General features: G+C 61.8%; 52 protein-coding genes, 1 tRNA gene and 2 rRNA genes (1 of these 55 only partly in view). 40 read left to right on the top strand and 15 right to left on the bottom strand.

What is annotated here, in order from left to right:
- The 4 genes from KBB36_RS05500 to KBB36_RS05515 form a co-directional block, all read left to right on the top strand.
- A 23S ribosomal RNA gene (locus tag KBB36_RS05500) occupies positions 1-103 on the top strand; the annotation flags it as partial.
- Between the two features lie 123 nt (positions 104-226).
- A 5S ribosomal RNA gene (gene rrf / locus KBB36_RS05505) occupies positions 227-341 on the top strand.
- 108 nt (positions 342-449) lie between these two features.
- A tRNA-Met gene (locus tag KBB36_RS05510) sits at positions 450-526 on the top strand.
- Positions 527-757: 231 nt separating this feature from the next.
- Positions 758-1,918 carry a putative 2OG-Fe(II) oxygenase gene (locus KBB36_RS05515; protein WP_290977822.1) on the top strand — a complete coding sequence of 387 codons (1,161 nt, stop codon included), beginning with the start codon at positions 758-760 and terminating at the stop codon, positions 1,916-1,918.
- A gap of 95 nt (positions 1,919-2,013) precedes the next feature.
- Here KBB36_RS05515 and KBB36_RS05520 read toward each other — a convergent pair whose 3' ends face one another.
- The 3 genes from KBB36_RS05520 to KBB36_RS05530 are packed head-to-tail and all read right to left on the bottom strand — an operon-like array spanning position 2,014 to position 5,564.
- Positions 2,014-3,588, bottom strand: coding sequence for a hypothetical protein (locus KBB36_RS05520; protein WP_290977823.1), 1,575 nt, complete (start codon positions 3,586-3,588; stop codon positions 2,014-2,016).
- Positions 3,585-5,372, bottom strand: coding sequence for an asparagine synthase-related protein (locus tag KBB36_RS05525; protein ID WP_290977824.1), 1,788 nt, complete (start codon positions 5,370-5,372; stop codon positions 3,585-3,587). The genes KBB36_RS05520 and KBB36_RS05525 overlap by 4 nt, the downstream gene beginning before the upstream one ends.
- Before the next feature lie 36 nt (positions 5,373-5,408).
- Positions 5,409-5,564, bottom strand: coding sequence for a hypothetical protein (locus KBB36_RS05530; protein ID WP_290977825.1), 156 nt, complete (start codon positions 5,562-5,564; stop codon positions 5,409-5,411).
- Between the two features lie 171 nt (positions 5,565-5,735).
- Between KBB36_RS05530 and KBB36_RS05535 the strand changes: the two genes are divergently transcribed.
- Positions 5,736-6,455 carry a 2OG-Fe(II) oxygenase gene (locus KBB36_RS05535; protein WP_290977826.1) on the top strand — a complete coding sequence of 240 codons (720 nt, stop codon included), beginning with the start codon at positions 5,736-5,738 and terminating at the stop codon, positions 6,453-6,455.
- Here the strand turns inward: KBB36_RS05535 and KBB36_RS05540 are convergent.
- The 6 genes from KBB36_RS05540 to KBB36_RS05565 are packed head-to-tail and all read right to left on the bottom strand — an operon-like array spanning position 6,443 to position 10,498.
- Positions 6,443-7,294: a sulfotransferase domain-containing protein gene (locus tag KBB36_RS05540; RefSeq protein ID WP_290977828.1), complete on the bottom strand. Its 852-nt coding sequence runs from the start codon at positions 7,292-7,294 to the stop codon at positions 6,443-6,445. The genes KBB36_RS05535 and KBB36_RS05540 overlap by 13 nt on opposite strands.
- Before the next feature lie 10 nt (positions 7,295-7,304).
- Complete coding sequence (locus tag KBB36_RS05545; protein WP_290977830.1) at positions 7,305-8,243, bottom strand: serine kinase; 939 nt, start codon at positions 8,241-8,243, stop codon at positions 7,305-7,307.
- A 24-nt stretch (positions 8,244-8,267) separates the two neighbouring features.
- On the bottom strand, positions 8,268-8,573 hold the full coding sequence (locus KBB36_RS05550) for a PqqD family protein (protein WP_290977832.1): 306 nt from the start codon (positions 8,571-8,573) through the stop codon (positions 8,268-8,270).
- Positions 8,574-8,622: 49 nt separating this feature from the next.
- Positions 8,623-9,258 (bottom strand): 2OG-Fe(II) oxygenase, encoded by a 636-nt coding sequence (locus KBB36_RS05555; RefSeq protein WP_290977833.1) that lies wholly within the window; start codon positions 9,256-9,258, stop codon positions 8,623-8,625.
- Positions 9,255-9,737: a lasso peptide biosynthesis B2 protein gene (locus KBB36_RS05560; RefSeq protein WP_290977834.1), complete on the bottom strand. Its 483-nt coding sequence runs from the start codon at positions 9,735-9,737 to the stop codon at positions 9,255-9,257. Before KBB36_RS05560 ends, KBB36_RS05555 begins: the two co-directional genes overlap by 4 nt.
- Positions 9,734-10,498 carry a hypothetical protein gene (locus KBB36_RS05565; RefSeq protein WP_290977835.1) on the bottom strand — a complete coding sequence of 255 codons (765 nt, stop codon included), beginning with the start codon at positions 10,496-10,498 and terminating at the stop codon, positions 9,734-9,736. The genes KBB36_RS05560 and KBB36_RS05565 overlap by 4 nt, the downstream gene beginning before the upstream one ends.
- A 403-nt stretch (positions 10,499-10,901) precedes the next feature.
- On the opposite strand from KBB36_RS05565, the gene KBB36_RS05570 reads away from it, so the two are divergent.
- From KBB36_RS05570 to KBB36_RS05655, 18 genes are all read left to right on the top strand, one after another.
- Positions 10,902-14,255: a carboxyl transferase domain-containing protein gene (locus KBB36_RS05570; RefSeq protein ID WP_290977836.1), complete on the top strand. Its 3,354-nt coding sequence runs from the start codon at positions 10,902-10,904 to the stop codon at positions 14,253-14,255.
- A gap of 13 nt (positions 14,256-14,268) precedes the next feature.
- The gene (locus KBB36_RS05575) at positions 14,269-15,291 is read left to right on the top strand and encodes an ABC transporter ATP-binding protein (protein ID WP_290977838.1); all 1,023 of its coding nucleotides are present in this window, start codon (positions 14,269-14,271) and stop codon (positions 15,289-15,291) included.
- Positions 15,292-15,332: 41 nt separating this feature from the next.
- On the top strand, positions 15,333-16,910 hold the full coding sequence (locus KBB36_RS05580) for an ABC transporter substrate-binding protein (protein WP_290977840.1): 1,578 nt from the start codon (positions 15,333-15,335) through the stop codon (positions 16,908-16,910).
- A 39-nt stretch (positions 16,911-16,949) separates the two neighbouring features.
- The gene (locus KBB36_RS05585) at positions 16,950-17,894 is read left to right on the top strand and encodes an ABC transporter permease (RefSeq protein WP_290977842.1); all 945 of its coding nucleotides are present in this window, start codon (positions 16,950-16,952) and stop codon (positions 17,892-17,894) included.
- On the top strand, positions 17,891-18,775 hold the full coding sequence (locus KBB36_RS05590; RefSeq protein WP_290977844.1) for an ABC transporter permease: 885 nt from the start codon (positions 17,891-17,893) through the stop codon (positions 18,773-18,775). The genes KBB36_RS05585 and KBB36_RS05590 overlap by 4 nt, the downstream gene beginning before the upstream one ends.
- Positions 18,776-18,782: 7 nt before the next feature.
- Complete coding sequence (locus tag KBB36_RS05595; RefSeq protein WP_290977845.1) at positions 18,783-19,799, top strand: ABC transporter ATP-binding protein; 1,017 nt, start codon at positions 18,783-18,785, stop codon at positions 19,797-19,799.
- A gap of 23 nt (positions 19,800-19,822) precedes the next feature.
- Positions 19,823-20,977, top strand: a complete 1,155-nt coding sequence (locus KBB36_RS05600; RefSeq protein ID WP_290977847.1) for a CaiB/BaiF CoA-transferase family protein — start codon at positions 19,823-19,825, stop codon at positions 20,975-20,977.
- Between the two features lie 14 nt (positions 20,978-20,991).
- Entirely contained in the window at positions 20,992-21,852 is an 861-nt protein-coding gene (locus tag KBB36_RS05605) for a MaoC/PaaZ C-terminal domain-containing protein (protein WP_290977849.1), read from the top strand.
- On the top strand, positions 21,849-23,378 hold the full coding sequence (locus KBB36_RS05610; RefSeq protein ID WP_290977850.1) for an acyl-CoA synthetase: 1,530 nt from the start codon (positions 21,849-21,851) through the stop codon (positions 23,376-23,378). Before KBB36_RS05605 ends, KBB36_RS05610 begins: the two co-directional genes overlap by 4 nt.
- Before the next feature lie 110 nt (positions 23,379-23,488).
- Entirely contained in the window at positions 23,489-24,412 is a 924-nt protein-coding gene (locus KBB36_RS05615) for an SDR family NAD(P)-dependent oxidoreductase (RefSeq protein ID WP_290977851.1), read from the top strand.
- Between the two features lie 61 nt (positions 24,413-24,473).
- Positions 24,474-25,640 carry a thiolase domain-containing protein gene (locus tag KBB36_RS05620; RefSeq protein WP_290977853.1) on the top strand — a complete coding sequence of 389 codons (1,167 nt, stop codon included), beginning with the start codon at positions 24,474-24,476 and terminating at the stop codon, positions 25,638-25,640.
- Between the two features lie 6 nt (positions 25,641-25,646).
- Positions 25,647-26,048 (top strand): Zn-ribbon domain-containing OB-fold protein, encoded by a 402-nt coding sequence (locus KBB36_RS05625; RefSeq protein WP_290977855.1) that lies wholly within the window; start codon positions 25,647-25,649, stop codon positions 26,046-26,048.
- Between the two features lie 11 nt (positions 26,049-26,059).
- Complete coding sequence (locus KBB36_RS05630; protein WP_290977856.1) at positions 26,060-27,706, top strand: AMP-binding protein; 1,647 nt, start codon at positions 26,060-26,062, stop codon at positions 27,704-27,706.
- A gap of 107 nt (positions 27,707-27,813) precedes the next feature.
- Positions 27,814-29,292: an FAD-dependent tricarballylate dehydrogenase TcuA gene (gene tcuA / locus KBB36_RS05635; RefSeq protein WP_290977857.1), complete on the top strand. Its 1,479-nt coding sequence runs from the start codon at positions 27,814-27,816 to the stop codon at positions 29,290-29,292.
- 13 nt (positions 29,293-29,305) lie between these two features.
- Complete coding sequence (locus KBB36_RS05640) at positions 29,306-30,790, top strand: aldehyde dehydrogenase (protein WP_290977858.1); 1,485 nt, start codon at positions 29,306-29,308, stop codon at positions 30,788-30,790.
- A gap of 22 nt (positions 30,791-30,812) precedes the next feature.
- Positions 30,813-31,745 carry a methylisocitrate lyase gene (prpB, locus tag KBB36_RS05645; RefSeq protein WP_290977859.1) on the top strand — a complete coding sequence of 311 codons (933 nt, stop codon included), beginning with the start codon at positions 30,813-30,815 and terminating at the stop codon, positions 31,743-31,745.
- A 15-nt stretch (positions 31,746-31,760) separates the two neighbouring features.
- Complete coding sequence (locus tag KBB36_RS05650; RefSeq protein ID WP_290977860.1) at positions 31,761-32,750, top strand: NAD-dependent epimerase/dehydratase family protein; 990 nt, start codon at positions 31,761-31,763, stop codon at positions 32,748-32,750.
- 5 nt (positions 32,751-32,755) lie between these two features.
- The gene (locus KBB36_RS05655; RefSeq protein WP_290977861.1) at positions 32,756-33,895 is read left to right on the top strand and encodes a PrpF domain-containing protein; all 1,140 of its coding nucleotides are present in this window, start codon (positions 32,756-32,758) and stop codon (positions 33,893-33,895) included.
- Here KBB36_RS05655 and KBB36_RS05660 read toward each other — a convergent pair.
- Genes KBB36_RS05660 through KBB36_RS05670 form a run of 3 tightly spaced genes read right to left on the bottom strand, consistent with a single transcriptional unit; the run spans position 33,892 to position 36,793 of the window.
- Positions 33,892-35,955 (bottom strand): acetate--CoA ligase family protein, encoded by a 2,064-nt coding sequence (locus KBB36_RS05660; RefSeq protein WP_290977863.1) that lies wholly within the window; start codon positions 35,953-35,955, stop codon positions 33,892-33,894. The genes KBB36_RS05655 and KBB36_RS05660 overlap by 4 nt on opposite strands.
- Positions 35,952-36,368: a MaoC family dehydratase gene (locus KBB36_RS05665; protein WP_290977865.1), complete on the bottom strand. Its 417-nt coding sequence runs from the start codon at positions 36,366-36,368 to the stop codon at positions 35,952-35,954. Before KBB36_RS05665 ends, KBB36_RS05660 begins: the two co-directional genes overlap by 4 nt.
- Complete coding sequence (locus KBB36_RS05670; RefSeq protein WP_290977867.1) at positions 36,362-36,793, bottom strand: hypothetical protein; 432 nt, start codon at positions 36,791-36,793, stop codon at positions 36,362-36,364. Before KBB36_RS05670 ends, KBB36_RS05665 begins: the two co-directional genes overlap by 7 nt.
- A 156-nt stretch (positions 36,794-36,949) precedes the next feature.
- Here KBB36_RS05670 and KBB36_RS05675 point away from each other — a divergent pair, with 156 nt between their 5' ends.
- Positions 36,950-38,107, top strand: a complete 1,158-nt coding sequence (locus tag KBB36_RS05675; RefSeq protein WP_290977869.1) for an acyl-CoA dehydrogenase family protein — start codon at positions 36,950-36,952, stop codon at positions 38,105-38,107.
- 20 nt (positions 38,108-38,127) lie between these two features.
- Positions 38,128-38,601: a MaoC/PaaZ C-terminal domain-containing protein gene (locus KBB36_RS05680; RefSeq protein ID WP_290977871.1), complete on the top strand. Its 474-nt coding sequence runs from the start codon at positions 38,128-38,130 to the stop codon at positions 38,599-38,601.
- A 17-nt stretch (positions 38,602-38,618) separates the two neighbouring features.
- On the opposite strand, the gene KBB36_RS05685 is transcribed toward KBB36_RS05680, so the two are convergent.
- Complete coding sequence (locus KBB36_RS05685; RefSeq protein WP_290977872.1) at positions 38,619-40,184, bottom strand: AMP-binding protein; 1,566 nt, start codon at positions 40,182-40,184, stop codon at positions 38,619-38,621.
- Positions 40,185-40,362: 178 nt separating this feature from the next.
- On the opposite strand from KBB36_RS05685, the gene KBB36_RS05690 reads away from it, so the two are divergent.
- Complete coding sequence (locus tag KBB36_RS05690; RefSeq protein ID WP_290977873.1) at positions 40,363-41,778, top strand: MmgE/PrpD family protein; 1,416 nt, start codon at positions 40,363-40,365, stop codon at positions 41,776-41,778.
- Here KBB36_RS05690 and KBB36_RS05695 read toward each other — a convergent pair whose 3' ends face one another.
- Positions 41,779-42,765, bottom strand: a complete 987-nt coding sequence (locus tag KBB36_RS05695; RefSeq protein WP_290977875.1) for an NAD-dependent epimerase/dehydratase family protein — start codon at positions 42,763-42,765, stop codon at positions 41,779-41,781.
- Positions 42,766-42,956: 191 nt separating this feature from the next.
- Here KBB36_RS05695 and KBB36_RS05700 point away from each other — a divergent pair, with 191 nt between their 5' ends.
- The 11 genes from KBB36_RS05700 to KBB36_RS05750 all read left to right on the top strand — a co-directional run bounded on the left by KBB36_RS05700 (position 42,957) and on the right by KBB36_RS05750 (position 53,545).
- Complete coding sequence (locus tag KBB36_RS05700) at positions 42,957-43,607, top strand: TetR/AcrR family transcriptional regulator (protein ID WP_290977877.1); 651 nt, start codon at positions 42,957-42,959, stop codon at positions 43,605-43,607.
- A 172-nt stretch (positions 43,608-43,779) separates the two neighbouring features.
- On the top strand, positions 43,780-44,580 hold the full coding sequence (locus tag KBB36_RS05705; protein ID WP_290977879.1) for an ABC transporter ATP-binding protein: 801 nt from the start codon (positions 43,780-43,782) through the stop codon (positions 44,578-44,580).
- Entirely contained in the window at positions 44,573-45,274 is a 702-nt protein-coding gene (locus KBB36_RS05710; protein WP_290977881.1) for an ABC transporter ATP-binding protein, read from the top strand. Before KBB36_RS05705 ends, KBB36_RS05710 begins: the two co-directional genes overlap by 8 nt.
- 40 nt (positions 45,275-45,314) lie before the next feature.
- A complete protein-coding gene (locus tag KBB36_RS05715; RefSeq protein WP_290977883.1) occupies positions 45,315-46,529 on the top strand; it encodes an ABC transporter substrate-binding protein in 1,215 nt (404 codons plus the stop codon).
- A gap of 61 nt (positions 46,530-46,590) precedes the next feature.
- On the top strand, positions 46,591-47,457 hold the full coding sequence (locus KBB36_RS05720) for a branched-chain amino acid ABC transporter permease (RefSeq protein ID WP_290977885.1): 867 nt from the start codon (positions 46,591-46,593) through the stop codon (positions 47,455-47,457).
- Positions 47,457-48,416, top strand: coding sequence for a branched-chain amino acid ABC transporter permease (locus tag KBB36_RS05725; RefSeq protein ID WP_290977887.1), 960 nt, complete (start codon positions 47,457-47,459; stop codon positions 48,414-48,416). Before KBB36_RS05720 ends, KBB36_RS05725 begins: the two co-directional genes overlap by 1 nt.
- A gap of 4 nt (positions 48,417-48,420) precedes the next feature.
- Positions 48,421-49,923, top strand: coding sequence for an AMP-binding protein (locus tag KBB36_RS05730; RefSeq protein WP_290977889.1), 1,503 nt, complete (start codon positions 48,421-48,423; stop codon positions 49,921-49,923).
- Positions 49,920-50,456, top strand: coding sequence for a nuclear transport factor 2 family protein (locus KBB36_RS05735; RefSeq protein ID WP_290977891.1), 537 nt, complete (start codon positions 49,920-49,922; stop codon positions 50,454-50,456). The genes KBB36_RS05730 and KBB36_RS05735 overlap by 4 nt, the downstream gene beginning before the upstream one ends.
- Before the next feature lies 1 nt (position 50,457).
- A complete protein-coding gene (locus KBB36_RS05740) occupies positions 50,458-51,270 on the top strand; it encodes an enoyl-CoA hydratase (protein ID WP_290977893.1) in 813 nt (270 codons plus the stop codon).
- Between the two features lie 8 nt (positions 51,271-51,278).
- A complete protein-coding gene (locus tag KBB36_RS05745; protein WP_290977895.1) occupies positions 51,279-52,445 on the top strand; it encodes an acyl-CoA dehydrogenase family protein in 1,167 nt (388 codons plus the stop codon).
- Positions 52,446-52,447: 2 nt separating this feature from the next.
- Positions 52,448-53,545, top strand: coding sequence for an acyl-CoA dehydrogenase family protein (locus KBB36_RS05750; RefSeq protein ID WP_290977897.1), 1,098 nt, complete (start codon positions 52,448-52,450; stop codon positions 53,543-53,545).
- Positions 53,546-53,554: 9 nt separating this feature from the next.
- Here KBB36_RS05750 and KBB36_RS05755 read toward each other — a convergent pair whose 3' ends face one another.
- Positions 53,555-54,415, bottom strand: coding sequence for an AraC family transcriptional regulator (locus tag KBB36_RS05755; protein ID WP_290977899.1), 861 nt, complete (start codon positions 54,413-54,415; stop codon positions 53,555-53,557).
- A 73-nt stretch (positions 54,416-54,488) separates the two neighbouring features.
- Between KBB36_RS05755 and KBB36_RS05760 the strand changes: the two genes are divergently transcribed.
- The 3 genes from KBB36_RS05760 to KBB36_RS05770 form a co-directional block, all read left to right on the top strand.
- Positions 54,489-55,700 carry an ABC transporter substrate-binding protein gene (locus KBB36_RS05760; protein ID WP_290977901.1) on the top strand — a complete coding sequence of 404 codons (1,212 nt, stop codon included), beginning with the start codon at positions 54,489-54,491 and terminating at the stop codon, positions 55,698-55,700.
- Between the two features lie 97 nt (positions 55,701-55,797).
- Positions 55,798-56,685, top strand: a complete 888-nt coding sequence (locus KBB36_RS05765; RefSeq protein ID WP_290977903.1) for a branched-chain amino acid ABC transporter permease — start codon at positions 55,798-55,800, stop codon at positions 56,683-56,685.
- A protein-coding gene (locus tag KBB36_RS05770) for a branched-chain amino acid ABC transporter permease (RefSeq protein ID WP_290977905.1) crosses the window boundary here: on the top strand, positions 56,685-56,943 show its start. Its footprint extends 734 nt past the window's final position; only the first 259 of its 993 coding nucleotides appear in the window; its start codon is at positions 56,685-56,687; the stop codon falls past the right edge of the window. Before KBB36_RS05765 ends, KBB36_RS05770 begins: the two co-directional genes overlap by 1 nt.

Raw genomic sequence — 56,943 nt, forward strand, 5'->3', positions numbered from 1 at the left:
TATCCCTGAGAGTCGTGGAAGACCACCACGTTGATAGGCTGGGTGTGTAAGCGCGGCAACGCGTTGAGCTAACCAGTACTAATCACTCGATCGGCTTGATCTCAGCCAAATCTGTCATGTGCAGCGATCAGAAGCTGGCATGTAAATTCAAGCGCAGACGCAAGTTATCAATCCCATGCGGATTGAGTGTCAGGATAGTATATTCGGTTCCGCCGGTCTTAGCTGGCCTGGTGGCCTTAGCGAGTGTGTAACACCCGATCCCATCCCGAACTCGGCCGTGAAAACGCTCAGCGCCAATGGTACTTCGTCTTAAGACGCGGAAGAGTAGGTCGCTGCCAGGCCTGCCAAGACCGGCCCAACCGAATACAGACTTCACGAGACCACAATAGAAGGGGTGCCTGATCTCATCGGATCGAGCACCCCTTACTCTTTTCGATTGCTCAGTTTGCCGCGGGGTGGAGCAGCCCGGTAGCTCGTCAGGCTCATAACCTGAAGGTCGCAGGTTCAAATCCTGCCCCCGCAACCAAACATTTCGCCGCCAGGTCCATGACTTGGCGGCGTTTCTGTTTCTGAATGGGCGTGTATAGGCGCGCTTTACCGCAGATCCCCTCCACGATACGGGGGAAAGCGGCCTGGTTATGAGTGAATCCACGCGCAAGCGGCTTTACTCTGCGATACGACTCAATCCATTGTTCTTGCCTTGGCTTCAATATGTGACGGGATGATGCCAACCGATTGCCCGCAGATCGTTTGGCGTATGAACCAGCCCACGCCAGACCCACCCGCCCGATTCTTCCTGCCGCTGTTGCGTGCCGCCGTTACGGCGCGACCCGAGCGTCTCGATTTGTTGCGCGACCTGGTGGTTGCGCTTCGCGATGATCGACGGTGGCCGGAAATTTTTGATCTCCTGTTGCCGCTTGTCGGAGCGGGCAAATTGACGCCGGTACTCGCCTGCGAGTTGGCGCGCGCCGCCATAGCCTGTGATCAGCCGGCTTTAGCGTTGCAGGTGTTGGACTCAGTGGCCACTGAGGCCGCGCCGGAAACGCGCCGACAAAGAATATTCGCCCTCTATGCCCTGAACCGGATCGAGGAAGCCTACATTGCGGCGGTGCAGGTGCTGAATGAAAATCCGAGCGATATAACTTTGCTGCAAACTTTCGCTGACGATTGCCTGAGGCGCGGCGATGTTGAGGTGCTAGCAAGAGTCTGTCGCCAGGCAATCAACAACGGCAATGGCTCCGCTACCCATTTCGCCTATTTCGCCAACGCACTTTCCTTGTCCGGGCATATGTCAGACACACTGCGCCTGCTGGATCCGGAACGCTTGTGCCGCCGGGTCGAACTTGATTCCGCACAGGTCGACAATGAAGAACTGGTGCAGGCAATCCTGGCCCATCCGGCGCTTGCCCCGTCGCCGGAGAGCCGAGCCACGCGCGGCCACAATCTGCGTCTTGAAGCACTGGCCAGCGTTGACCATCCAGCGATCCGCAATCTGCTCGCCACGATTCGCCGAGAGGTCGATGATTACCTTGCGGAACGGTTCAACGCAGCGCATCCGATCATTGCCAATCGCCCGCAAGCCGCATGGCTGCAAGGCTGGGCGCTGGTCCTGTCGAATGATGGACACGAAGAAACGCACATTCATCCTCAGGGCTGGCTATCCGTCATTTATTACGCGCGCGTGCCAAAAGCCGTGTTGCGACGCGCGGAAAACAACATGCCGCAGCCGGGATCGCTTGCTTTCGGCCCCTGGCCTCCGTCCATAGCCGAAACGCTGGCGGATTTTCCACGCTGGTATGTGGCGCCGCAGGACGGAATATTGCTGATCTTCCCCTCATTCTTTGGCCACGGGACTATTCCAACCGGGGTCTACGATCCACGGATCTGCATCGCGCTCGATGTCCTGCCATGCGAGTAGGGCCAAAGCTGTTGCCAGAGATGGCAGAACGGTTGAAAAACTAAATCTTTCGTCATTTGAAGTGGTGCGGTCGGATTTATCCGGCTGCACCATGGTTAGGGCCGGGGCGCGCGGCTGTAGAGAATCCACAGTGCGGTTTCTTCGCGCTGCGGAAAATGCTGCGCCAGATATGGCGCATAGCGCAGATGCAAGGCTTCGCTGAAACCCGGCGCGGTTGAAGCCTTAGGCAGCAGTACATAATCGGCATCGCCCAGCACTGTCTCGGCAGCGCGCGGCGGCGCGGTCGGTTCCCAGAACAGGTCGGCGCCGCGTGGCGGCTCGAAGCCGAGCATGAAGGGCAGCGGATTAACCCGGTCGAGCAATTGAATCCGTCCCGGCCGGCGCTGTCCGTTGGAGAAGAGCGACGCAGCCTGCAACAGGCTGTCGAAATAGATTGTCTGCGGCCGCAATGCGCCATGTGCCGCGCCGCGTTTCGGCACCGCAAGCTGGCGGATATTGGTGCTTTCGACAATCAGCAGATTGGCCGATGGCACGGCGCTATGGAAATATGCGGCAAGCGAGCCGGCGGAGGCCAGGATGGTCATGGCCGGCAGCAGCAGCAGCGCCAACAGTGCGGCCGGGCTGGATAAGGCGCGCTGCGGCAGCAAGGCGGCATATAGCATGAACAGCAGCACCATGCCCAGCGGCAGGCCGCGTATCTGAGTGTTCTGCGTGAACAGCGCCACACTGGCCACGATCAGGAACAAAGCCGCCAGCGGCAGCCGCAAAGGTGCCAGGCGTTGCCGCCACAATGAAAAAGCCGCGATGAAGCCGACGCCATAGGCGGCCAGTTCGATATTATTGCCCAGAATGCCTTGCAGCAGGATGCGGCTGAGGCCGGTATTGGCCAGGCCGGATTGCAGCGCCCAGCCAATATCGGCCAGATAGGCATGGCTATGGGGCGCCAGCGCATTGCCGATCGCCAGCAGGCCAAGCAAAAGCCACAGGCCACGCTGCGCCCGGATATGCTCGCTGATACACAGCGCCAGGGCCAGGGCACCCAGCCCGGTCAGGAAATAGGTGATCTTCACATAATACATCAGCAGCAACAGCAACAGCCCGCAGGCCAGATCGATGCTGCGTTGCGCCGTTGCATCCTGCGGCGGCACAAACAGCATCAGGCACAGGATGCCGATGGCGCCCCAGCCATAGCGGTTATAGGCCATGGCAAAGGTGAAGCTGTCAGGGATATGGCCCACATTGGTCGGCATCAGGGCCGGCAGGCAGATGAACAGCACAAAAGTTGTCGCCGCCAGCAGCGGCAGTCGACGCCAGGCCACAATCACGGCAAAAACAAACAATGCCGCCGTCATCAGCACCACACCAACCAGAAACGCCCGGGGCGAAAAGCCGGTGAGGTGAAAGCCGGCCAGGGTCAGCCAGAAATTGAGTGCGCCCACGGCTTCATGAAAATCAACATGCTGCACCCGGCCATGCTGTAATTGCCAGGCACCAGCCAGGTTGAATAGCAGATCGGTGACACTTTGCTGCGACACCATGATTTCCGGTGCCAGCAAAAGCCAGGCTGCAAAGGCCAGCGGCAAGCCGGCAAGCAGCATAAGCAGCCACAACGATGCCGGCCGGCGTAAAGCCAGGGCGATTTGTTGTTCAAGAGCGGCCAGTCCGGTCAATTGGTGCCCTCCACCCAGGCGATGAAGGCGCCAACGCTGAAAGCGCCTTGCAGCAGAACCTGCACCTGGTCACGCCGGGTTTCGGCTGTTACCGCATCTTTCGGCCAATCATTTATCAGCCGCTCCAGCCGGTCGAGATCAAGCAGGCGGCTGGCAGTGGCCGAGCGCCGCAACCGGTCAAGCTGCGCCGGCAGCGAGGGGCGCACGCGCTGCATATGCGCAAACCATTCCGGGTGCTGCCGGCCGCGTTGGCGATTCTCGGTGATCTTGGCCGGCACACCGGCCTGGCGCAGCAGGCGGCGCGCCAGCCAGCGCGTATCGCCATCGCGCAAATACTGGTCTTCCGGGATCGCCAGGCAGAATTCCACCAGCCGCAGATCGCCCAGCGGCGCGCTGTTGCCGATGCCCTGATAGGCGCGCAGCATATTCATGCCATCAGCGCGGCGGGCGCGGTTGCGCCGGATTGCGGCGATGCGCCAGGCCCGGCCATCCACCGCCAGCCGGAAGTCCGGATCGTTGCCGCGCTGGCGCAGCCGTCCCATCATGTCGAAGTTGCGCAAAATGCTGGGTTTCAGGCCACAGGTAGCCAGCAGCGTTGCCTCGTCAAACCTCGGCTGCCGCAAAGCCAGATAAAGCTGGTTTTTGATCAGGCCGGCCAGCGCACGCGGCTGGCCGCGCGATGTCAGCAGCAATTCCCGCAGCAAGGTCGGCCAGCGCCGCTGCTGAAACAGCATCGGCAGATATCTCAGGCCATCCCAGGTCAGGGTATGATTGCCGATGGCACCGGTGAGATAATGGGTGGCGCCCAAGGCAGCGGCGCGGCGCGCCGGCGCATCCAGCCAGGCGATCTGATCCGGCATGCGATAGGGTATGGCACCGGCTGTGAGCAGGCGCCAGTTATCCGGCCCCCATTCGCTCTGTGCCGGTGGTGTGATGAATTCCGCGCGCAAGGCCGGGAAGGCGGCGGCCAGGGCTGCCACGAAGGGCGTTTCATCAATATAGCCGGGAGCCGGCGGACATGGCTGGCCCGGCTCGGGTAGCATGGTCAGGAAAGGCAGCGTGGCAACATGCGGCAAAACGGCGACGGCCAGGCAGGCGCTGTCCAGGCCGCCACTGCCCATGATCGCCGCCGGGCCTTCACGCAGGCGATCCGCCACGGCGCGGTCGAGCAATTCCCGCGCTCTATCAACATAATCCTGATCCCGCTTGAAGCGGATGCGGCGCTCTGGATCAAAGCAGTGAAACGGCCGGCTCGACTTGCCGCCAGCGGTCAGCATCAGGCAGGCGCCGGGGTCCAGCTTGTAGATGTCGCGATAGAACGTCGCGTCATCGTCGCCGAAATTCTGCGCCAGAAAATCAACCACAAACAGCTCGTTCACCACACGCGGCACGTCCGGCACAGCTAGCAGGCCAGGCAGGCTGGTGGAAAATATCACCCGGTCGCGGTCGCGCCAGTAATAGATTGTGCGCATGCACATGGCGTCGCCAGCCAGGATCAGCTGCCGCTCTGGGCCGTGCCAGGCGGCCAGCGCAAAATCGCCCAGCAGATGGCGTGGCGCGTCATTGCCCCAGCGCTCAAGGGCGCGGGCGGCAAGCAAACTGTCGGAAAAACTTTCGCCCGGTGGCAAGCCCAGCGCATCGGCCAGGCTCTGGCGATCATCCAGGCGCCCCGCCAGGGCAACCCAGCCCTGGCCGCGCCAGGCCGAAACGGCACAGGCCGGGGCCGCGCCAGGATATTGCTTATTGTCAGGATCGAAGAAAACCGAACCCGTGAATTCGCTCACGCTTTGCACGGGATGCCGAGCCTGTCTCCAGGCGGCTTAGCTGGTCGAGCCGTTGCCGTCAGAAACCGGGCCACTGGTTGTCACCGTGCCGGCTTCCACATCCAGAATGGCCAGGCTGGGGCGATGCCAGAGCGGACGCTCAGTCTGCTTGTCAGCCGATTCAGGCTGCACGCTGTTTTTGATGTCGCTCATGTTGCTCTCCTCTACAAAACGCCGAGCCGCCGCACATAACCACAACAACGGCCAAATGCCAACGATTAGCTCCTGGCGGGCCGGCGGCATTGACGGCGGTATGGTTATCTGGGATTGCTGGCGCAATGTCGGGCGGGTATTCACCGCTTCAGGTAAACCATGCAGGATTCAATGAGCGTCAGGATTGAGCAATGGGTGAGGCCTGAGCATCTAGATCCGGCTGCGATGCTGGCCTATCGCCAGGCGATTCATGAATCCAGAGGCCGCGCTGCGGTGCTCGACAATTTCCTGTTGCCCGACAAGCTGGCGGCGCTGCAACAGCTTTTTACCAGTGATGGCCGTTTCGAGCCAGCCTATGGCCTGTTCGAGCGCCATCCGCATGATGTTGCCGCCGAAGTTTTTACCGCCGCGCCGGAGCGGCAGCGTTTCTATTTTTATCACAATCTCCGTGGCCCGGCGCCCGGCCGGGAAATGGCCGCCGGCATGTTGCATAACGCCTTGTTCACCATGCTCAGCCGTAGCGCCGCCTGGTGCAACTGGCTGGCCGCTATCCTGGGCGCGCCGCTGGAAAAACAAACTGCAATGCATGCGCGGATCATGGACCGCACCATGTTCATGAAGCAGCATGACGATGGTGCCCATGGTGCGCTCTGCGCCATCTTCTATCTCAGCCCGGGCTGGCAGCCGGCTTTTGGCAGCACTTTTGTGCAGCAGCGCCAGGGCGAGCGAATGCTTGACGTGGCGCCGCTGGCCAATCGCCTGCTGCTGTTCAGCCCCAGGAATGGCCTGAGCCATGGCGTGACGCCGTTCACCGAAGCCGCCGGCGATTGGCAACGCTGGAGCTATAGCCTGTGGTATGGCAGCGAAGCCGATAGCACTTATGAACAATAACCCAGGCGCTGCATCACGGCGTGATGATCTGCCATGATCCGCGCCGCTTGATCCGGTGTCAGGCTCTGGCGCCAGCCGCCGGCCTGGCCCTGGCGGAAAAACGGCGCCGATGCACCAACCGGGCGCTCGCGGAAACCATGCTGCTGTTCCTGGTCGCGCAGTTGGTCAAACGATGCCGCTGCCACCGCCTGTGCCAGAATGGTTTCGTCAACCACCAAACCAAAATGTTTCGCCACAACACGTAAACCTGCCGCCGGCTCGGCCAGCAAATCCTCATAACGCAGCAGCAGCACGGCAATATCGGTCTGTTCCAGCCAGGATAATACATGGCCCGACCAATGCCCCAGCGGTTGGGCTAATTGGCGGCGCTGGCGCGTGCTGGAAACTGATAGCATGGCGGCTGGATCGGCCATCATGGTGATGATCGTATCCACCGGGCAGCCACGGTGATGCGCATAGGAAACCGCCACATCGCGCGGATCGCGCACCATGTAAACAGCGGCCCGGCTGATCGCTGCCGGAAACACCGCTGCGCCGGCCGGTGTATGCCAGTAACGGTCATGCAGCTTGCGCAGCACCAGGCCATTGCCGGTATCGCTGGCGATGGCGGCATACAGCGCCGGCAGCACCGCCACCTGTTCATCGGCAAATAATTCGCTGGCGTCCACCACCAGCAATTCATCCAGTTCGGTATGGCTGGCAATGCCGATATCGCTGCTTGCCCGGTTGATATCCACCTTTGCGCCGCCCTGCATCAGGCTCCACAGCATCAGCCGCAGCCAGGTATTGCCGGATTTGGGATATGAGGCGATCCAACCGATTTTGTTGGGGCTTGTCATGTGTTCCGCCTCAACCCGGCCGGGCGATTACGCTGCGCACCAGATCGGTCAGCCGAGGCAGATCGCCGTCGCCTTCCGGGCGCACCAGTTGGAAAACCGGCACCAGGCCGGCCAGTCGTACCAGATCAGTGAACAGCCCGATGCGGCGGCCCAGCCGGCGGCCGAGCCGGGCGCGATAGACAATCTCTTCAATCGGCGTGATCGCGGCGGCACCGTTCAAGCGGTATAGCACCGGCTCGTTTAGCTGCTTGTCGATGGCGATGCGGATCAGGGCCGCAAGCGGTTTCGGTGTGGCATCCGGGCCGGCCACAGCCAGAATCCGTTTCGGATGCTGCGGCCGCCCGATTGCCAATTGATCCTGGCCCAGGCCCAGCATCTGCGCCGCATCCGGCCATAACCGCACCCGCGCCGGGCCGGGGATCACCAGCGCCGTATTTTCGCGGAAAGTGATCGGGCAGATATCATCGGTCACAACCGCATGCCCCTGCATCGATAACGCGCCGGCCAGCGTGGATTTGCCGCGCCCCGACACTCCGGCCAGGGCAATCGCCCTATCGCCGATCATGACGCAACTGGCATGCAGGGCCAGCATGCCGCGCTGATGCAGGATGCTGCCGGCAACCACACTGAACAGGAAAGTCTCAATAACACTGGTTTCGGCACGGCTATGCTGATCCAGCACAATATCGCGCCCGTCCCGTATGATAAATTTCAGTGTGTCGCCGATGCGCACCAGCAATGTGCCATTGGCGCCAAGCTCCACAAACGGGCTGCTCCAGCTGGGTTCCGGCAGGCAATCCGGCACCGGGCCACGGCGCAAGGTTAGCTCCGGTGCGCCCGCATCTGCCAGCAGCGGCAAGGATGGCAGGGCTATGTCACTGCGCAGCCGATAGCCATAAAACAGGCGGTTTTCGCCCCAGCCGGTATCGTGGCCGGTATCGCGCATCATGGTGGTCGATTCTGGCAAGGCGGCCTACAAGTTCTGCGCGGCATCAACCTGGATCAGCCCCAGCTCCAGCAATTCACCCAGGAAGGCCAGCACATCGGCGCTAATCTCGGCCGCATCGCCGCGATAATGCTGTGCCAGCAGATCACATAGATGTTGCACACTCTGCGGCTGTTCCAGCAGGCGCCACAGGGTCGATGCCACATCATCAAGACCGATATATTTGCCCTGCGCCAGCCCCATCACCACCACTTCGCCATCAATTTCGGCGGTGATCTGCTCGGCATGGCGGGCGATGATGGTGGCCGGCGTGAGTAGCGGGCTGTGAGGCATGGTAAGCACCTGTTTTTACTGAAAGGATGTTGATCTGCGGCAGATGGCTTCAGCTGTGAAGCCACATATTCACGGCAAAGCGGCGATCGGCGAAGGCTGCGCTGGGGCAGGAAATCGGCTGTACGGAATGGCGTGTTATCGACGGGAAAGCCACCAGCTTGTTATGTTCCGGCATGATGTCATGAAACGCCGCGCTGCCCAGAGCGTGCAGGCGCAGTGCCCCACCGGAAAAGCCGCAGGGCAGGCGGTTGAGATAAAGCACCAGGGTCAGCAGGCGCGGATTGGGCCGTTTGTTCTGCACCACAAATGTATCGATATGGCTGTTGAAATGCGCGCCATCACCATGCGCGGCCAATTCCACCTCAACACTGCTGGCGGTGAAATGCGGCATGCCGAAGCGGGCTGCTAAAGCCGGCTGCGCCGCCAAGGCTGCTGCCACCAGCGGGGCGAGGAACGGCCCCAGGCCAACATCATCCAGCACCGATGTTTGCCGGATGCTTGGGTCAACGATGATCTTGCCGCTATGCACAAGCGACCCGGCCCTGAAACGGGCTTCATTCTCGATGGCATGATGCAGCAAGCCCGCCGCCAGATCAGCCGGCAGCCATGCCGGCGCAACATGATGCGGCAGGAATTTGCCGCCCGTGGCAGAGCGTTGCGCCAGCTGTGCTGCGGGTGCCGTCATGTCACAAACACCGAAATCTGCGTGTAATGCGGCATCTGCTGGCCGCCGGTCACCAGGCCGCCGTGGCATTTGCTCCAGGCATGGGCAATCAGCTTGCCTTCTGCATCCTTGGCCAGGCCGAAATACACTTCAACATCATGGCCGCGCCGCCGCAGCATCAGCGCCGCCGCCAGCGCCTGTTGCAGGCACACGGCCTTGAACGGGGCGATACTGCTGGCGCGTTGCACAGCCAGGCCGATGGCGCTGCCCGGGCCTAAGCCTGGCGTTGAGCCTGAGCCTGAGCCTGGCGCTGATTGCGAAACAATCCCGCCAGCATGCAGCCGCAGCCCAAGCCGTTGCATGGCGATGCGAAACGGCAGCAATGCCAGCATGCTACGGCACAGCGCCAGATAAATCAGCGCCTCAAGCGCCAGGCCCTGTTCGATGGCAGGCAGGGCCAGGGCGCGGCGCAGCCGGCGGGCGATCATGGGGGCCGTCATGGCTGCGCCTTCTCTGGCAGCTCATAATGCACCACGGCAGGATAAAGCCTGCGGCCGCCGGTGAAATCAAGATAGCTGTCATCGCCCAGGCGATAGGCGGTCTTGATCCAGTGCGTCATGGTTGCCATAACCCGCTTGCGGTCATTCGCCGGCCTCGGCTCCAATTGAATACGCGATAGCAGCGCGGCTTCCAGTTCGGCCTGCCATGGCTCGAAGCTGTAGCGATCAGAGGGGCCGCAATGCATTTCATAATCGGTGCAGCCGCGTTTGATAAAAACCGTGACGCCAGGCCCCAGTTTGGCATGGTCATTCACGGCGGCACGCACCGCCTGATAGGCCGCCCGCGCCGCCTCAACCCCATGCAGATAAAAATAGGCGCCATAGATGCCGGAACTATACGGCGCTGATTCATCCAGGCCGCATTTGTAGGTGTAGGGCATCGCCTCGCCCAGATCGCGCACCGCCACCAGCTCGCGCAAGGTTTTCGGCACCACCTTGACCTTGAAGCAGGTGGCACAGCCCACCGGCACGCGCTGCTTGCGATAAACATGATTGAACATCACGCCCATATAAAAGCGGCAATGCCGGCTGGCATCGCGTGATGCCCGCACCCAGTCGGAAGGTGTAGGATCGATATTGGGACGTTGCCAGTTACCATCCGCAAGCACGCGCAGGCTGCCAGCAGCCACGGCTTCCGCCAGGCTTTCGGCAACGCTGCGGCCGGCAACAACCTGCGTCAGTACAGCCAGGGCATCGGTCATGGTTAGATCGATCCAGGCTGGCACAGCGCCGTTGCCAGCATCAATCCTGACATACGCATAACAGGTCACTTTCCAAAGACCCGCTATGTATAGCGGCCTCAGATATTGTGGCAAGAATATTGGTCTGACGAAGTTTCTGCCTGAAAACCCAGAGTTTTCTAACGCCGCACCACCGCTGCGATAGTTTTCACGGCTCAATGTAACCGCACCCTGTTGTCCGCCAATAAATCATAGCCATTGCAGCGCAGCCGCAGCATTGGATTGTTCTGCATTACAGTTCGCATTTGGCAGTAATAAGTAAACTGTTGACAGATTTGGCGTGGCGTGCTTTTTTCGTCCGCAATCAGAGAGGAAACCAGCAGCGCTGCCAGCTAGGCGGCGCCGACAGGGCGGGCAATTGGGTATGGGTCAGGCGGTTCAGGATAGCCAGCACGGGCATGTTGTGCTGGTCGCAAATCGCGGCGAGATCGCGATCCGCATCTGCCGTGCCGTGTCTGAACTGGGCTGGCGCAGTGTGGTGGTTTATGCCGAGGATGACGCGGCTGCATTACACAGCCGCAAGGGCGATGTGGCAGTTGCGCTGGCCGGCAGCGGCAGCGCCGCCTATCTCGATATCGAGGCGCTGATCGCGGTGGCGCGCCAGCAGGGCTGCACCATGGTGCATCCGGGTTATGGTTTTCTCAGCGAACGCGCCGACTTTTCGCGCCGCTGCCAGGAAGCCGGGCTGAGCTTTGTCGGCCCGACGCCGGAAAGCCTTGAGACTTTCGGCAACAAGGCGGCGGCGCGGCAACTGGCTGAGCAATGCAATGTGCCGCTGCCGCGTGGCACCGGCCTGCTGCCATCCGCCGAGGCGGCACAGGCTTTCATGCTGTCGCTGGGCCAACCGGCTGCGATAATGCTGAAGGCGGCTGCCGGCGGTGGTGGGCGCGGCATCCGCATTGTGCGCGAAGCGGCCAGCCTGGCGGCGGATTTTGAGCGCTGCTGTTCCGAAGCACGGGCATCCTTTGGCGATGGCGGCGTTTATGCCGAGGAACTGATCGACAATGCGCGCCATGTGGAAGTGCAGTTGGTTGGTGATGGCCAGGGCGGCGTGGCGGTGCTGGGCGAACGCGAATGCAGTTTGCAGCGCCGGCAGCAAAAGCTGATCGAAGTGGCGCCAGCGCCGGGCCTCAGCGCAACCATCCGGCAGGCATTATTCGATGCCACTTTGCAGATGGCCAGAACGGTAAACTACCGCGGCCTTGGCACATTCGAATTCCTGGTCGGCCGGCAGGGCGATGCCGGACCAGACTATTTCCGCTTCCTGGAAGTGAATCCCCGTTTGCAGGTTGAGCATACCGTGACCGAGGCGGTGACCGGGCTTGATCTGGTGCAGCTGCAATTGCGCATTGCTGCCGGCGAAAAGCTGACGCCAGAAAAATTGCCAGACCCGTGGCAGCCGCATGGCATGGCGATGCAGCTGCGCATCAATGCCGAGACAATGCGGCCCGATGGCATGGCAGCAGCGTCGCTTGGCACAGTCAGCGCCTTTGAGATGCCGGCCGGGCCGGGAATTCGTGTGGATACCGCCGCCTATATCGGGCATCAGGCCGGCGTCAGCTTTGATTCACTGCTGGCCAAGGTGATTGTACATAGCGGCACCAGCGATTTCAGCACCGTGGTGCGCAAAGCCTATCGCGCGCTTTGCGAATTGCGCATTGAGGGTATCGCCACCAATCTATCTTTCTTACAGGCGCTGTTGCAGCATCCTGCTGTGGTGAACAACCACATCCACACCCGTTTCATTGATGAGCATATGGCGGCGCTGCTCGCTGCCGCCGCCACGTCGCACCCGACCTTGTATTTCACCCAGGCGGTTGCCAGCCAGCCGGCGATACAGGGCCGCCAGGTTGATGGCCCGGCCGGCAGCCGGCCGGTCACAGTGCCGATGACCTGCCGTGTCATGGATGTGCTGGTGCAGGCGGGCGATGTGGTGAAGGCCGGCCAGCCGCTGGCCATCACCGAAGCAATGAAGATGGAATTTGTCGTTGATGCGCCTTGCAGCGGGATTGTGGCGCAGCTTGGCATAAACAAGGGCGATGCCCTGGCCGAAGGCGGCGTGTTGCTGTTTGTGCTGCCCAATGGCGAGGCAGACGAAGCAGTGGCGCCAAGCGAGGCCGAGCAGGATCTCAACCTGATCCGCCAGGATCTGGCCCAGGTGATCGCTGCGCATGAAAGACTCCAGGATGCAGCGCGGCCTGATGCGGTGGCGCGGCGCCGCAAGACCGGCCAGCGCACCGCGCGCGAAAATGTCGCAGATCTGTGCGATGCCGGCAGTTTCCGGGAATATGGCGGGCTTGCCGTGGCGGCGCAAAGCAACCGGCGTGAGGCAGCCGAATTGCAACGTATCAGCCCGGCCGATGGGCTGATCACCGGGGTTGGCACGGTGAATGCCGATCTGTTTGGCGCTGATCGCACCCAATGTGTGGTGCTGGCATATGACTATACGGTATTCGCCGGCACCCAGGGTGTGATGGCGCATGCCAAGAAGCGCCGCATCTTCCGCCTGGCCACCAAATGGCGCCTGCCGGTGCTGATGTTTGCCGAAGGTGGCGGCGGCCGGCCCGGCGATACCGACGATCACGGCCATCTCAAACTCTATAATGGCAGCTTCTGGTCGCTGGCGCGGCTGCATGGCGAAGTGCCGATTGTTGCCATTGTTTCCGGCCGCTGCTTTGCCGGCAATGCGGCATTGGCTTCCTGCGCCGATGTGGTGATTGCCTGCGAGAATGCCTCTATCGGCATGGGCGGCCCGGCAATGATCGAAGGTGGCGGCCTGGGCGTTTTTGCCCCGGAGGAAGTTGGCCCGGTTGCGGTACAGTCGCGGAATGGCGTGGTCGACATTGTGGTGCGCGACGAAGCCGAAGCGGTATCGGTGGCAAAAAAGTTCATGGGCTATTGCCAGGGTGTCGCGCCAAGCTGGCAATGCCCGGATCAACGCCGGCTGCGCCATGTGGTGCCGGAAGAACCGCGCCGTGCCTATGACATGCGGGCGGTGATCAACGCCCTGGCCGATGTTGATTCTGTGCTGGAGCTGCGGCCGAATTTTGGTCATGGCATGATCACGGCGCTGATCCGCATTGAAGGCCAGCCCTTTGCCGTGATCGCCAATAATCCGGCGCATCTGGCCGGCGCCATCGATGCTGAGGCTGCCGACAAGGCGGCGCAATTCTCCGATCTGGCGGAAACCCTGCGGCTGCCGTTGCTCACACTCTGCGACACGCCGGGCTTCATGGTCGGCCCGCAGGCCGAGCAGGAAGCGCTGGTGCGGCGCTCCGGCCGCATGTTTGTCAGCGGCTCCAAACGCAGCATGCCGCAATTCATGATCGTGGTGCGCAAGGCGTATGGCCTTGGCGCCCTGGCTATGGTGGGCGGCAATTCCTTCGAGCCGCTTTTCTGCGTCGCCTGGCCCACCGGGCATTTTGGCAAGATGGGCCTGGAAGGCCAGGTCAAGCTGGCCTATCGCAAGGAGCTTGAGGCCATTGCCAATGAAGCCGAGCGCGAAGCCCGCATCCGGCAGATGGTGGCCGAGCTGCATGATCGTGGCTCTGCGCTCAACACGGCGCCGTATCTCTCCATTGATGATGTGATCGATCCGCTGGAAACCCGGCGTTGGCTGCTGGCCGGTTTGCAGATTGTCCGCCAGCGCGGTGCGCTGGGCGAAAGCCGGCGGGCAGTGCACGACCCCGAGCCGTTTGACGCGGCATGGCTGGGCTGAAGGAGGTATGGGTGTGACAGACATACAGCCAGCCATGGCACATCACGATACATTGCCAGTGGTCAGTGTCGAAGATGTGAAGGTGCATTTCCCGGTTGGCCGGCGCGATCTGCTGCGCGCCATTGATGGGGTCAGCCTGCAAGTTTTTGAAGGCGAGGTGCTGGGCATCATCGGCGAATCCGGCTCGGGCAAATCCACGCTCGGCCGCGCCATTGTGGCGTTGCAGCGCACCACAGCGGGCCGCATCCTGTGCGATGGTGTTGACCTGGGTGCCTTGAAGGGCCGCGCGCTGCGCGAAACCCGTCGTGCCTATCAGATCGTGTTTCAGGATCCCGATGGTGCGCTCAATCCGCGCCTCACCATCCTGCAATCCGTGCGCGAGCCGCTTGATATCGAAGGCGGTAGCAGCCTGGCGGAACGCAACAAGACAGCGTTGAAATGCCTGGACCAGGTTGGCCTCGGCCCGGATTTCGCCAGCCGCTATCCACACCAGTTATCCGGCGGCCAGAAGCAGCGTGTCATTATCGCCCGCGTGCTGACCATGAAGCCGCGCGTGGTGGTGTGCGACGAAGCGGTGGCGGCGCTCGATGTCTCGATCCAGGCCGAGATCATCAATCTGTTTGCCAAGCTGCAACGGGATCTGGGCCTCACTTATGTGTTCATCTCGCACGATCTGAATATCGTGGCGCATATGAGCAACCGTATCGCCGTGATGTATCTCGGCGTGATCATGGAGCTTGGGCCGGTTGAGGCATTGCTCACCAATCCGCTGCATCCCTACACGCTGAGCCTGCTGCAATCGCGGCCCGATCCGGTGCCGGCATCGATGCGCACCACGCAGCGCATCATCCTGAAAGGCGAAATTCCCAGCGCCTTGGCGCCGCCATCCGGCTGCCGCTTCCGCACCCGCTGCCCGCAGGCGCAACAGCTTTGCGCCGAGCAGGTGCCGGCCTGGGACAATGTAGCACCCGGCCGCTGGGTGGCCTGTCATTTCGCCCGCACCATCCCCAGCAGTCAGGGGCAATTGAAGTCGTAGCCAACCAATAAAAACCAAGCGACGGAACAAGGAGAGGAAATATGTCCAGAAACGCACAGGATTTCACCAGCCGGATTGCCGTGAATCGCCGCGAATGGCTGCAAATGCTCGGGCTTGCCGCCGGTGGCAGCATGATCGGCGGCCTGCCGCTGGTTGCCGGCGCGGCGCAAGCGCAGAAGCGTGGCGGTACACTCAAGATCGCCTCGCCGCATAACCCGACCAGCATGGACCCGATCACCGGTCGCCATGGCAGCGACCATATCCTGCTCTTCCCGGCCTTCGAATCGCTGATCAACATTGATCTCGATACCCTGATGCCGAAGCCGGGCCTGGCAGTTTCGTGGTCAAACCCCGATCCGACCACATTGGTGCTGAATCTGCGCCAGGATGTGAAGTTCCATGACGGCACGCCCTTCGATGCCGAAGCGGCCCGCTTCAATCTGGAACGCGCCCGCACCGACAGCCGGTCGCGGGTCAAGATCGATCTGATCTTCGTCAAGAGCATCGATGTCACCGGCCCATATCAGATCACACTGCGGCTGTCCGAGCCGGATGTGGTGCTGCTGGCGGTGCTGTCTGATCGCCCGGGCATGATGTCGTCGCCCAAGGCAATCAAGGAATTTGGCGATCGCTCGGATCGTAATCCGGTGGGTACCGGCCCCTGGCGCGTGGTGAACTGGCTCGATGCTGAAAAGATCACCTATACCCGCTTCGCCGATCATTGGGACAAGAAGACCGCCTATGCCGATGAACTGGTGGTCTCGATCATCCCGGAAGTGAATACCGCGCTGCGCACCGTCACTTCGAAGCAGAATGACTTTGTATTCCAGCTGGCGCCGCAGCAGATTCCGATTGTTGAGCGTTCCGGCCTTACCCTGGCGATGGGCCAGACCGTGGCGACCTATCACCTCTATCTTAACTATGCCAAGCCGCCGCTGGATAATGTGAAGGTGCGGCTGGCGATGTGCCACGGCATTGATCGCGACGAATTCAACAAACTCACCATGGCCGGCATTGCCGAGCCGACCATCCAGACCCTGCCGCGTTCGCATTGGGCCTATAACAAGGAACTGGAAGGCACCTACAAGTACGATCCGGAACTGGCACGCAAGCTGCTGGCCGAGGCCGGCCATCCGAATGGTGTGGATATCGAAATGTATATCTACAACGATCAGCGCTCACAGCAGCGTGGCGAAGTGCTGGTGGAGCAGTATAAGCGCTCCAATATCCGCATCCAGCTCAAGGCCGTGCCGGGCAACGAACTCGGCGCCAAGTATATGGGCGAGCAGCTCGGCAATGCCGCCTTCTCGGTTTATACCGGCCGCACCGATCCGAGCCAGTTCTTCAGCATCATGTTCGATCCCAAATCGTTCATCAACGCCGCGCGTAAATGGGGCGTGCCGGAACTGGAGCAGGCCATGGCGGATTGCCGCACCACTTTCGACCTGGAAGCGCGCAAGAAGGCCATCGGCCGCGCGCTGAAAATCATCAGCGATAATGCGCTTTATGTGCCGGTGATCCTACAGGCCGATGTGGCGGCGATGCAGCCGAAGGTGCGCGGCTACAAGCCGAACATCCTCGGCAAGCCGCGCTTCGAAGACGTGTATCTCGAAGGCTGATCGGCAGGCTGTGGAGGGCAAGGCATGAAAGCGAAGCGCATGGCACGATTGCTCCTGCATGGCCTGTTTCAGGCCGGGCCGGTGCTGATCGTGGCGACATTCCTGGTCTTCGCGATGATGCATCTTGTCCCCGGCGATGTTGCCATCGCGCTCGCGGGTGAAAACGCCACCCGCGAGCGTGTTGAGGAAATCCGTGTGCTCTACGGCCTGGATCGGCCGCTCTGGGAGCAATATGGCAGCTGGTTGTGGAAGATGATGCAGGGCGACATGTCGGTCTCCATGCTGTCAGGCGAGCCGGTGCTGGAATCGATCCTGCGCCGGCTGCCGATCACCCTGCTGGTAGTGTCGCTGGCGATGCTGTTTTCGCTTGTGGTGGGTATCCCGCTCGGCATCACGGCGGCAGTGCGGCCACGTTCGCTGATCGATTCCTTTGTAACCAGCTTCGCCTCTTTTGGCATTGCCTTGCCCAGCTTCTGGCTCGGCATGATCCTGGTTTCGATTTTTGCATTGAGCCTCGGCTGGTTCCCGGTTTCGGGCATGGTGCGGCCCGGGGTTAACCCTTGGGGTGCGGTGTGGCATGCCATCCTGCCGGCGCTGGCGCTGGCGGCCAGCGGTGTGGCTGAAGTGGCGCGTCAGACCCGCTCGGCACTGCTGGAAGTGCAATCCTCGCAATATATGCGCACGTTGCTGGCCAAGGGCCTGCCGCGACGGCTGATCTTCTGGAAACACGGCCTGAAGAATATCAGCGTCACGCTGCTCACGGTTATTGGCCTGCTGTTCAACCGGCTGCTCGGCGGCACGGTGGTGATCGAGGCGGTGTTTGCCATTTCCGGCATGGGCAGCCTGGTGGTGAGTGCCGCCACCGGCAAGGATTATCCGGTGATCCAGGGTGTGATGCTCACCATGGTGCTGATTGTCATCGCGGTGAATCTGGTCATCGAAATTCTCTATGCCGTGTTTGATCCCAGGGTGTTGAAGAAATGAGCCAGCCAAGCAATAGCGGCACCGAGACACTCAGCAGCAAGGCCAGCCTGATGCCGGGGATTTATATGGTGCTGCGCCGCGCCGGCTTTTATATCAGCCTGGCTTATCTGATTTTCCTGGTGCTGCTGTCGATCTCGGCGCCCTGGGTGGCGCCATTCTCGCCCACAATGCAGAATCCGGCCGATGTGCTGATGCCAACCGGCGCGCCCTATCTGCTCGGCACCGACGATCTGGGCCGCGATGTGCTCAGCCGCCTGATCTGGGGCGCGCCACTGACCTTGTACGGCAGTGTGCTGGCGGTGTTGGTGGCCTGCGCCATCGGCCTGCCCTTCGGCCTGATCGCCGGCTTCAGCGGCGGCTGGATCGATGCCGCCATCAGCCGCACCATTGATACCATGCTGTCTTTTCCGGCCATTGTGCTGGCAATCGGCGTCACCGGTGTGCTGGGTGTTGGCCAGACCAACAGCATGATCGCCATCGGCATCGTGTTCTCGCCCACCATTGCGCGCCTGGTGCGCGGCCAGACCCTGATCGGCCGCGAGGCGCTCTATGTTGATGCGGCGCGCTGCTTCGGCGCCAGCAACACGCGGCTGATCCTGCGCCATATCCTGCCCAATGCGGTGCAGCCGGTGATCGTGCAGGTGACTTTGCTGCTGGCCACGGCCTTGCTGGCGGAAGCCAGCCTCAGTTTCCTTGGCCTGGGCGTGCAGCCGCCGCAACCAAGCTGGGGCGCCATGCTGGCGCGCGCTTATCATTACATGGAGATTGCGCCATCGCAGATGTATGCCCCCGGCATCGCCATCCTGGTCACGGCACTCAGCTTCAATACGCTCGGCGAGAATCTGCGTGTGATCCTCGATCCGACCCAGAAGCGGCGCTGAGGCAGCCATGAGCAGTGTGACGCCACTCAATCCAACTGCCGCCCAGCCGCTGCTGGTGGTGGACAAGCTGAATATCTATTTCGACATGGCCACCGGTCTGATGCAGGCGGCCAGCGATATCAGCTTCACGGTCAATGCCGGCGAGCGCGTCGGTATCGTCGGTGAAAGCGGCTGCGGCAAGACCGTCACCGGCCTGTCGCTGCTTGGCCTGTTGCCGCGTCCGATCACCCGTGTCACCGGCCGGGCGGATTTTGAAGGCGAGAATTTGCTGGAAATGCCACGCGAAAAGCTGCGCCGCATTTCCGGCGCACGGATCGGCATGATCTTCCAGGAGCCGATGCGAGCACTGGACCCGGTCTTTACCGTCGGCGAACAAATCTCCGAGACATTGCGGATTCATACCGGGATCAGCCAGCGTGAGGCGCGTGCCCGCACCATCGACGCCCTGGCCGAAGTGGGCATTCCCTCGCCGGCGCGGCGTTATGATGATTATCCGCATGCTTTGTCGGGCGGCATGCAGCAACGCGTGATGATTGCCATGGCGCTGGTCTGCAAGCCGAAACTGCTGATCGCCGACGAGCCGACCACGGCGCTGGACGTGACCGTTCAGGCGCAGATCATCGATCTGCTCTACAAGATCAGCGAAGATACCGGCACGGCTTTGTTGTTCATCACCCATGATCTGGGCGTGGTGGCCGAGCTTTGCACCCGGGTGCTGATCCTCTATGCCGGCCAGATTGTGGAAGATGCCGCCATCGAGAGTGTCTACCGCACACCACGCCATCCCTATACCTCGGCGCTGTTCCAATCGATGCCGCGCCTAAGCCTGCGCGGCAAGCCGCTGCCCTCAATCGGCGGCCGGGTGCCGAGTTTTGCCAATATGCCGCAGGGCTGCCGCTTCCGTGAGCGCTGCCAGCATGCACAGCCGGGATGTGTGGCGCGGCCGGAAATCGAGGCACTGGAGCAGGGCCGGGTGCGCTGCTTCCGTGCGCGTGAATTGGCGTTGCCAGGTGCCGTCATCTGATTTGTCAAAGGAGCATGAGGCGTATGGGACCGTTACAAGGGCTGAAAGTGATTGAGATGGCCGGCATCGGGCCGGGGCCGTTTTGCGCCATGATGCTGTCGGATATGGGCGCTGAGGTGTTGCGTATTGATCGCGCCGATGCGGTGGGCGCCAAGGGTGAGCGCGATCCGCGTTTTGAGATATTGAATCGTGGCCGGCCCTCGATTGCGCTTGATCTGAAACAGCCGCAGGCGGTGGCACTGGTTCGGCGTCTGGTGCAGCAGGCCGATGTGCTGATCGAGGGTTTCCGCCCCGGCGTGATGGAGCGGCTTGGCCTGGGGCCGGAGGATTGCGCCAAGGTCAATCCGAAACTGGTTTATGGCCGTATCACCGGCTGGGGCCAAGATGGCCCGCTGGCCCAGGCTGCCGGGCATGACATCAATTATATCGCCATCACCGGGGCGCTGCATGCCATCGGCCGAGCCGGGCAGGCGCCGGTGCCGCCGCTTAATCTGGTTGGCGATTTCGGCGGTGGCTCGCTCTACATGCTGTTCGGCATTCTCTGCGCGTTGTGGGAGCGTGAGCGTTCCGGCACAGGCCAGGTGGTGGATGCCGCGATTGTAGATGGCGTCAATTCGCTGAGCAGCTTCCTGTTCGGCGCGCTGGCCCGCAAAGGCTGGGTCAACGAACGCGGCAAGAATGTGCTCGATGGTGGCCGGCCCTGGTATGACAGTTACCAGACCAAGGATGGCGGCTATATCTGCATCGGCCCTATCGAAGCGCGTTTCTATCAGCTTTTCCTGGAGCGCGTCGGCCTGGCCGATGAAGCCTTGCCGGACCAGAACGACCCGGCCGGCTGGCCGGTCTTGCGGGAACGCTTCACGGCTTTGTTCAAGACCCGCAGCCGCGATGAATGGTGCCAGATGCTGGAAGGCACCGATGCCTGCTTTGCGCCCGTGCTTGATCCACTGGAGGCAGCGCAGCATCCGCATAATGTGGCGCGCGGCAACTTTACTGAAGTGGATGGTGTGTTGCAGCCGGTGCCGGCGCCGCGTTTCAGCCGCACCAAACCGGAAATCGCCGGGCCGGCTTCACGCGCCGGGCAAAAGACCCGCGCCGGTCTGGCCGCATGGGGTGTGCCGGAACAGGAGATTGATGCGCTGATTGCCGCCAAGGTGGCGATCCAGGCGGCAGTGTAAGGCGGACAATTGTCATGGCAATCTCCTACGAAATATTGAAGCACCGCGTCTTTGCGCCGATCACCCAGGAATATGGCATGCGCGACACGCTGCTTTATGCGCTGGGCATTTGCTGCGGCGACGATCCCACAGATCCGCGTGATCTGCGCTTTGCCTATGAGGAGAATATCCAGGCGTTGCCCACCATGGCCACGGTACTGTGCTCGCCCGGCTTCTGGCTCAAGCAGCCGGATACCGGCGTGGATTGGCGCCATGTGCTGCATGGCGAGCAATTTCTCACCATGCACCGGCCGCTGCCGCCCAGCGGCAAGCTGATCGGGCGCCAGCATATCGAGGAGATCATCGACAAGGGCCAGGGCCGTGGCGCGCTGATCTATATCAAGCGTGAACTCAGCGATGCCGCCAGCGGCGAGCTGGTCTGCACTGTTGGCCTGTCCAGCTTCGCCCGCGCCGATGGCGGTTTTGGTGGGCCATCCGGCCCGGCCAAGCCGGCGCATAAACTGCCCGATGGCGCACCGGATCTGGTTTGTGACCTGCCTACCTGGAAACATTCCGGGCTGATCTATCGCCTGAACGGCGATTACAATCCGCTGCATGCCGATCCGGCGATTGCCCGGGCGGCGGGCTTCGAGCGGCCGATCCTGCATGGCCTCTGCACCTATGGCGTCGCCGGTCGCGCCCTGATCCGCAGCCTGTGCGATAATGATGCCACCCGGCTGAAGCAGCTTAATGTGCGGTTCTCGGCACCGGTTTATCCGGGTGAGACAATCCGCACTGAAATCTGGCGGCAGGAAGCCGGCCTGGCTGGTTTCCGCTGCCGTGTGGTCGAGCGCGATCTGGTGGTGCTGGATAACGGCAAGATGGTTTACGCATGAGCCGGGAGATTGTATCCGGCGCTGCGCGGCGGCCGATGGCGGCTGTGCATGAGCGTGCGGCCCGCATCGCCTCGGGCCTGGCCGGCTTCGGCATCGGGCCGGGCCGGGCGGTGGCGATCCTGATGCGCAATGACATCTCGTTCATCGAATGCAGCCTTGGCACCGCCATGCTGGGCGCCTGGGCTGTGCCGCTGAACTGGCATCTGGCGCCGCCGGAGATCGAGTATGTGCTGGGCGATTGCGCTGCCACAGTGCTGCTGGTGCATGCCGATCTGCTAGATCTGGTGCCGCAAGCGGCGCTGAATGCTGGCCGCTTCACGGTGATTGTGGCCGATACGCCGGCGGAAGTGTGCCAGGCTTACAGCGTGCCAGCCGCCAAGGCCCTGGCACCCGCCGGCATGATGCGCTTTGAGGCTTGGCTGGCGGCCCAGCCAATATGGGACAAGCCGCCAGTGCCGGCGCCGGAAAGTATCATCTACACCTCTGGCACTACCGGCAAACCGAAAGGCGTGCGGCGCAATCCGCCAACGGCGGCGCAGCGTGCGCGGCTGGAGCAGATGCGCGAACAGGTTTATGGCCTGCGCGCCGGCATCCGCCTGCTGGTGCCGGCGCCGCTCTATCATGCGGCGCCGAATGTGTTTGCCCTTGCCGGTGCGCGGGTGGCGGATGCCCTGGTGCTGATGCCGAAATTTGACGCCGAGGATTTGCTGCGGCTGGTTGAGCAGCACCGTATCAGCAATATCGTGATGGTGCCGACGATGTTTGTGCGCCTGCTGCGCCTGCCTGAAGCGGTGCGGCGGCGCTATGACCTGAGTTCGTTACGCGCCGTGTATCATGCGGCGGCGCCCTGCCCGCCGGATGTGAAGCGGGCGATGATCGACTGGTTCGGCCCGATCATCCATGAATGGTATGGCACCACTGAATCGAGCGTGGTCACAGTGTGCGATAGTGCCGAATGGCTGTCGCATCCCGGCACCGTGGGCCGCGCCATAAGCGGTGCGCGGGTTGAAGTGGTGGGCGAGGATGGTGCGCTGCTGCCGCCCGGCCAGCCGGGCGAGCTTTATGTTGGTCTGGATTTCCTGCCGGACTTCACCTACCACAACCGCGATGAAGACCGCCGCCAGATTGGCCGCAACGGCCTGATCACCGGCGGCGATATCGGTTATCTCGATGCCGATGGTTTCCTGTTCCTCTGCGACCGCAAGAAGGACATGGTGATTTCCGGCGGCGTGAACATCTACCCCACCGAGATCGAAGCGGCGCTGCTGTCGATTGCCGCCGTGCAGGATTGCGCCGTGTTCGGCATCCCGGATGTCGAATTCGGCGAGGCCGTGATGGCCGTGGTGGTGCAGGATGGCAGCAGCAGCGAAGCTGCGATCCGCGAAATACTCACGGCTCGGCTGGCGCGTTTCAAACTGCCCAAGGTGATCGAGTTCCGCGACAGCCTGCCGCGTGATGATGCCGGCAAACTGCTCAAGCGGCGGCTGCGCGAACCCTATTGGCAGGAGGCCGAAAGGCGCATTTGAGCAGCCGGTCGGTTGACACTCCGCAAGATTGTAGACAGATTACAGTTGGCAATATAGCCGATCAGGCGCAGCCCTGGTGCCGGCATTAAATGATGCAAAAGGAGGAAACCATGGCATCCGAGCAATGTCTGAAGGACAAGGTGATGATCGTGACCGGCGCCGGCCGCGGCATTGGCCGCGCCATTGCGCTGCTGGCGGCGCAGGAAGGCGCCAAGGTGGTGGTCAACGATCTGGGTGGCTCGCCGGATGGTGATGGCGCCGATGCCTCACCGGCCCATGCGGTGGTGGATGAAATCCGCCAGGCTGGCGGTCAGGCTGCCGCCAATACCGATAGTGTCGCCGAGCCCGCCGGCGCCAATAACATCATCAAGACCGCCATCGACAATTTTGGCCGCATTGACTGCGTGGTGAATAATGCCGGCATCCTGCGTGACCGGATTTTCCATCGCATGTCGGTGGTGGATTTTGAAATGGTGATCAAGGTTCACCTGCTCGGCAGTTTCTATGTCGCCCGCGCCGCCGCGCCGTATTTCAAGGAGCAGAATGGCGGCTCCTATGTGCATTTCACTTCCACATCGGGCCTGATCGGTAATATCGGCCAGAGCAATTATGCTGCCGCCAAGCTTGGCGTGGTCGGCCTGTCAAAAGGCATTGCGCTCGACATGCAGCGTTTCAATGTGCGGTCAAACTGCGTTTCGCCCTTCGCCTGGAGCCGCCTGATCGGCACCATCCCCACCGAAGGCGATCCGGAAAAGGAAAAGCGCGTTGAGCGTTTGCAGCAGATGGGGCCGGAAAAGGTCGCGCCCCTGGCGGTGTATCTGGCTAGTGATCTTTCCGCCCATGTCACCGGGCAGATTTTCGCCTCGCGCATGAACGAGATTTATCTGTTCAACCAGACGCGCCCGATCCGCTCGGTGCATCGCGGCGAAGGCTGGACCCCGCAGAGCATTGCCGAACATGGCATGCCGGCGATGCAGGGCAATTTCATGCCGCTCAGCCGCACCGCCGATATTATCGGCTGGGACCCGATCTGAGCCGCCAATCTTTCCACCCCGCTCTGTCGCAAGAGCGGGGTTTTTCACAAGGCATTTCCCTATGAGCTTACGCAGCGCCGCCTATATTGCCGGCATCTACGAACATCCCACGCGCAAGGCCGCCGACAAGTCGGTGGTGCAGCTTCATGCCGAATCGGCATTGGGGGCGTTGCGCGATGCCGGCCTGTCGATTGCCGATGTGGATGGCTATTTCTGCGCCGGCGACACGCCGGGCGGCATCCAGACGGTGGAGTATCTTGGCCTCAGGCTACGGCATTTTGATGCCACTGAAGCCGGCGGCGCCAGCTATGTCATGGATGTGGGCCATGCCGCCGAGGCGATTGCCGCCGGCAAATGCAATGTGGCACTGATTACGCTGGGCGGCCGGCCGCGCTCGGAAGGCGTCGCCACCGGCACCACACCGCGCATCTACAATGCCAGTTCGCCCGATGTGCCATTCGAGGCGCCGTTTGGCGCCACGGTAGTCAACATGTATGCCATGTCGGCAGCGCGCCACATGTATGAATACGGCACTACCGGCGAGCAACTGGCCTGGATCAAGGTGGCGGCATCGCATCACGCCCAGCATAACCCGAACGCATTGTTGCGTGAGGTGGTGACGGTGGCGGATGTGGTCAATTCACCGGTTATCGCCGATCCGCTGCGCCGGCTGGATTGCTGTGTCATCACTGATGGCGGCGGCGCGCTGATCGTTGTGCGCGAGGATATCGCCCGCAGCCTGAAGCAGCCCTTGATCAAAGTGCGCGGCAGCGGCGAGGCGATCAAACATAGTGCCGGCGGCCGCATCATTGCCACGGCTTCCGCCGCCGCGGTTTCCGGCGCCACCGCCTTTGCCGAAGCCGGCATCAAGCCGTCGGATATCGACTATGCCTCGATCTACGACAGCTTCACCATCACCACGCTGATCCAGATCGAGGATCTTGGCTTCTGCGCCAAGGGCGAAGGCGGGCGTTTCGTGGCGGATGGCAACCTGATTTCCGGTATTGGCAAGCTGCCGTTCAACACCGATGGCGGCGGCCTGTGCAACAACCATCCGGCCAATCGCGGCGGCATCACCAAGGTGATCGAGGCGGTGCGCCAGTTGCGCGGTGAGGCGCATCCCAAGGTGCAGGTGCCGGATTGCCGCCTGGCGCTGGCCAATGCCATCGGCGGCGCGGCGCTGACCAACCGGCATTGCAGTGCCACGCTAATTCTTGAGCGGGAGTAAGCAGCCATGAGCAAATCCACAGCAATCCGCGATATCATGCTGCCAACGCTCAGCCCGGAAACCGAATATTTCTGGGCGGCTGCCCGCGAAGGACGCCTGGCATTACGCTACTGCAAGGCTTGCCAGCACTATCATTATTATCCGCGCAGCATCTGTCCGCATTGTTTCAGCGACCAGACCGAATGGCGCGACAGCCCGGGCAAGGGTGAGATTTATTCCTTCTCGGTGATGCGCAAGGCGCCGGTGCCGTATTCGGTTGCCTATATCGCTTTGGACGAAGGCACCATGATGCTCAGCAATATCGTGAATTGCGATTTTGATCTGTTGCGCATCGGCCAGCGCGTGCGGCTGCAATTCCTGCCTTTCGAGGGCGGCGCGCTGCCGGTTTTTGAGCCGGATGAACAGTAAAGACCTGTGCCATGGGACCCTTCGCCGCCTGTTTCAGCCCGTTTGAAGGATTGAACCTGAACTGGCTGCTTGCGGCCCAGGCGCAGGCGCGACGCGAGCACCCGTTCATCATCTTCGAGCCGTTTGATCGCCCGGCGCGCAGCATCAGCTATGGCGAGTTTTATGATCTGGCCTGCCAGCTTGCCCAGGGCCTGCGGCAACGCGGCATGCAGCCGGGCGACCGGATCATTCTGCATCTGGATAATTGCCCGGAATTCCTGCTGACCTGGTGTGCCTGCGGTATTGCCGGCGCCGTGGTGGTTACCACCAATACGCGCTGCTCCGAGGAGGAGCTGGGGTATTTCTTTGAGCATAGCGGCGCCAGCGCGGCGATCACGCAGCCGCGCCATGCCGCGCTGGTGCAGGCGGCCTGCCGCGGCGCCCGCTGGATCGCCGTGACCGACAACGATGCCGGCGAGCCGGCGGCTTTCGCGGCCCAGCCAGCCGCTGCCGAGCGCTTTGATCAATTGCTGTCGGCGACCGCGCCAGCGCCATCGCCGCCAATCGGCCCGGCAGCGCCGCTGGCGGTGCAATACACATCCGGCACCACATCGCGGCCCAAGGCGGTGTTGTGGAGCCATGCCAATGCGCTCTGGGCGGCCCGGGTCAGCGCCAGCCATGAAGGCTTGCTGCCCAGCGACGTGCATCATTGTGTGCTGCCACTGTTTCATACCAACGCGCTATCCTATTCCTGGCTCGCCTGCCTGTGGGCTGGTGCCACAATGGTGTTGCAGCCGCGTTTCAGTGCCAGCCGCTTCTGGGCAGTGGCGCTGAAAAACCGCAGCACATGGAGCTCGATCACCGCTTTCTGTTATCGCGCCCTGGCCAATGGCGAGGTGCCGCGCACACATCATTTCCGCAATTGGGGCGTGGCTTTCTCTGATCCCCTGGTGGTGAACAGATTCAATATCAAGCCCATGAGCTGGTGGGGCATGACTGAAACGCTGACCCAGGGCATCATCGGCTATCCGCATCTGCCGGTGGCCTATGGCGCCATCGGCCGCGCCGCGCCGGAATATTCGCTCCGCATTCTCAATGCCGAGGGCCAGCCGGTGCAGCGCGGTGAGACCGGCACGATCCATATTGCCGGTCAGCGCGGCGTTTCGCTGTTCCAGGAATATTACCGTGACCCGGCGGCAACGGCGGCAGCCTTCGATTCGGAAGGCTTCTTCAACACCGGCGATCAGGTGACGCTGCTTGACGATGGCTCGCTGCGCTTTGCCGACCGGGTGAAGGATATGCTCAAGGTTGGCGGCGAGAATGTTGCCGCGTCAGAGATCGAGCGGGTGATTGCCGCCATCCCGGGCGTGGAGGAAGTGGCGGTGGTGGCCCAGGCCCATGCCATGCTGGATGAAGTGCCGGTGGCTTTTGTCCGCCTTGGCGCGGCGCTGGCCGATGTGGCGCATGACGCGGTGGCCGCGATGGTGACGGCGCAATGCCGCAAGCTGCTGGCCGATTTCAAGTTGCCACGCGCGGTTTATGTGGTGCAGGAATTCCCGCGTGCCAATGTGGACAAAATCGCCAAGGCGAAGCTGAAAACCATTCTGGCAGCGATTGGCGATGGCCCGGTAACCGCAGAAAATTTTGTTGCCTGGCCGCCACGTTCAAGAATTGACTGACAACTGTTGACAGTTTGCGACTTTTCTCTAATATCCGAAAAAACATGGTTGAGTGAGCCTGAAGCAACACCAAGGCTCGGTACAAGCGATGAAAGGGAGTCGAAACGATGGAGTATGATGTAGTTGTTGCCGGTGCTGGCAATGCGGCCTTATGCGCGGCGATTTCGGCCCGGGAAAATGGCGCCAAGGTGCTGGTGCTGGAGCGCGCGCCGGAATCCGAACGCGGCGGCAATTCCTACTTCACCGCTGGCGGCTTCCGCTTCGCCCATGACGGGCTGGAGGATGTGTGCCAGGACATCCTGACCGACCTGTCGGATGCCGAGCGTAATCAGATTGTGCTGCCCAAGCATACGCGGCAGTTCTTCTATGACCAGCTGATGGAAATCACCCATCACCAGTCGGATGAAGCGCTGGCCAACCTGCTGGTGGATCGTTCGCGCCCCACCATGGCCTGGCTGCGCAGCCATGGCATCCGCTTTGTGCCGATGTTTGGCCGGCAATCCTATATCGTCGATGGCAAGCATCATTTTTATGGCGGCGTGAATATCGAAGCCGTGGGCGGTGGCGCCGGCCTGGTGGAAGCCGAAATTGCGCGGGCCGAAAAGCTCGGTATCGAAATCCGCTATGACACCGCCGCCATCGGCCTGATTCAGCGCCAGGACCGGGTGATCACCGGCGTGAAGGTGCGCAGCAAGAATGGTTATTCGGAAATCAGCACCAAGGCGGTGATCCTGGCCTGCGGCGGTTTTGAATCAAATCCGGAAATGCGTGTGCGCTATCTTGGCCCGGGCTGGGATCTGTGCCGGGTGCGCGGCACGCGGCATAATATGGGCGAAGGTATCAATATGGCGCTGGCTATCGGCGCCCGGCCCTATGGCAATTGGTCGAGCTGCCATGCCTGCGAATGGGATATTTCGGCACCGCCCTATGGCGACCGCTGGGTGCTGGATAATTTCCAGAAACATTCCTATCCGCTCGGCATCATGGTGAACCTGGATTGCGAGCGTTTTGTTGATGAAGGCGAAAATTACCGCAATCTGACCTACGCCAAGTTTGGCCGCGAAATCATGAAGCAGCCGCGCCGCACCGCGATCCAGATTTTTGATCAGCAGACGGTGAAGATGCTGCGCGACGAATACCGCATCAAGGAAGTGACCAAGGCGGAATCCGACACTATTGCCGGCCTGGCCGAACAGCTTGAGCTTGATCCGGCGGCGCTGGAAAAAACCATCAGCGAATATAACGCCGCCTGTGGGCCGGAGCCCTATAACCCGGCGATTCTGGATGGCAAGGCCACCCGTGGCCTGAGCGTGCCGAAATCCAACTGGGCCTTGCCGATCAACAAGCCGCCTTATGTTGCCTATGTCACCACCACCGGCATCACCTTCACCTTTGGTGGCCTGCAAGTGAATACCAGCGGCGAAGTGCAGGACATGACCGACCAGTCGATCCCCGGCCTCTATGCTGCGGGCGAGTTGGTCGGCGGCCTGTTCTTCGAGAATTATCCGGGCGGCACCGGCCTGATGTCAGGCTCTGTGTTCGGCAAGCTGGCTGGCGAAAGCGCCGCCCAGTATGTCGCCGGCTGAGGCGGCGCCAGCCATGGTAGATGTCAGACGCTATCAGCTTTTTATCGACGGCGCCTGGCGTGAGGGCGCGAAGGGGCGTCGCTTTCCGGCGGTCAACCCCTTCAACCGCCAGACCTGGGCTTCCATACCGCAAGCAGAAGCCGAGGATGTGGCCGAAGCGGTGGCGGCGGCGCGGCGGGCTTTCACCGATGTGTGGGGGCCGATGCCGGGTGTGCAGCGCGGCCGGCTGATGCTGCGGCTGGCCGAATTGCTGGAAGCTGAAGCCGATCGCATGGCGGTGCTGGAAACCACCGATAACGGCAAGGTGATCCGCGAGACCAAACCGCAGATGCTGTTTGCGGCGCGGCAATACCGCTTCTTCGCCGGCTATGCCGACAAGATTTATGGCAGCGTGATCCCGCTCGACCAGCCGGATGTATTTGATTATGCCATGCGGGTGCCGATTGGCGTGGTGGCGCTGATCACCGCCTGGAATTCGCCGATTTCGCTGCTGGCCAACAAGCTGGCGCCGGCTTTGGCGGCGGGCAATTGCGCGGTGATCAAGCCGTCTGAACATGCTTCGGCCACAACGCTGGAATTTGCCGCTCTGGCCGAGAAGGCCGGCTTCCCCAAGGGCGTGATCAATGTGCTGACCGGGGATGGTGAAACCGGCCGCGCGCTCAGCGAAACCGCCGGCCTCAATCGCATCAGTTTCACCGGCAGCGCCCAGGTCGGGCGTCTGATTGCCGCCGCTGCCGGCCGCAACCTGGTGCCGGTGACGCTGGAACTGGGTGGCAAGTCACCCAACATCATTTTTGACGATGCCGATCTCAACAAGGCGGTGGCCGGTGCGATGGCCGGCATCTTTGGCGCCACCGGGCAAACCTGCATTGCCGGTTCGCGCCTGTTGGTGCATGAGGCGGTGCATGACGAGGTGGTGCAGCGCCTGGTGCAGCGCACTGCCACGATCAAGCTGGGTGATCCGCTTGATCCGGCCACTGAAATGGGCACTGCCGCCAATGAGCAGCAATTCAACCGCATCCTGGATTTCATCTCGGCAGCGAAGCAGGCCGGCACAAGGCTGGTGGCCGGCGGCGATGCGGCGCGTGATGGCGCGCTGGCCCAGGGCTTTTTTGTGCAGCCGACCATTTTCACCGATGTGAAGCCCGATTCCCATCTGGCGCAGGAAGAGATTTTTGGCCCGGTGCTGGCGATCATCAAGTTCAGGGACGAAGCCGAGGCGATCAGCATCGCCAATGGCACCGCCTATGGCCTGGCTTCCGGCGTCTGGACCCGCGATGTCGGCCGCGTGCACCGTATGGTGCGGGCGCTGGAAAGCGGTGTGGTGTGGGTGAATACCTACCGCGCGCTGGCGGCGCAGGCGCCGTTTGGCGGCATGAAGGAAAGCGGCTTCGGCCGCGAGCGCGGCGAGCAGGCGTTACAGGAATACACCACCACCAAAAACGTGATGATCGATTTCTCGTCGCAGGAACGCGATCCGTTTGTTCTGAAAACATGACATCAGCAAAAGAAGACGCTTCATGCCCTATCTGATTGGTGCCGAACGTCCCGATACACCGGCCGGCCAGGCTTTTCGAGAGCTGCTTGCCAGGCCGCAGATATTGGCGATTCCGGGGGCGCATAACGGGCTGGCTGCCTTGCAGGCCAAGGCCGCCGGCTTCGAGGCATTGTATCTTTCCGGCGCGGCGATGACCGCCTCGATGGGATTGCCCGATCTGGGCATCATCTCCATCAATGACGTGTGCTTTTTCCTGCGCCAGATTTCGCGCGCCTGCGGCCTGCCGGTGCTGGTGGATGGCGATACCGGCTATGGCGAAGTGCTCAATGTGATGCATATGGTGCGCAACTTCGAGGAAGCCGGCGCCGGCGCGGTGCAGATCGAAGACCAGTTGCTGCCGAAAAAATGCGGCCATCTCAACGACAAGAAACTGGCCAGCGCCTATGACATGGCGGCCAAGGTGGCGGCCGCCGCCAAGGCACGCCGGCATCTGGTGATCGTGGCGCGCACCGATGCAGTGGCCAGTGAAGGCCTGGATGGCGCCGTGGCGCGCGCCAACATGTATCTCGAAGCCGGCGCCGACGCGATTTTTTGCGAGGCGCTGACTTCGGCCGAGATGTTCCGCGAATTCGCCCGCCGGGTGAAGGCGCCGCTGCTCGCCAATATGACCGAATATGGCCGCACGCCCTTCTTTACCGCCCAGGAATTTGAGGAAATGGGCTATCGCATGGTGATCTGGCCGGTCAGTTCGCTGCGTGTCGCCGCCAAGGCGCAGGAAGAATTATATGCTGCCATCCGCCGCGATGGCGGTACGCACAAGATGCTGGACAAGATGCAGACCCGCGCCGAACTTTATGAAGCCATCGGCTATCATGAATACGAGGCGCTGGATGCCAGCATCGTCAAAACCATCACGCCGCAAGGCATGCCGCAGGATAAAACCAAGAAAGAGTGAAGTGGGAGCGTGGGAATGGCATACAGCGTCAAGGATTCTGTCTATCTGATCACCGGCGGCGCCAGCCTGATCGGCTCACATATCGCCGATACATTGCTGGCCGATGGCGCGCGTGAAGTGCGCCTGTTTGATAATTTCTCGCTCGGCACACCAGAAACCATTGCGCATCTGATGCAGGATCCGCGCGTCAAGCTGATCCGGGGCGATATCCTGCGGCTTAACGAACTGATCGATGCCTTTCAGGGTGTTGATGGCGTTTTCGCCCTGGCCGGTTTCCTTACCCTGCCGATGTCGCAGAATCCGTCGCTTGGTATTGCGGTCAATACCAGCGGCCTGGTCAACACGCTGGAAGCCTGCCGCATCGCCAAGGTGCGGCGCATCATCTTCTCGTCATCGGTATCCACCTATGGCGGTTCCACCGCCGATGTCATCACCGAGGAAACCCCCTTCACCATGGCCGGGCTGCCGCCGGCCTCGATCATGTATGGCACCAGCAAGATCATGGGCGAGGGCCTGTGCGCGCAATATGCCCGCAGCCATGGCCTGCAATTCAACGCACTGCGCTTTTCCTCGGTCTATGGCGAACGCCAGCATTGGCGCGCGGTGAATGCCGTGTTCATCGCCGAAACCTGCGAGAAGGTGCGGCGCGGCGAGGCGCCGGTAATTGTCGGCGATGGCAGCGAAGTGCATGACTATATCTATGTCACCGATGTGGCCGAAGCCTGCCGCGATGCCATGATCAGCGCATCCTGCAATCACGTGCTGAATATCTGCACCGGGGTTGACACCACACTCACCGAGGTGGTTGCGATTGTGCTGGATGCCTATGGTGCCAAGCAGCTCAAGCCGGTCTACCAGGAAGATACACGTACGGTGCGATCTTCAGCCGTAGCCAAGCTGAATTTCAGCCGCGCCAAAGCTGAAAAGGAGATCGGCTGGTTGCCCAAGGTCGATGCCAAGGCCGGTATCGGGCGGTATATTGCCTGGCGCAACGCACAAGGCTAGTAAACATGCAGCACCGGCTCAAGGCCGTGTTCATGCGCGGCGGCACGTCCAAGGCGCTGATCTTCCATCAGGCCGATCTGCCGGCGCAGCGTGATGACTGGGCGGCAATTTTTCTTGCCGCGCTGGGTTCGCCCGATCCCAATGGGCGCCAGCTGGATGGCATGGGCGGCGGCGTTTCGTCATTGTCGAAAATCTGCATCATCGGGCCGCCCAGCCGCCCGGATGCCGATATCGACTACACCTTTGCCCAGGTTTCCGTCGATCAGGCGATGGTGGATTATGCCGGTAATTGCGGCAACATGTCGTCCGCTGTCGGGCCTTTCGCGGTTGATGAAGGCATCATCCCGGCGCCGGCCGATGGCCTGGCCAGCGTGCGCATCCACAACACCAATACCAGCAAGATCATCATTGCCACTTTCCCGGTGCGGGGCGGCATGGCTGTGGTGCAGGGTGATTGCGAGATTGACGGCGTGGCCGGCAGCGGCGCGCCGATCCGGCTGGATTTCCTCAATCCCGGCGGTTCCAAGACTGGCCGGCTGCTGCCCAGCGGCAAGGCGATTGACCGGCTGATACTGCCGGATGGCAGCCCTATCGAAGCCAGCCTGATCGATGCCGCCAATCCCGGCGTGTTCGTTCGCGCCGCCGATCTTGGCCTTAGTGGCACCGAGGCACCACAGGCGCTGGAAAAGGACGCAGTGCTGATGCAGCGGCTGGAAATGATCCGGCTGGCGGCATCGGTGGCCATGGGGCTTACCCCTGATCTGGCTGCGGCAGCGCGCATGCCCAGCATTCCGAAAATTGCCGCGATTGCGCCGAGCCAGGCTTTCACGGCACTTTCAGGCCGGGTTTATGCGGCGGAAGATGCCGATATCCTGGTGCGCATGATCTCGGTGGGGCAGCCGCATCGTGCCGTGCCGATCACCGGCGGCTTGTGCCTGGCGGCAGCTTGCCGCGTGCCGGGCAGCCTGGCGCAGCAGATGCTGCGACCCGGGCAATCTGGTGCGTTGCGGGTGGGGCATCCCTCCGGCCTGTTGCTGGTGGATGCTGCGGCGGAAATACAGGATGGCGCGGTGCATGTGCCGCAAGCCAGCCTGTATCGTACCGCGCGCCGGCTGTTTCAGGGCGAAGTGCTGTTCAGGCTCTAACGCTTCAGTAGCACGGCATCGCAGGCGATGGCGCCCTGGCCCGGCGCCAGCACACGCACCGGGTTGATTTCCAGCGCTTCGATCATGTCGGCATGGGCGGCGAAAAACAACGACAGCCGCTCGATCATCGCCGCCAGCGCCGGCAGATCGGCAGCCGGCAGGCCACGGAAACCTTCGAACATGCGGCGACCGCGCAGGCTATGCAGGGCGCGCAGGGCTTCCGTTGCGCTGACTGGCGCCAGGCGGCAGGCAACATCCTGGTAGATTTCAGCCTGCACACCGCCCAGACCAATCATGGTGATCGGGCCTAATTCGGCATCATGCTGAAAACCGAGGATCACCTCGACAGCCGGCGGCGCCATTTTTTCCACCAGCACAGCATCACCAAGGCGATCAAGCATTGCCGAAGCAGCCGCTGCCACCGCATCGGGTGTTGCCAGGTTCAGCATCACACCGCCGCTATCGCTTTTGTGCAGAATTGTTGTGCTGTGGATTTTCACTGCCACCGGCAGGCCGAGCTCCAGCGCTATGCCCATGGCGCGGCCGCTATCGCTAGCCACCCCGCCTGCCGGCACCGGGACGCCCAGCGCGGCCAGCACCTGCTTGCCGGAATATTCGGTGCCGTCATGCTGGCGTAAAGCTTTTGCGGCGGCGCTGAAATCGGCCATGGCCAGCGCTGGTGCCGGCGTTGGCCGCAGGCGTGCCAGCACACCCAGCGCACTCACGGCGCGATGCTGGTCCTCAAACACGGCAAAGCCGGCAGCCTCATACTGCGCCACGGTTGCCTGATCCGCCACGATACAGAGCAGCATCGGCTTGTTGGGATATTGCTGCGGCAAGGGCGACAGAATCTGCGACAGGCGCGGCGCAATGCTTTTGGAGCCGGCGGTGACGGTGAAAAAGGCTATCAGCGCGTCCAGCCCATCCTGGCGCAACACAACATCCAGATTGTCGCGCACCAGATCTAGATTGTTGAACGCCTGCGCTGTCACATCGATGGGATTGCGCGTGGCGGCATAGGGATTGATCGCCTTAAGCGCCGCCTGCGCATCTGAAGGCAGCGCCGGCACCTCTAGGCCCACTTGCGCGGCAGTATCCGCCATCTGCACACCAACGGCGCCGGAAATGCTGACCAGGCCGACGCTGTTGCCGGCTGGGCGCGGCGCGCGTTGCAGCAGATAGGCGGCATCCACCATTGCCTCGGTATGTGGCATCCGCACCGCGCCATATTGTTCCAGCATGCCGCTGAATACCAGGTCGCTGCCGCTCATCGCCGCGGTATGGGTTTGGGCTGCGGCGGCGCCTACGCTGCTGGTGCCGGATTTCATGAACAGCACCGGCTTGCCAGCCTGGCGGGCCGCTTCCAGCCCGGCCACCAGGGTATCGCGTGCATGCACGCCTTCGGCATAGGCCATGATGATGCGGATATCAGGCTGGGTCGCCAGCCATTCGATGCCCTGGCCTACATCGATGCCGGCCTCGTTGCCGGTGGTGATCCATTGCCCGATCTTGACGCCACGTTGCAGCGCGATCTTGACCAGATGGCTGCCAAAGCCGCCGCTCTGGCTGATGATGCCCACATCGCCGCCACTTGGAAAACCGCCTTCGAAGATGGCCGAGAAGCTGGCATAAAACCGGTGCAACACGTTGAAGGCGCCCAGGCAGTTCGGCCCCAGCAAAGCAATGCCGGCATCTTGCACGATGCGGCTCAGTTCAGCCTGCCGCGCTTGGCCATCGCCGCCGGCCTCGGCGAAATCGGCGCTGAACAGCACGGCGCCACCAACATGCTTCGCGGCGCAATCGCGAATTGCCTGCATGGCTGGTATCGCCGGCAGGGCGATGATCGCCATATCCACCGGGCCAGGCACATCCAGCAGCGAGGCATAAGCCGGCAGGCCCTGCACAATCTGGTAATTCGGGTTCACCGGATAGATCGGCCCGGCAAAGCCGGCATCCAGCAGATAGCGGATCGGACGACCACCGATGCGGGCGGGATTGTCGGAAGCGCCGATCACTGCCACCGATGCCGGCCGCATCAGGCGCGGCAGATTGGGGTTCATTCTAACTCTCCAGGGATTTTCAGTGTCGCTTCGCCAATCGCCAGCAAGCGCTCGCCGCTATGCAATGCCAGCGCCAGGGTGATGCTGCCGGCATCACGCTGGATAACTTCCAGGCTGTATGTGGTCGGCTCGCCGGCCTTCACGGTGTTGAGCAGCTTGGCGCGGAAACGGGCGCCCTGATCCCAGGCGGCAGCACCAAATAATGCGCAGAGCCAGGATTCAAACACCGCCAGCAGCATCATGCCATGCGCAATGGTGCCGCCGAAGGGGGTTTTGGCAGCATAAGCCGGATCGGTATGGATCGGCGCATCAGTGCCGTGCAGGCGGCCGAAGGTTATGAAGCTGGCCTGAGTCAGCGCTGGCCCTGGCCGCTCAATGCGCTGGCCGATGGTGAGGGCGGCAAGGTTCAACATGGCCAATACAGGATATGGCGCACCAGCAGCACATCGCGCTGCTCGTCGCCGGCCTTCACCGCTTGCTCAACAACCAGGAAGCGTTTGCCGTTGCGGATGTATTTGTCGGCCACGCGCACGATGGTGACCAGGCTTTCACCCAGATAAGCGGCGCCAGACATTTCCAGTTCCTCTTGTGCATGCAGCACGCCGGGTGGAAACTTCACATAGCTCTTGAAGGCGCGCAGTTCATTGAGCAGAAAGGATGGGATGCGTGTGCCGGGCTCAATATTGGCCGGGCTTTCGCCAATGCAGGCATAAAAATTGGCCAAAGCCGCCGCATCAATTTTGAGGGGGTAGGGGGCATAAACCTGGCCAACGATGATGGCGTCGTAGCCAGTCCCAACCCAGCCGCCCATGCGATGGTCAGGTTCTGGCGTGGTCAATGCTAACACTCCCGGCGCAGCGTGGCGTTTATCCTTGACGATTGTGGTAAGACCACAACGCCAATATGTCAACAGTTATCAGATGACATATTGGCGCAAACTGGTATATGTAAGCCGGCAAGCCAGTGGCGGTATGTTACGCGAAGGGAAGGGAAAATGCCTTTATTCAATGATTTCGGGTTCACCGACGAGCAGAAGATGATGCGCCGCAGCCTGCTGGCGCTGGCCGAACGGCATCTGCCGCCGGAAAAAATTCGTGAACTCGACAATACCGCCGGCTGGCCGGTGGATGCCTATCAGGCGATGGCGCGGGATGGCTGGCTTGGCCTGCCCTATCCGGAAGAATATGGCGGTCTTGGCGGCGGCTACAAGGATATCGCGGTATTGCTGGAAACGCTATCGTATCATTATGCCTGCCTTGGCACCACGTATATGACCAGCGTGATCTATGCCGGCCTGCAATTGCTGCATAACGGCAGCGAATATCTCAAGCGGCAATACATGATGCCGATGATCAAGGGCGAGATTTACATTGCTTTCGCGCTGACCGAGCCGCAAACCGGATCGGATGCCGCTTCGATCAAAACCTATGCCGTGCGCGATGGCGCTGATTATATCATTCGCGGCCAGAAATGGTTCATCACCTCGGCGCATATGGCGGATTACATCGTGCTGGTGGTGAAAACCGACCCATCGGCGCAGCCAGCGCATAACGGCTTCAGCCTGTTCCTGGTCGATGCCAAGGCGCCCGGTGTCAGCATTCGCCCGATCGAAACCCTGGGCCGCCATACCACGCATACCAACCAGATTTTTTTCGACGATGTGCGCGTGCCGGCGGAAAACCTGATCGGCGACGAAAATCGCGGCTGGCGCAAGCTGATGCGCGGCCTGAACCTGGAGCGCATGTGCATCGCCGCCTGTGGCGCCGGCAATGCCCAGAAGGCCATCGACATCGCGCAGGATTATGCCATGCAGCGGGTGCAGTTCGGCCAGCCGATCAGCAATCATCAGGTGATCCAGCACAAGCTGGCCGATATGCGGATCAAGGCCGAGATTGCCCGGCTGGTGACCTATCGCACTGCTGAAATGCTTGATGCCGGCTATGATCCGCGCATGGAAACCGCGATTGCCAAGATCGTTGCCACCGACAATGATTTTGATTGCGCCAATATCGGCATGCAGATCATGGGCGGCGCCGGCTATTCCATGGAGCATGACATGCAGCGCCTGTTCCGCGATTCACGGCTCGGGCCGATTGGTGGCGGCAGCAACGAGATTCAGCGCAACATAATCGCCAAGCTGATGGGTTTGTAGACTTGGCTGGAGAGAGCAGCATGAGCGAGCAGAAGCCGGCGCCGCGTGGGCGTTATTTCGAGGATTTCACGGTGGGTGAGCAACTCTATACCGGGCAGCGCACCATTACCTCCACCGATATCGTCAACTTCGCCTGCCTGTCTGGCGACTTCAACGATGTGCATACCAATTTTGAATATGCCCGTAGCACGCCATTCGGTGAGCCGATTGCCCATGGCCCGCTGGTTTTTGCCGTTGCCGCCGGCCTCAATTATGCTTCCGGCATCAATGATGGCACGCTGATCGCGTTACTCGGCATCGACAAATGGCGCATGAAGCTGCCGGTGAAACATGGCGACACCATCCGCGTGCGCTCGACTGTCACCGCCAAGAAGGAAACCAGCCAGCCGGATCGCGGCGTGGTCAGTTTCACGCGCGTCTTCCTCAATCAGCGCGACGAGGTGGTGCAGGAGATGGATGTGACCATCATGTATCGCCGCCGCCCGCCCGGATGAGATGGCGCAGGATGAGATTAAGGGGCGGCGTCGTTGGCCAATAGCTGCGCCGCCACCCAGTTTTCCACCTCGGGGCGGATGATCTTGCCGGTATTGTTGCGCGGCAGGCTGCCCTTGGGCACAAACAGCACATGCTTGGGGCGCTTGTAGGGCGCCAGTTCGGCGCGGCACAAAGCGATCAGTTCCTGCTCTGTCGGCGCCGCGCCTTCGGCAGCAACCACCAGCACCGGCACCTCGCCCCAGCGCGCATCGCGGCGCCGCACCACCACGGCTTCCGCGATATGCGGATGCAGCAAGGCCACGCGCTCGATCTCGGCCGGATAGATATTCTCGCCGCCGGATTTGATCAGGTATTTGCGCCGGTCGATGTAATCCAGCCGCCCATCCGGCCGCCGCACAAATACATCGCCGGTATGATACCAGCCGCCGGCAAACGCTTCTTCGGTTGCTTCCGGTGCGTTCCAATAGCCGCTGAACAATGTCGGCCCGCGCATCAGCAATTCGCCCGGCAAACCATCCGGCACCGGCTGCCCGGCTTCATCCACCAGCAGCACATCGCAAAGCAGGCTTTCGGTCTTGGCAAAATCGCTTGGTATCTCGCCAGCGGCAAGCCGGCCGGCAGAAGCGGGCGGCATGCCGGTTTCGGTGGAGCCAAAAGTATTGGTGAACGGCACGCCCAGCAGGGCGGTCATTTCCGCTATCTCGCGCGGCGCAAACAGATCGGCCAGCGCGCCGAATTTCTTCAGCCGCTTCACCTTGGGCCGCCGCTGCCGCAGATAGGCCAGTGTCTGTTCCACCATGCCAGGGAAGAAGATCAGGTTGCTCAGGCTTTCGCGTTCAAGATAGTCGCAAATGGCTGGCAGGTCGGCGCCATCCAGCACCACCACCTTGCCGCCCAGCAGCAAGGTGCCAAGGCCCAGTTCCACCGATGCCATGTGAAACAGCGGTGACCAGGCCAGGAATGTGTCGTCGCCGTCAACGCCGTAATCGGTGACATAAACCAGCAGCCGCGCCAGCATGGCGCGCTGGCTCAGCAGCGCTCCTTTCGGCAAGCCAGTGGTGCCGCTGGTATAGATGATGAACAGGCCGTCTTCCGGATCGCCATCCGGCATTGCCGGCAGGGCTGCGGCGGGACCGGCAAGCTGTTGTTCCAGCGCCGCGCCGATTTCCAGCAGGATACCGGCCTGGCTAATACCGGCCAGGCTGTTGCGGTGGCGCGGCGATACCAGGGTGACTTTGGGCTGCACCAGGGCAATGCAATGCGCCAGTTCGCGCGGCGCCAGGCGCCAGTTCAGGGTGGCGACGATGAGGCCAAGGCGCAGGGCGGCGAGCGACAATTCCAGAAAGATTGGGTGGTTCTCGCTGAGAATACAAACGCGGTCGCCGGGCTTAAGCCCTTGCGCATGCAGCAGCGCGGCCAGCCGTTCGGCGCGCTGCCGCAATTCGGCATAGCTCACGATCTGGTCCAGATGGGCCAGGGCCGGGCGCGCCGGGTGCAGCCGGCATTGTTTCTCAAACAGGCCATACAGCGAAAGCCGGGCCGCGTGCCGTGCCACAATCGCCTGTTGTTGCCCAACGCTCATGATGCCGCCATCCGAATCGCCGTCCGTTTCCTGCCCGCGCCATTCTGCCCGGCGCAGTGCGACAGGGATAGCATATCGCGTCATTATCTGTAAACCGATGATAGTAAACTGTTGACAATACGGTCGGGCTGACAAAGGATCACCCCGGCCACTCCTTAAATTTCAGGTTTGCAAAATCATGACGCAGCTCGGGCGTATCGAAAAAACCCCATCGCCATCCGCCAGCGGGCATCTTGCCCGCTTCGCTGCCGGCTTGCGTTTTGAGGATATTCCGGCGCCGGTGCTGGAACGTGCCAAGCTGCATATCCTGGATGCGCTGGGCTGCGGTCTGGCCTCGAATGCCTATGGCTTTGCCGGTCGGGTTGTTGCCGGCGCGGCGGCGCATGGTGAAATCGGCCGCTGCCGTGTGATCGGGCGCGCCGAGCGTTTGCCGGTGCGCGATGCGGCCTTGGTCAACGGCGTGCTGCTGCATGGCCTGGATTTTGACGACACGCATCTTGGCAGCATCGTGCATCCCACCGCCGCCTGCCTGCCGGTGGCGCTGTCTTTTGGCGAATTGCTCAAGGCGCATGGCCGCGCTTTGCTCACTGCCTATGCCGCCGGCATGGAAACCGCGATCCGTATCGGCCTGGTGGTCAAAGGTGGTTTTCATCATGTCGGTTTCCATGCCACCGGCGTGGTGGCGCATTTCAGTTCGGCGTTGGTGGCGGCAAAGCTGCTCGGCCTGGATGCGGCGCAGATCATGGCAAGCCAGGGCATTGCCGCCAGCACCGCCTCTGGCGTGCAGGTGTTCCTTGAGGAAGGCGCCTGGACCAAGCGACTGCATCCCGGCTGGGCGGCGGTGGCCGGCATCACGGCGGCGCGGCTGGCTGCCAATGGCTTTGTGGCGCCGTCGCGGCCACTGGAAGGCAAATTCGGCTTGCTGGAAACCCACTTGCAGGCCCATGCCGGCGCGGCTGATATCGGCGCCGTGGCTGCCGGGCTGGGTGAGGTGTGGCATCTTGCCGATACTGCGATGAAGCCATATCCGGTCTGCCATTTCATCCATGGCTGCGCCGATGCGGCCATCGCGCTGCATGCCGAGCTGGGCGGCGAGGAAATTACGGCGGTGGAAGCTTTGCTGCCGCAGCCGACCTTACATATCGTGGCCGAGCCGGCAGCACAGAAACAATGCCCGACTTCGGATTATGAAGCCAAATTCTCTACCCAGTTTGTGGTTGCCACCTGCCTGCTGAAAGGCGGTTTTGGCCTGCCCGATTTGCAGCCAGAAGCGCTCGCAGATCCGCATGTGCTGGCGCTTGCAGCCCGGGTAAGCTGCGGCATTGATCCTGACACCACCTTCCCGACCTATTTCTCCGGCGGCGTGACCGTGACAACACGCAGCGGCCGCAAGTTGACGCGGCATGTGCGGGTGAATAGCGGTGCCGGCGAATTTAGGCTGCAACAGGATGGCGTAATCGCCAAATTTCTGGCCTCGGCTTCTTTGGTATTGCCGCGCGAGCAGGCCGAGCAGGTTGTTGAGGCCGTGTTGACGCTGGAAACCATTTCGGCTGAGCAGTTGATGCAACTGCTCAGCCTGGAAGACAAAAACTAATCAGCGCGCAGCCTCGCGGCGGCGCCAGTCCAGCAGACGGCGGATGCCGTCCTCGATACTCACTTCAGGCGCCCAGCCCAGCATGCGGGCAATCTTGTCGCGATCAAAATTCAGTTCCTGGGTGACACTGGATCGCACTTGCGCGGTATTCTGCTTGTAGACCGGCTGCAACGGGCTGCCGGTTACTTCCAGCAGGATTTCGGTGATCCGTTTCAGTGTGGTGGCCACACCGGTGGCGACATTGAAGCTTTCGCCGGTCACATCCGAGGCCATGGCGAGCAGGTTGGCCCGCGCCACATCGGCAACATGCACATAATCGTGCACTTCCAGGCCATCATCGGGGATCACCGGCGCTTCGCCGCGCTGGATGCGGTCGTAATTCTCCATGATGTAGAGCGCATTGATGCCGCGATAATGCTGCCGCTCGCCATAGACAGTGGCATAGCGCAGCGCGATCGACTGGATGCCGTGGCGGGCGCTGTAGAGTTTGCCCAGATTCTCGCCGATCAGCTTGGTGCAGGCATAAAGCGCCGCAGCCGGCTGGAAGCTGGCGAGATGTGATGCCGATTGCTCGTTGATCAGGCCGGGCGCCGGGTCGCCATAGACGGCAATCGATGACGAGAAAACCACCTTCTTCACCTGCCGGTAGCGGCAGGCTTCGTAGAGATTCTGCTGGCCTTCCACATTCACCGCCAGGCCAAGGCGCGGATTCTGGCTCAAGGGCAGGGTGAGGAAACCGGCAATGGCGAAGACGCCATCGGCGCCTTCAAAGGCGTCGAATAGCTCGTTGATGTTGAGCAGGTCGCCGCGCACCAGCTTGACGCGCGGATTGTCGAGCAGGAAACGCACCGTATCCGGGCTGCCCAGCGCGTAATTGTCCAGCAGCACAACCTGCGCCGCGCCCTGTTCCAGCAATTGTTCGGCAACATGCGAGCCGATCAGGCTGGCACCGCCGGTGACAACAAACTTTCCGCCGTTGAGTTTCATGCTGCTCCTGAAAAGGCCAATCCCCGGCTTGCGCCCGGGGTGCGAAGGGAGCCGGCAAGGTATCAATCCAGATATAAACAGTCTACAGTTTTCATATCGGTATATAAGGCTGCAAATACATGCTGGTTTGAATTATCGACTTCTGGGTCGAAAAGCCTTAACAAGAGGCTGGGATTCGTTTCGGGGGTGCAATGGCCAAGTGGAAGCGAGCGGTGCCGGATGCCGCTCAGCAGCGTGAATTGAAGCTGGACGCCCTGTATCGCGAAGCCGCGCAGGCGTTTCGCCGCGACGGCTACCACGCCACCTCGCTCAACGATATCGCCAAGGCGCTCGGTATCAGCAAGCCGACGCTCTACTATTATGTGAAAAACAAGCAGGATCTGCTGTATCAATGCCACCTGGCGGCGGCCGAGCAGGCGCTGCAATCGGTCTGTGCCGAGCCGGGCCTGAAGCCGATCGAGCGGCTGCATCGCACCACGGCCGCCTATGTGCGCTCCACCATCAGCGACGACAGCTACAGTGTTATCATTCTTGAGGAAAAGTCGCTCAGCGCGGCCCAGCTAGATATCGTGGTGCGCGAGCGCGACAAGTTCGAAGGCGCCCTGCTCGGCATGATCGAAGCGGCGATGCAGGATGGCAGTATCCTGCCCGGCAATGCCAAATTCGCCGTGCTGATCGTGCTCGGCGCAATCAACTGGGTGACCAAATGGTATCGCCCGCATCGCACCTGGAGCATCGACGAAATTGCCGAGGGTGTGGCGGGCTTTGTCTGCCGTGGCCTGGCCTCGGGCGAGGCGCCGGCTTTCCCGGGCAGCCGATTGCTGGAAAACCGCCAGAACTGACACTCCATAAAGCAACATCCATAAACGCACGGGTTGTAATTCAGCCGCTTTTTCAATTTTCGACCCAAGAGTCGAATAATATTATCCAAGAGTTGACTCTAAATCCGGAGTCTATGAATATCCGATCATAAATTTTATGGAGGAAACCCGATGGTCGGGGGGAAGGCACATCGTGTCGGCCAGTATTGACGTTGCTGTGTCAGGCAAGCCGCTGCTGCAAGTTGAGGCGCTGAGCAAACGCTTTGGCGGCGTGCGGGCGCTGAATGATGTCAGCTTCGCATTGCATGCGGGCGAAATCCTCGGCCTGATCGGCCCCAATGGCTCGGGCAAATCCACCTGTGTCAACCTGCTATCCGGCACCCTGCCGCCAACATCGGGCCGTGTGCTGTTTGATGGTGTCGCTTTGGCCGGCCTGCCGGTGGATGCGGTGGTGCGGCGCGGCCTGATCCGCACCTTCCAGGCGACGCAGATTTTCGCTGAATATAGCGTGATCGAGAATGCCCTGGTGGGCTGCCATGCGCGCTATCGCCAGGCCGCCAGTGCTGCTGTGTTCGGCCTAGCCGGTGCGCGGCGCGAGGAAGCCGAGATGCGCCAGGCCGCATTGGCCGCGCTCGCCATCGTCGGCCTGGATCAGCGCGGCGATGTGCTGGCCGGCACGCTCTCGGTGGCCGATCAGCGCCTGCTGATGATTGCGGTGGCGCTGGCCTCCAGGCCGAAGCTGATCCTGCTGGACGAGCCTGCCGCCGGCATGGTTGCCGCCGAGCGCCGCGCACTCAGCGCCATCATCCGCGGCCTGCCCCGGCATGGTATCAGCGTGCTGGTGATCGAGCATCACATGGGCCTGATCATGGAAGTCTGCGACCGTATCGTGGTGCTGAATTTCGGCGAGAAGATTGCCGAAGGCACCGGGGCCGAAATCCGCGCCAACCAATCCGTGATCGACGCATATCTGGGGCGCCGCGACCATGCTTGACGTGAAGGATCTGCGGGTTGGCTATGGCCCGGCCCAGGTGGTGCATGGTGTGTCGTTCCAGATTGGTGCCGGCGAATGCGTGTCGCTGATCGGCCCGAACGGCGCCGGCAAGAGCACGATCCTGAAGGCGATCTGCGGCCTGCTGCCGATCCTGGGCGGTGCGATCCGCTTCGATGGCCAGGATATCGCCAACCAGCCCGGCTATCGCATCGCCGAACGCGGCATCGCCATGTGCCCGGAAGGCCGCCAGGTCTTCCCTGAAATGACCGTGCTGGAGAACCTGCGGCTGGGCGGCTATACGCGCCGCCGCAGCGACCTGCGGCCCGATCTCGACGAGATGATGCAGATGTTTCCGCGCCTGCGTGAACGCGCCAAACAATTGGCTGGCACGCTTTCGGGTGGCGAGCAGGAAATGGTTGCCATTGCCCGCGCGCTGATGGCGCGGCCTAAACTCTGCATTTTCGACGAACCCTCGCTCGGCATCGCGCCGCGCGTGGTGGACGAGATCGAAGATACCTTGCGCCGCATCAAGGCCACCGGCGTCACCATCCTGCTGGTGGAGCAATCGGTGTCGATGGCGCTGCGCGTGGCAGATCGCGCCTATGTGCTGGAAGCCGGGCAGATCGTGCTGCAAGGCTCGTCGGCTGAACTGGCCGATAACGCCAGTGTGCAGAATGCCTATCTCGGCCATTGAAATTACCAAAGCCAAGAAAACTCAACGGAGGAAACAGTCGATGAATAAGTTGCTGTCCACTGCCCTGGCGGGTATGGCCCTGCTCGCATCGGCGGGCCTGGCCCAGGCCGCCGACAAGACCCTGCTGCTTGGTGTCAGCGATGCGCTCACCGGCGGTGGCGCGGTTTACGGTGTGCCGCAGAAGCGCGCCATCGACCTTGCCATCGAGCAGGTCAACAGCGCCGGCGGTGTCAAGATCGGCGCCGATACCTATCGCTTCAAGACCGTGGAATATGACGACAAGGCCGATCCGACCGAGGCCACCAATGTGGCGCGCAAGCTGATCGACCGCGACAATGTGAAATTCCTGCTCGGCTATTGCTGCTCGGCTTCCGGCGGCGCCGTGGCGTCGTTCATCGGTCGCGAAGACGTGATCATGCTGGTTGGCACCGCCGGTGCCCGTGCCATCACCTCGGCCGGCCATGCCAATGTGTTCCGCACCCGCCCGCCAGGCGATTATACCGGCGCCGCGGCCGGCCGCTTCATCTACCAGCAGGGCGTCAAGACGCTGGGCGTGCTGGCGGTGCGCGACGTGGCTTTGTTCACGCAATATCGCGAAGCACTGATCAAGGCTTACGAGGAAGCCGGCGGCAAGGTGGTGGCGGTCGAAACCTTCGGCGGCCAGGATCGTGACATGACCGCCCAGCTCACCAAGCTGCGCGGCCTGGGCGCTGAAGCCCTGTTCATCTCCGGCTATGTCGAGCAGGTGGCTTTCGCCTATCGCCAGTCGCATGAACTGGGCATTCGCGTGCCGCGTTTCGGCTTCTCGGGCGGCAGCGCCGAGCAGTTCCTGAAAGTCGCCAGCAACGAGCAGATGGATGGCGTGTGGGATCTGCTGGCGGTGGAATTCAATGTCGAGGTGCTGGGCGACAAGGCCAAGGCCTACGATGCCGCCTATCGCCAGAAGTATAACGACACACCGACGCCGAACAGCGCCTTCGCCTATGACCAGGTCTATGTGCTGCGCGACGCATTGCAGGCAGCGCAGAGTGTTTCCGACCTGAAGAAAATCCAGACGGCCTTGCGCAATCTGGCGGTGCCGAAGGAAGCGTTGCTCAAATATCTGCCGGTGCAGGGCAAGATGTTTGACGGCAAGGGCCAGGCCTACATCTCCAATGGCGCCTTCCAGTGGAAGGGTGGCAAGTGGAATTTCCATGGCGAACTGCCCTCGGATGCTAATGCCTATTCCGAGTTCCTCAAGACCGTGAAGAACTGAGACCCCGGCCAGCGGTGCCGGCTTCAACCGGCACCGCTGCCAAGCAGAAACGAGCCGAGCCATGCTGATCGATTTCATCCAGCAGATATTCAACGGTCTTGTGATCGGCAGCATCTACACGCTGATCGCGCTCGGCCTGACGACGATTTTCGGCATCCTGGGGATTGCCCATTTTGCCCATGCCAGTGTCGCCATGTTCGGCGGCTATCTCACCTTCTTCGCCATCAGCGCGCTCGGCCTGGGCCTGTTGCCCGCCATGCTGCTCGCCATGGCCTGCGGTGCCGTGCTCGGCATTGTCATCGAACGCGTGGCCTATCATCCGGTGCGCAACGCACCGCCGATCAATGCCTTTATCATCGCGCTCGGCCTGACCCTGGTGATCGAAAAGGTCAACCTGCTGCTGTTCGGCATCGATCAGGTGATCATCCCGACGCCGTTCAACCGCGTGATCGATATCGGCGGCCTGACCATGCCGGAATTACGCATCTATGTGTTGCTCACCGCCGCCGTGCTGGTGGCAGTGATGACCTATCTGATCCAGCGCACCTGGATCGGCATGGCAGTGCGCGCCGTGGCGCAGAACCGTGCCGCCGCCGTGCTGATGGGTATCAACGGCAATGCGGTGTCGATGTTTGTCTTCGCCCTGTCCTCGGCGCTTGGCGTTGCTGCCGGCGTGCTGGTGGGGGCGCTGTTCGCAGTGGCGCCCGGTATCAGCGGCGGCCTGGTGGTGAAGGGCTTTGCCGTGCTGATCCTCGGCGGCCTGGGTTCGATACCCGGCGCCATCATCGGCGGCGCCCTGCTCGGCATCACCGAATCCTTTGCCTCCGCCTTCATCTCGTCGGGCTACAAGGATGTGATCTCCTTCCTGCTGATGATCGGCATTCTCCTGATCCGCCCTGAGGGCCTGATGCGCCGGAACGCCCGCTGATGTTCAAGAAACTCGCCATTCTCGCCGTTATCCTGGCTGCCGCGCTGGTGCCGCAGGTTACCACGGTCAACTACTTCATCCATCTGGCAGTGCTGGCGATGATCTTCATGATCGTGGCCCAGGGTGCCAATGTGATCCAAGGCTATGCCGGCTATGTCTCCATCGCCCAGGGCGCCTTCATGGGTATCGGCGCCTATACCTCGGCCTTGCTGGCGGTGAAGGCGGAATGGCCGGTCTGGCTGGCGCTGGGCATGGCGCCGCTGGCCAGCATCGTGGCGGCATTGATCTGCGGCTATCCCTCGCTGCGCGTGAAGGGGCATTACTTCGCCATCGTCACCCTGGCGATCAACATGGTGGTGTTCACCGTGCTGATCAACTGGATGTCGCTCACCGGCGGCGAACCCGGCCTGCCCGGTATTCCGGCGCCCGAACCGATTGGTTTCGGTGATTATGAAATCGCTTTCGACAAGCGGCGCAATTTTTACTATCTCGCGCTGGCGGCACTGATCGGCTGCACTGCGCTGACCGCCGCCGTGGTGCGCTCGCGGGTTGGCCGTGTGCTCCAGGCCATCCGGCAGAATGAAACCTTCACCGAGGCGGCCGGTGTTTCCGCTTGGCGCTACAAGCTGTTTGCCTTTGTGTTCAGCGCCGCCCTGGCCGGCTTTGCCGGCGGCCTTTACGCGCATTACATGGGTTTCATCAATCCCAGCCCGTTTTCGGCCGATACCTCGCTCAACACCATCCTGGCGGTGATCCTGGGCGGCAGCGGCACGCTGTCCGGCCCGATCATCGGCGCCGCGCTCACTGTGGTGTTGCCGGAAATGCTGCGCGTGGCAGAAATCTATCGTCTGATTGTTTATGGCCTGCTGCTGATCGTGGTGATGATCTTCATGCCGCGCGGTCTGGTGCCGCCGGTGGTGGACCTCGCCCGACGCTGGTTCAGTGCCAAGCGGATGTAACGCCATGACCGTGCATATCGGCAATTTTGTGCGCTACCACGCGGCATTGCGGCCGCAGCATGTGGCCGTGGTGAGCGAGGCCGACAGCCTTACTTATGCCCAGCTAGAGCGGCGCGCCTCGGGTTGCGCCCGGGCCTTGGCCGCGCTTGGTGTATTGCCGGCGGATCGTGTGGTCTTCGCGCTGAATAACGGCCTGGAATGGCTACTGCTCTATCAAGGCATCCTGCGCGCCGGTGCGGTGCCGGTACCGCTCAATCCACTGCTGGCCGGCCCAGAACTGGCTGCCATCATCCAGGATTGTGCGCCGCGCCTGGTGCTGGCCCGCCCCGATCTGCTGCCCGGCCTGGCCGCCAGCGGCATCACGGCGCAGGATGCATTGGCACCCGCGCTGACTGCCATCGAGGCCGAGCCGGCGCCGCTGCCCGTCGCTTCTGCCGATAGTGTGGCGTTGATGCTGTATTCCTCCGGCTCCACCGGCCGGCCCAAGGGCATCCAGCTTACGCATGGCAATATCTTCTGGAATGCCCAGGCCTTTGCCTTTGATCTGCTGCGGCTGACGCCGGAGGATCGCGGCTATGGCGTGCTGCCTTTCAGTCATGTGTTTGGCCATACCTGCCTGATGTCGGCGTTTCTCTATGCCGGTGCCACGCTGTATCTGGCGCCACGTTTTGATGCCGCCGAAGCCCTGGCCACCATAGCCCGCGAGCGCATCACCATCTTCATGGGCGTGCCGACCATGTATTGGACCATGGCCGATGCACCGCTGCCGGAAGCAGCCGATATTTCCGCCTGGCGTGCCTGCGTATCCGGTGGCCAGGCTTTGCCCGAGGATGTGCATCGCCGCTTTGAGAGCCGCTTCAATGTGCTGATCTCGGAAGGCTATGGCATGACCGAACTGAGCCCTTCGGTCACCGGCAACCGCTTTTTCGGCGCCCGGCGCAAGCCTGGTTCCGCCGGCCAGCCTTATCTTGGGGTGCGGGTGCGTATCCTGGACGACCAGGGCCAGGACGTGCCGGCCGGCGCTTTGGGCGAGATCGTGGTTTCCGGTCCCGGTGTAGCCAAAGGCTATTTCAACCAGCCCGAATTGACCGCGCAGACCTTCCGCGATGGCTGGCTTTATTCCGGGGATATCGGCCGGCTCGATGAAGATGGTTTCCTGTATGTGGTGGATCGCAAGAAGGAAATGATCATCACCGGCGGCTACAATGTCTATCCGCGCGAGGTTGAGGAACTGCTCTACAGCCAGCCCGGCATATTGGAGGCAGCCGCCATCGGCGTGCCGGATGAGCGGCTGGGCGAGCGGATCGTGGCATTTCTGGTGCCGAGCCAGCAGGGCGCAGCACCAGCGCCGGAAGCGGTGTTGACCGCATTGGAAGGCCAGTTGGCGCGCTACAAGCTGCCGCGTGCGGTGCATGTGCTGGACGCGCTTCCCCGCAATGCCACCGGCAAGGTGGACCGCATCCGGCTGCGCGCTATCGGCCGCGAGATTTTTGGACAGAAAGCATGACCCCGCAGGATTTCAACCTTCTGCTGAAGGAATTCACCCTGGCCGCCGAATCCGGCGATGGCGAGCGTTTTGCACGCTGCTTCACCGAGGACGGCATCTACCATGATTACATCTACGGCGCGCATCATGGCCGCGCCGAGATTGCGCATATGATGCAGCATCTGTTTCATCGCGATGCCGGGCCGGATTACCGCTGGGAGATGTTTGACCCGGTCTGTGCCGGCGACATGGCCTATGCCTGGTCGCTATCGAGCTTTTCATCGCGGATCGAGCAGTTCAAGGACCGCTTCGTGGTGATCGATGGCATGAGCCGCTTCCGCCTGCGTGACGGCCTGATCGCCGAATACTGGGAATCGGTGAATGGCGGCGTGGCGATGACCCAGCTTGGTGTGGCGCCGGACCGCATGCAGAAGGTGTTCAAGCGCTGGAGCGGCTGGCTGCGCGCCAGGCCGGAAACCCAGGCCTATCTCAATCGCCCGCGCGCCCTGGATGGCCGCGCTCCGACCAAGTTGCCGCAAGAGGAGAATCCGTGACATGACCTATCAGCACATTGCCTATGCGGTGGAAGCGCGCATTGCCACCATCACGCTGAATCGCCCCGAGCGCATGAATGCCTGGACCATGATCATGGAACGCGAAGTGCGCGACGCCATGGAACGTGCCGGCGCCGACAAGGACGTGCGCGTGATCGTGCTGACCGGTGCGGGCCGTGCCTTCTGTGCCGGCGCCGACATGGATGAATTGAAGGATCTGGACCCCAACGACATCAAGGACCAGAGCTGGATGCGGCCGTTCGACATGAATCGCCGGCCGGACTGGCAGACGCGTTATTCCTTCTATCCCGCCATCGAGAAGCCGGTGATCGGCATGATCAACGGCGCCGCCGCCGGTATCGGCCTGGTGCATGCCCTGTATTGCGACATCCGCTTCGCCGCCGAGGCTGCGGTCTACACCACATCCTTTGCCCGCCGCGGCCTGATCGCCGAACATGGCCTGAGCTGGATGCTGCCGCGTATCGTCGGCCATGCCAATGCGCTTGATCTGCTGCTTTCGGCGCGCAAGATCACTGGCGCCGAGGCGCTGGCGATGGGCCTGGTGAACAAGCTGTTCCCGGCCGACCAGCTCGCCGCCAGAACCTATGACTATGCCCGCGATCTGGCCGATAACGTGTCGCCGCGTTCGATGGCGGTGATCAAGCGGCAGATGTATGAAGTGCCGTTTCAGACTCTGGCTGAAGCCACCATCAGCGCCAATCATGAAATGGGCCTCAGCGTGCGCAGCAATGATTTCCGCGAGGGCGTGGCGCATTTCATCGAGAAGCGTCAGGCCCGCTTCAGCGGCGATTGAGGCCGGAGATGAGCTATCTGTTCACGCCTGAGGAAACCGCTTTCCGCGCCGATGTGCGCGCCTTTGTGCAGGCCAACCTGCCCGAGGATATCCGCGATGCGCAGCTTGGCGGCCGCCTGGTCAACCGCGAGCAGTTGACGCGCTGGACCCGCATCCTGCATGCCCGTGGCTGGGCTGCCTATACCTGGCCGCAGGCGCATGGCGGGCCGGGCTTCAGCCCGGTGCAGCGCCATATCTTCGAGGATGAATGCGCCCAGGCCGGGGCGCCGGAATTGCTGCCCTTTGGCCTGAAGATGGTGGCGCCGGTGCTGATGGCGTTTGGCAATGCCTGGCAGAAGCAGCATTTCCTGCCGCGCATCGCAGATCTTTCCGATTGGTGGTGCCAGGGTTATTCCGAACCCGGCGCCGGCTCGGACCTGGCCGGCTTGCGCACCCGCGCCGAACTGGACGGCGAGCATTATATCGTCAATGGCCAGAAGACCTGGACCACCCTGGCACAGGATGCCGACTGGATGTTCTGCCTGGTGCGCACCGAGAATACGGCGCGCAAGCAGGAAGGCATTTCCTTCCTGCTGATCGATTTGCGCAGCCCCGGGGTGACAATCCGGCCGATCATCACCATTGATGGTGCGCATGAGGTGAATGAGGTCTGGTTTCAGGATGTGCGCGTGCCGGCCTGCAATCTGGTGGGCGAGCCAGGCAAGGGCTGGACCTATGCCAAATACCTGCTGGTGCATGAACGGCTGAATTTTGGCGGCATGGGTTTCTGCAAGCGCGAGATTGCGCGGCTGAAACGTATGGCGGCCAAGGTCATGCGCGGCGGCCGGCCGGCATTGGAGAACCCGTTGATCCGCAACCGGCTGGCGGTGCTGGAAATGCGCCTGGCCAGTATCGACATGACCAATCTGCGGGTGTTGCGGGCGGCAGAGCGCGGCGAGAGCGATGATCGTCACGCGCCTTATCTCAAGATCATCAGTTCGGAATTGCAGCAGGACATTGCCGAATTGCAAAGCCGGATCCTGGGTCAGCAGGCCGCCATCCTGCGCCAGGATGGCAATCAGCTGCGTGAGGAAGCGCTGGCGGCGCTGACCTATTGCAACCTGCGCAAGACGACGATTTATGCCGGCTCGAATGAAATCCAGCGCAACATCGCCGCGCGCCAATTGCTGGGCTGATCATGTTGAATTCATCTGCAAACGATAAGCCGCTGGCCTTCATGCCGGTGGAGGAACAGGCGCTGCTCCAGGATGCCGTGGCGCGGCTGCTGGATGGCGCCGAGGCGGGCGGCAACTGGCGCAATTTGTGGTCCAGGCTGGTGGCGATGGGTGGCCTGGCGGTGGCTTTGCCGGTTGACCAGGGCGGCCTGGATGATGCCGGTGCCGTGCGGGTGATTGCCACCGAATTGGGCCGCCGCGCCATCGCCCTGCCATTTGCCTGTGGCGTGGCCGCCACATTGCGCGCCCTGGCCCGCATGCCCGCGCCGCCTGCGGCGCTGCCGGCCCTGGCGGCTGGCGAATGCCTGGCCACGCTGGCGATACATGAAGCCGATACGCTGCCGCAATTGCTGGCACCGCAAACCCTGGCCCGCCGGCATCTTGGTGGCTATCGCCTGACCGGCCGCAAGCAGGCAGTGCCATTTGGCGCCGAGGCTGATTACATCCTGCTGCCGGCCTGGCTTGACGCGGAAAACCAGCTCGGCCTGTTTCTGGTGCGCCAGCATGACGAGGGGCTTCGGGCCAGCCCGGCCACCGGCATCGATGCGGCCGGCTATGCCGATCTTGATCTGGTCAATGTTGCCGCCGAGCTGCTGTGCCAGGGCGAGGCGGCGCAGGGCATGGCCGAATGGCTGCTTGACGCCTATGGCGCCGCGCTTTGTGCCGAGGCAGCCGGTGCCATGCGGCATCTGGTGGATGCCACCGCCGCCTATCTCGGCATACGGCAGCAATTCGGCATGGCCCTGTCAGTGAATCAGGCGCTGCGGCACCGTTTTGTCGATATCGATGTGCAATTGACCCAGGCCGAAGCCGCTGCCGACTGGGCGGCCAGTGCGCTGGATAACGAAACCGATCCGGCACAGCGCCGCCGCGCCCTGCTGACGGCGCGCTTCACCTGCACCCGCGCCGCTTGGCGCGTATCGCAGGAAGCCGTGCAGCTGCATGGCGGCATGGGCATGGCGGCGGAAACCGGCCTCGGCGCCTATATGCGCCGCCTGCTCGCCATCACCTTGCTGTTTGGCGATGAGGATAGCCTGGCCGAGGCTTTTGCAGCGGGCTAATCGATAAATCTAGCTCTCCGACTCGCGCGCGGATTGCCGCCGGCTGCGGAATTGTGAAGGCCGGAAGCCGGTCATGCGCTTGAAGGTGTTGGAGAAGGCAAACGGATTCTGGTAGCCCACCAGCAGCGCAATTTCTTCGATCTTGGCCTGCGTGGTGGCCAGGCGATGCGCCGCATGCTGAATGCGCAGATAGGTCAGCTGTTGCATCGGGCTGCGCCCCAGGCTGGATTGACACAAGCGCCGCAGATGTTCTCCGCTGATATTGGCCAGCTTTGCCAGTTGCTCAACATTCCAGGGCCGGCCTAGATCGCGACGCACCTGGTCCCATAGCGCGCTCAGGCGATCCTCGCGCTGCAACGGCGCGGCAAAGCGGCTGATGTAATGTTCGATCAGGTCAATCCATAACATGGCCGAGCCGGAATCGGCCTGGCCCTGCACCTCGCGATGCAGGCCGAGGATGGCATGTTGTAGCGCCGCAGCATCAAAGCGTGCCATCACCGGCGCCATGAAGCCGATCGCCGAACGCGGCGATTGCGGCATGTAGCGCACCCAGCAATATTGCCAGCGTTTGGACGGGATGGCGTGGAAGGCATGCAGCACATGCGCCGGCGCCAGCGATACCATGCCGGCACGATGCGGCCGCCAGCGCCCGTCCAGCAGGATGCGGCCTTCGCCGCCGAGGCTGGCATGCACATAGGTGCCGCTCAGATGGGTGCGCACGATGCGGTAGGGCGCTGCCGCATCGCCCACCCCGACATGCGAAATCTGCCGCGTGGCCAGTGCAGTGCAGTCTTCCGCGCGCACGATAAGCTGCCGCGTGTTGCGGCCAACAATGTGGGTTTCAGATAGGTCTTCGTGCAAACCAGCCATGGAATAGGCTTCTTCTTCTCTGATATGGTGGAAAACAATAATAACCGGGAAACAGTATTACTGGGAGGAAATCATGGCAAACAATCTGCGATTGGTGATGGCGGCTGCGTCCGCGCTCACTTTGGCGGCCGGCGGTGCGGCAGCCCAGGTATCCGATGATGTGGTGCGTATCGGCGTGCTTGCCGATATGTCCGGCATCTACAACGATCTCTCCGGCAAGGGCGCCGTCGAAGCGGTGAAGATGGCTGCCGAGGATTTTGGCGGCACCGTGCTGGGCAAGAAGATCGACGTGATCTTTGCCGATCACCTCAACAAGCCGGATGTTGGCGCCGCCAAGGCGCGCGAATGGTTTGATACCGGAGGCGTTGATTTGATCAACGATCTGGCCAATTCCGGTGTGGCCCGCGCCGTCGCCACCGTGGCGAAGGAAAAGAAGCGCCATATCATCGTCAATGGCGCCTCCAATATGGGCATCACCAACGAGCTTTGCTCACCTTATGCCATCCATTATGCCTATGACGCCTATTCGCTGGCGCATGGCACCGGCAAGACCGTGGTGGAGCAGGGCGGCAAAAGCTGGTTCTTCCTCACCGTCGATTTTGCTTTTGGTATCGGCCTGGAACAGCAGGTTTCCGATGTGGTGCGGGCCAATAAGGGCCGCGTGGTGGGCGCAGCGCGTCATCCGCTCGCCACCACGGATTTCTCGTCCTACATCCTCCAGGCGCAGGCTTCCAAGGCAGAGATTATCGGCGTTGCCTCCACCGGCGCCGATGCGGTGAATGCCATCAAGGCAGCGGCGGAATTCGGCGCCACCAAGAACCAGAAGCTGGCCGCCTTGCTGCTCTGGATCGAGGATGTGCATTCGCTCGGCCTGCCGACAGCCCAGGGCCTGCTGCTGACCAATGCCTGGTATTGGGACATGAATGACGAGACGCGCAAATTTGCCAAGCGCTTCTATGATCGGGTTGGCAAGATGCCCAATATGGCGCAGGCTGCCGATTATTCCTCGACGATGTTCTACCTGAACGCGGTGAAGGAAGCCGGCACCGACAATGCCGACAAGGTTTCCGCCAAGATGCGTGAAATGACAGTCAGCGACATGTTCACCAAGCAGGGCAAGGTGCGTGTCGATGGCCGTTTCATGCATGATATGTATCTCTGGCAGGTGAAAGCGCCGGCTGAATCGAAGGCACCGTGGGATTATCTCAAGCCGGTGGCAACGATCCCGGCTGAGCAGGCTTTCCAGCCGCTGGCCGACAGCAAGTGTGATCTGGTGAAGAAGTAACCTCCCCTGACCCGGGCCGGCGGTTTGGCCGGCCCGGACTTTTTTATTCCGCTCCTTCGGGAGACAAAAGACTGGCGTAACGGAGCCCAGGCGGCAGATGGACATTTTCGGTATCCCGCTCCAGGCTTTCCTGGGCCAGATCATGCTGGGTCTGGTCAATGGTGCCTTTTATGCTGTGCTCAGCCTGGGCCTGGCGATTATCTTCGGCCTGCTGCGGATTGTGAATTTTGCCCATGGCGCGTTTTTTATGGTCGGCGCCTTCACGGCGTTTCTGATCGGGCGCCATCTCGGCATCGGCTATTGGCCGGCAATGCTGCTGGTGCCGCTGGTGGTAGGTTTTCTGGGCGTTGTGTTTGAACGCCTGGCCCTGCGGCGCATCTACAGCCTTGATCCGCTTTATGGCTTGCTGCTCACCTTTGGCATGGTGCTGGTGCTGGAAGGCGGCTTCCGTGTTGCCATGGGTTCATCCGGCCATCCTTTTGCCACGCCGCCGGAATTACGCGGGGTGTGGAATCTCGGCTTCATGATCCTGCCGATCTACCGCGCCTTTGTGATCCTGGTGGCAGTGGTGGTCTGTGCCGGCACCTGGATTGTGATTGAGAAGACCCGCATGGGCGCCTATCTGCGCGCCGCCACCGAGCGGCCGGAACTGACCCAATCCTTTGGCATCAATGTGCCGCTGCTGCTCACGCTGACTTACGGTGCCGGTGTGGCCTTGGCCGGCTTTGCCGGTGTGCTGGCGGCACCGATCCAGCATGTCAATCCGTCGATGGGGTCTGATCTGGTGATCATCGTTTTTGCCATCGTGGTCATCGGTGGGCTTGGCTCGGTGGTTGGCTCGGCCATCACCGGGCTTGGCCTGGGTGTGATCGAGGGGCTGACCAAAGTGTATTATTCCGAAGCCTCCACCACGGTGGTGTTCCTGATCATGGCCCTGGTGCTGCTGCTGCGCCCGGCCGGCCTGTTCGGCCGCGAGGAGGCCTGATGCTGGCGCTGCTATTTTCATCCAGCGTCAAACGCGGCCTGCTGCTGCTCTTGTTGCTGGCCGTGCTCATTGTGCCGTTTGTGCCGCAGTTGATCTATCCGATCTTTCTGATGAAGGTGATGTGTTTTGCGCTGTTTGCCTGCGCCTTCAATCTGCTGCTCGGCCATACCGGCATCGTCTCGTTTGGCCATGCCGCCTTTTTTGGCTCCTCGGCCTATATCACCGGTTATGCGTTGCGCGATCTGGGTCTGACACCGG

It is taken from the genome of Ferrovibrio sp. (assembly GCF_017994015.1).
Lineage (GTDB): Bacteria > Pseudomonadota > Alphaproteobacteria > Ferrovibrionales > Ferrovibrionaceae > Ferrovibrio.

Excerpts from the sequence above, each read along its gene's own strand:
- KBB36_RS05515 (WP_290977822.1), top strand. The coding sequence starts at position 758 with ATGAACCAGCCCACGCCAGACCCACCCGCCCGATTCTTCCTGCCGCTG.
- KBB36_RS05530 (WP_290977825.1), bottom strand. The coding sequence starts at position 5,564 with ATGAGCGACATCAAAAACAGCGTGCAGCCTGAATCGGCTGACAAGCAG.
- KBB36_RS05535 (WP_290977826.1), top strand. The coding sequence starts at position 5,736 with ATGAGCGTCAGGATTGAGCAATGGGTGAGGCCTGAGCATCTAGATCCG.
- KBB36_RS05540 (WP_290977828.1), bottom strand. The coding sequence starts at position 7,294 with ATGACAAGCCCCAACAAAATCGGTTGGATCGCCTCATATCCCAAATCC.
- KBB36_RS05545 (WP_290977830.1), bottom strand. The coding sequence starts at position 8,243 with ATGATGCGCGATACCGGCCACGATACCGGCTGGGGCGAAAACCGCCTG.
- KBB36_RS05550 (WP_290977832.1), bottom strand. The coding sequence starts at position 8,573 with ATGCCTCACAGCCCGCTACTCACGCCGGCCACCATCATCGCCCGCCAT.
- KBB36_RS05555 (WP_290977833.1), bottom strand. The coding sequence starts at position 9,258 with ATGACGGCACCCGCAGCACAGCTGGCGCAACGCTCTGCCACGGGCGGC.
- KBB36_RS05560 (WP_290977834.1), bottom strand. The coding sequence starts at position 9,737 with ATGACGGCCCCCATGATCGCCCGCCGGCTGCGCCGCGCCCTGGCCCTG.
- KBB36_RS05565 (WP_290977835.1), bottom strand. The coding sequence starts at position 10,498 with ATGACCGATGCCCTGGCTGTACTGACGCAGGTTGTTGCCGGCCGCAGC.
- KBB36_RS05570 (WP_290977836.1), top strand. The coding sequence starts at position 10,902 with ATGGGTCAGGCGGTTCAGGATAGCCAGCACGGGCATGTTGTGCTGGTC.
- KBB36_RS05580 (WP_290977840.1), top strand. The coding sequence starts at position 15,333 with ATGTCCAGAAACGCACAGGATTTCACCAGCCGGATTGCCGTGAATCGC.
- KBB36_RS05585 (WP_290977842.1), top strand. The coding sequence starts at position 16,950 with ATGGCACGATTGCTCCTGCATGGCCTGTTTCAGGCCGGGCCGGTGCTG.
- KBB36_RS05590 (WP_290977844.1), top strand. The coding sequence starts at position 17,891 with ATGAGCCAGCCAAGCAATAGCGGCACCGAGACACTCAGCAGCAAGGCC.
- KBB36_RS05595 (WP_290977845.1), top strand. The coding sequence starts at position 18,783 with ATGAGCAGTGTGACGCCACTCAATCCAACTGCCGCCCAGCCGCTGCTG.
- KBB36_RS05600 (WP_290977847.1), top strand. The coding sequence starts at position 19,823 with ATGGGACCGTTACAAGGGCTGAAAGTGATTGAGATGGCCGGCATCGGG.
- KBB36_RS05605 (WP_290977849.1), top strand. The coding sequence starts at position 20,992 with ATGGCAATCTCCTACGAAATATTGAAGCACCGCGTCTTTGCGCCGATC.
- KBB36_RS05610 (WP_290977850.1), top strand. The coding sequence starts at position 21,849 with ATGAGCCGGGAGATTGTATCCGGCGCTGCGCGGCGGCCGATGGCGGCT.
- KBB36_RS05615 (WP_290977851.1), top strand. The coding sequence starts at position 23,489 with ATGGCATCCGAGCAATGTCTGAAGGACAAGGTGATGATCGTGACCGGC.
- KBB36_RS05620 (WP_290977853.1), top strand. The coding sequence starts at position 24,474 with ATGAGCTTACGCAGCGCCGCCTATATTGCCGGCATCTACGAACATCCC.
- KBB36_RS05625 (WP_290977855.1), top strand. The coding sequence starts at position 25,647 with ATGAGCAAATCCACAGCAATCCGCGATATCATGCTGCCAACGCTCAGC.
- KBB36_RS05630 (WP_290977856.1), top strand. The coding sequence starts at position 26,060 with ATGGGACCCTTCGCCGCCTGTTTCAGCCCGTTTGAAGGATTGAACCTG.
- tcuA (WP_290977857.1), top strand. The coding sequence starts at position 27,814 with ATGGAGTATGATGTAGTTGTTGCCGGTGCTGGCAATGCGGCCTTATGC.
- KBB36_RS05640 (WP_290977858.1), top strand. The coding sequence starts at position 29,306 with ATGGTAGATGTCAGACGCTATCAGCTTTTTATCGACGGCGCCTGGCGT.
- prpB (WP_290977859.1), top strand. The coding sequence starts at position 30,813 with ATGCCCTATCTGATTGGTGCCGAACGTCCCGATACACCGGCCGGCCAG.
- KBB36_RS05650 (WP_290977860.1), top strand. The coding sequence starts at position 31,761 with ATGGCATACAGCGTCAAGGATTCTGTCTATCTGATCACCGGCGGCGCC.
- KBB36_RS05655 (WP_290977861.1), top strand. The coding sequence starts at position 32,756 with ATGCAGCACCGGCTCAAGGCCGTGTTCATGCGCGGCGGCACGTCCAAG.
- KBB36_RS05660 (WP_290977863.1), bottom strand. The coding sequence starts at position 35,955 with ATGAACCCCAATCTGCCGCGCCTGATGCGGCCGGCATCGGTGGCAGTG.
- KBB36_RS05665 (WP_290977865.1), bottom strand. The coding sequence starts at position 36,368 with ATGTTGAACCTTGCCGCCCTCACCATCGGCCAGCGCATTGAGCGGCCA.
- KBB36_RS05675 (WP_290977869.1), top strand. The coding sequence starts at position 36,950 with ATGCCTTTATTCAATGATTTCGGGTTCACCGACGAGCAGAAGATGATG.
- KBB36_RS05680 (WP_290977871.1), top strand. The coding sequence starts at position 38,128 with ATGAGCGAGCAGAAGCCGGCGCCGCGTGGGCGTTATTTCGAGGATTTC.
- KBB36_RS05685 (WP_290977872.1), bottom strand. The coding sequence starts at position 40,184 with ATGAGCGTTGGGCAACAACAGGCGATTGTGGCACGGCACGCGGCCCGG.
- KBB36_RS05690 (WP_290977873.1), top strand. The coding sequence starts at position 40,363 with ATGACGCAGCTCGGGCGTATCGAAAAAACCCCATCGCCATCCGCCAGC.
- KBB36_RS05695 (WP_290977875.1), bottom strand. The coding sequence starts at position 42,765 with ATGAAACTCAACGGCGGAAAGTTTGTTGTCACCGGCGGTGCCAGCCTG.
- KBB36_RS05700 (WP_290977877.1), top strand. The coding sequence starts at position 42,957 with ATGGCCAAGTGGAAGCGAGCGGTGCCGGATGCCGCTCAGCAGCGTGAA.
- KBB36_RS05710 (WP_290977881.1), top strand. The coding sequence starts at position 44,573 with ATGCTTGACGTGAAGGATCTGCGGGTTGGCTATGGCCCGGCCCAGGTG.
- KBB36_RS05715 (WP_290977883.1), top strand. The coding sequence starts at position 45,315 with ATGAATAAGTTGCTGTCCACTGCCCTGGCGGGTATGGCCCTGCTCGCA.
- KBB36_RS05720 (WP_290977885.1), top strand. The coding sequence starts at position 46,591 with ATGCTGATCGATTTCATCCAGCAGATATTCAACGGTCTTGTGATCGGC.
- KBB36_RS05725 (WP_290977887.1), top strand. The coding sequence starts at position 47,457 with ATGTTCAAGAAACTCGCCATTCTCGCCGTTATCCTGGCTGCCGCGCTG.
- KBB36_RS05730 (WP_290977889.1), top strand. The coding sequence starts at position 48,421 with ATGACCGTGCATATCGGCAATTTTGTGCGCTACCACGCGGCATTGCGG.
- KBB36_RS05735 (WP_290977891.1), top strand. The coding sequence starts at position 49,920 with ATGACCCCGCAGGATTTCAACCTTCTGCTGAAGGAATTCACCCTGGCC.
- KBB36_RS05740 (WP_290977893.1), top strand. The coding sequence starts at position 50,458 with ATGACCTATCAGCACATTGCCTATGCGGTGGAAGCGCGCATTGCCACC.
- KBB36_RS05745 (WP_290977895.1), top strand. The coding sequence starts at position 51,279 with ATGAGCTATCTGTTCACGCCTGAGGAAACCGCTTTCCGCGCCGATGTG.
- KBB36_RS05750 (WP_290977897.1), top strand. The coding sequence starts at position 52,448 with ATGTTGAATTCATCTGCAAACGATAAGCCGCTGGCCTTCATGCCGGTG.
- KBB36_RS05755 (WP_290977899.1), bottom strand. The coding sequence starts at position 54,415 with ATGGCTGGTTTGCACGAAGACCTATCTGAAACCCACATTGTTGGCCGC.
- KBB36_RS05760 (WP_290977901.1), top strand. The coding sequence starts at position 54,489 with ATGGCAAACAATCTGCGATTGGTGATGGCGGCTGCGTCCGCGCTCACT.
- KBB36_RS05765 (WP_290977903.1), top strand. The coding sequence starts at position 55,798 with ATGGACATTTTCGGTATCCCGCTCCAGGCTTTCCTGGGCCAGATCATG.